Annotated in this window: 48 protein-coding genes, 2 tRNA genes and 2 pseudogenes (1 of these 52 running past the window's edge); 37 read left to right on the top strand and 15 right to left on the bottom strand. The window is 53.2% G+C overall.

Features of this window, described 5'->3' with window-relative positions:
- Positions 1–261, top strand: the 3' end of a protein-coding gene (locus A8O25_RS11270) for a DUF4142 domain-containing protein (protein WP_082893583.1). The gene continues 273 nt to the left of window position 1, outside the view; the window shows 261 of its 534 coding nt (coding positions 274–534); the start codon falls outside the window, past its left edge; it ends in the stop codon at positions 259–261.
- Positions 262–318: 57 nt separating this feature from the next.
- On the opposite strand, the gene A8O25_RS11265 is transcribed toward A8O25_RS11270, so the two are convergent.
- From A8O25_RS11265 to A8O25_RS11240, 6 genes are all read right to left on the bottom strand, one after another.
- Positions 319–912: a helical backbone metal receptor gene (locus A8O25_RS11265; RefSeq protein ID WP_338152742.1), complete on the bottom strand. Its 594-nt coding sequence runs from the start codon at positions 910–912 to the stop codon at positions 319–321.
- 425 nt (positions 913–1,337) lie between these two features.
- Positions 1,338–1,883, bottom strand: a complete 546-nt coding sequence (locus A8O25_RS11260) for a GNAT family N-acetyltransferase (protein ID WP_066834840.1) — start codon at positions 1,881–1,883, stop codon at positions 1,338–1,340.
- Positions 1,884–2,004: 121 nt separating this feature from the next.
- A complete protein-coding gene (locus tag A8O25_RS11255; RefSeq protein ID WP_066834838.1) occupies positions 2,005–3,075 on the bottom strand; it encodes a M42 family metallopeptidase in 1,071 nt (356 codons plus the stop codon).
- A 194-nt stretch (positions 3,076–3,269) separates the two neighbouring features.
- Positions 3,270–4,832, bottom strand: coding sequence for an acyl-CoA carboxylase subunit beta (locus A8O25_RS11250; RefSeq protein WP_066834836.1), 1,563 nt, complete (start codon positions 4,830–4,832; stop codon positions 3,270–3,272).
- A 482-nt stretch (positions 4,833–5,314) separates the two neighbouring features.
- Positions 5,315–7,927: an ATP-dependent Clp protease ATP-binding subunit gene (locus tag A8O25_RS11245; RefSeq protein WP_066834834.1), complete on the bottom strand. Its 2,613-nt coding sequence runs from the start codon at positions 7,925–7,927 to the stop codon at positions 5,315–5,317.
- Between the two features lie 94 nt (positions 7,928–8,021).
- Complete coding sequence (locus tag A8O25_RS11240) at positions 8,022–8,639, bottom strand: WbqC family protein (protein ID WP_066834832.1); 618 nt, start codon at positions 8,637–8,639, stop codon at positions 8,022–8,024.
- A gap of 1,080 nt (positions 8,640–9,719) precedes the next feature.
- Between A8O25_RS11240 and A8O25_RS11235 the strand changes: the two genes are divergently transcribed.
- The 3 genes from A8O25_RS11235 (at position 9,720) to A8O25_RS11225 (ending at position 12,421) form a co-directional block, all read left to right on the top strand.
- Positions 9,720–10,733 (top strand): LLM class flavin-dependent oxidoreductase, encoded by a 1,014-nt coding sequence (locus tag A8O25_RS11235; RefSeq protein ID WP_066834830.1) that lies wholly within the window; start codon positions 9,720–9,722, stop codon positions 10,731–10,733.
- A 194-nt stretch (positions 10,734–10,927) separates the two neighbouring features.
- Positions 10,928–11,824, top strand: a complete 897-nt coding sequence (locus A8O25_RS11230; protein ID WP_066834829.1) for a lysophospholipid acyltransferase family protein — start codon at positions 10,928–10,930, stop codon at positions 11,822–11,824.
- A 63-nt stretch (positions 11,825–11,887) separates the two neighbouring features.
- Positions 11,888–12,421: an STM3941 family protein gene (locus A8O25_RS11225; protein WP_066834828.1), complete on the top strand. Its 534-nt coding sequence runs from the start codon at positions 11,888–11,890 to the stop codon at positions 12,419–12,421.
- Positions 12,422–12,786: 365 nt separating this feature from the next.
- Here A8O25_RS11225 and A8O25_RS11220 read toward each other — a convergent pair whose 3' ends face one another.
- Positions 12,787–13,416: an L-threonylcarbamoyladenylate synthase gene (locus tag A8O25_RS11220; RefSeq protein WP_066834826.1), complete on the bottom strand. Its 630-nt coding sequence runs from the start codon at positions 13,414–13,416 to the stop codon at positions 12,787–12,789.
- 284 nt (positions 13,417–13,700) lie between these two features.
- Here A8O25_RS11220 and mltG point away from each other — a divergent pair, with 284 nt between their 5' ends.
- The 10 genes from mltG (at position 13,701) to A8O25_RS11170 (ending at position 21,633) form a co-directional block, all read left to right on the top strand.
- Entirely contained in the window at positions 13,701–14,792 is a 1,092-nt protein-coding gene (mltG, locus tag A8O25_RS11215) for an endolytic transglycosylase MltG (protein WP_082893582.1), read from the top strand.
- A 72-nt stretch (positions 14,793–14,864) separates the two neighbouring features.
- Positions 14,865–15,506 (top strand): DUF6624 domain-containing protein, encoded by a 642-nt coding sequence (locus A8O25_RS11210; protein ID WP_066834825.1) that lies wholly within the window; start codon positions 14,865–14,867, stop codon positions 15,504–15,506.
- 280 nt (positions 15,507–15,786) lie between these two features.
- Positions 15,787–16,197: an acyl-CoA thioesterase gene (locus A8O25_RS11205; protein WP_066834824.1), complete on the top strand. Its 411-nt coding sequence runs from the start codon at positions 15,787–15,789 to the stop codon at positions 16,195–16,197.
- Position 16,198: 1 nt separating this feature from the next.
- Positions 16,199–17,131, top strand: coding sequence for a YihY/virulence factor BrkB family protein (locus A8O25_RS11200; protein ID WP_066834823.1), 933 nt, complete (start codon positions 16,199–16,201; stop codon positions 17,129–17,131).
- Between the two features lie 207 nt (positions 17,132–17,338).
- Positions 17,339–17,423, top strand: a tRNA-Ser gene (locus A8O25_RS11195).
- Between the two features lie 258 nt (positions 17,424–17,681).
- The gene (locus A8O25_RS11190) at positions 17,682–18,014 is read left to right on the top strand and encodes an ArsR/SmtB family transcription factor (protein ID WP_066834822.1); all 333 of its coding nucleotides are present in this window, start codon (positions 17,682–17,684) and stop codon (positions 18,012–18,014) included.
- Positions 18,015–18,105: 91 nt separating this feature from the next.
- Positions 18,106–18,573 carry a DUF6428 family protein gene (locus A8O25_RS11185; protein ID WP_066834820.1) on the top strand — a complete coding sequence of 156 codons (468 nt, stop codon included), beginning with the start codon at positions 18,106–18,108 and terminating at the stop codon, positions 18,571–18,573.
- A gap of 36 nt (positions 18,574–18,609) precedes the next feature.
- Complete coding sequence (locus tag A8O25_RS11180; RefSeq protein WP_066834818.1) at positions 18,610–19,389, top strand: metallophosphoesterase family protein; 780 nt, start codon at positions 18,610–18,612, stop codon at positions 19,387–19,389.
- Between the two features lie 9 nt (positions 19,390–19,398).
- The gene (arsB, locus tag A8O25_RS11175) at positions 19,399–20,487 is read left to right on the top strand and encodes an ACR3 family arsenite efflux transporter (protein WP_066834816.1); all 1,089 of its coding nucleotides are present in this window, start codon (positions 19,399–19,401) and stop codon (positions 20,485–20,487) included.
- Positions 20,488–20,673: 186 nt separating this feature from the next.
- On the top strand, positions 20,674–21,633 hold the full coding sequence (locus A8O25_RS11170) for a bifunctional helix-turn-helix transcriptional regulator/GNAT family N-acetyltransferase (protein ID WP_066834814.1): 960 nt from the start codon (positions 20,674–20,676) through the stop codon (positions 21,631–21,633).
- A gap of 313 nt (positions 21,634–21,946) precedes the next feature.
- Here the strand turns inward: A8O25_RS11170 and A8O25_RS11165 are convergent, their stop codons facing one another.
- Both A8O25_RS11165 and A8O25_RS11160 read right to left on the bottom strand, forming a co-directional pair.
- Positions 21,947–22,870, bottom strand: coding sequence for a hypothetical protein (locus A8O25_RS11165; RefSeq protein WP_066834812.1), 924 nt, complete (start codon positions 22,868–22,870; stop codon positions 21,947–21,949).
- Positions 22,871–22,881: 11 nt separating this feature from the next.
- Positions 22,882–23,304: a hypothetical protein gene (locus tag A8O25_RS11160; protein WP_066834810.1), complete on the bottom strand. Its 423-nt coding sequence runs from the start codon at positions 23,302–23,304 to the stop codon at positions 22,882–22,884.
- Between the two features lie 173 nt (positions 23,305–23,477).
- On the opposite strand from A8O25_RS11160, the gene A8O25_RS11155 reads away from it, so the two are divergent.
- Positions 23,478–23,990 (top strand): c-type cytochrome, encoded by a 513-nt coding sequence (locus tag A8O25_RS11155; RefSeq protein WP_066834809.1) that lies wholly within the window; start codon positions 23,478–23,480, stop codon positions 23,988–23,990.
- Positions 23,991–24,014: 24 nt separating this feature from the next.
- The gene (nosZ, locus tag A8O25_RS11150; RefSeq protein WP_066834807.1) at positions 24,015–26,051 is read left to right on the top strand and encodes a Sec-dependent nitrous-oxide reductase; all 2,037 of its coding nucleotides are present in this window, start codon (positions 24,015–24,017) and stop codon (positions 26,049–26,051) included.
- Positions 26,052–26,057: 6 nt separating this feature from the next.
- On the opposite strand, the gene A8O25_RS11145 is transcribed toward nosZ, so the two are convergent.
- On the bottom strand, positions 26,058–26,246 hold the full coding sequence (locus tag A8O25_RS11145; protein WP_066834804.1) for a hypothetical protein: 189 nt from the start codon (positions 26,244–26,246) through the stop codon (positions 26,058–26,060).
- Between the two features lie 15 nt (positions 26,247–26,261).
- Here A8O25_RS11145 and A8O25_RS11140 point away from each other — a divergent pair, with 15 nt between their 5' ends.
- The 7 genes from A8O25_RS11140 (at position 26,262) to A8O25_RS11110 (ending at position 32,196) form a co-directional block, all read left to right on the top strand.
- Positions 26,262–26,873: a hypothetical protein gene (locus tag A8O25_RS11140; RefSeq protein ID WP_066834802.1), complete on the top strand. Its 612-nt coding sequence runs from the start codon at positions 26,262–26,264 to the stop codon at positions 26,871–26,873.
- Positions 26,870–27,331 carry a nitrous oxide reductase accessory protein NosL gene (locus A8O25_RS11135; RefSeq protein WP_066834800.1) on the top strand — a complete coding sequence of 154 codons (462 nt, stop codon included), beginning with the start codon at positions 26,870–26,872 and terminating at the stop codon, positions 27,329–27,331. Before A8O25_RS11140 ends, A8O25_RS11135 begins: the two co-directional genes overlap by 4 nt.
- Complete coding sequence (locus A8O25_RS11130) at positions 27,315–28,613, top strand: nitrous oxide reductase family maturation protein NosD (RefSeq protein ID WP_066834798.1); 1,299 nt, start codon at positions 27,315–27,317, stop codon at positions 28,611–28,613. The genes A8O25_RS11135 and A8O25_RS11130 overlap by 17 nt, the downstream gene beginning before the upstream one ends.
- A complete protein-coding gene (locus tag A8O25_RS11125; RefSeq protein ID WP_066834796.1) occupies positions 28,576–29,283 on the top strand; it encodes an ABC transporter ATP-binding protein in 708 nt (235 codons plus the stop codon). The genes A8O25_RS11130 and A8O25_RS11125 overlap by 38 nt, the downstream gene beginning before the upstream one ends.
- 3 nt (positions 29,284–29,286) lie before the next feature.
- The gene (locus tag A8O25_RS11120; RefSeq protein ID WP_066834794.1) at positions 29,287–30,054 is read left to right on the top strand and encodes an ABC-2 transporter permease; all 768 of its coding nucleotides are present in this window, start codon (positions 29,287–29,289) and stop codon (positions 30,052–30,054) included.
- Between the two features lie 241 nt (positions 30,055–30,295).
- The gene (locus A8O25_RS11115) at positions 30,296–30,934 is read left to right on the top strand and encodes a thioredoxin family protein (protein ID WP_066834792.1); all 639 of its coding nucleotides are present in this window, start codon (positions 30,296–30,298) and stop codon (positions 30,932–30,934) included.
- 11 nt (positions 30,935–30,945) lie between these two features.
- Positions 30,946–32,196 (top strand): hypothetical protein, encoded by a 1,251-nt coding sequence (locus A8O25_RS11110; RefSeq protein ID WP_153042705.1) that lies wholly within the window; start codon positions 30,946–30,948, stop codon positions 32,194–32,196.
- Positions 32,197–32,326: 130 nt separating this feature from the next.
- Here the strand turns inward: A8O25_RS11110 and A8O25_RS23810 are convergent, their stop codons facing one another.
- Positions 32,327–33,511: a TSCPD domain-containing protein gene (locus A8O25_RS23810; protein WP_241499000.1), complete on the bottom strand. Its 1,185-nt coding sequence runs from the start codon at positions 33,509–33,511 to the stop codon at positions 32,327–32,329.
- Positions 33,442–35,612, bottom strand: a pseudogene (locus A8O25_RS24225) (vitamin B12-dependent ribonucleotide reductase). Before A8O25_RS24225 ends, A8O25_RS23810 begins: the two are co-directional and overlap by 70 nt.
- Positions 35,613–36,067: 455 nt before the next feature.
- Here A8O25_RS24225 and ric point away from each other — a divergent pair.
- The 8 genes from ric to A8O25_RS11065 all read left to right on the top strand — a co-directional run bounded on the left by ric (position 36,068) and on the right by A8O25_RS11065 (position 45,298).
- Positions 36,068–37,024 (top strand): iron-sulfur cluster repair di-iron protein, encoded by a 957-nt coding sequence (ric, locus tag A8O25_RS11100; protein ID WP_066834788.1) that lies wholly within the window; start codon positions 36,068–36,070, stop codon positions 37,022–37,024.
- A 76-nt stretch (positions 37,025–37,100) separates the two neighbouring features.
- Complete coding sequence (locus A8O25_RS11095) at positions 37,101–37,604, top strand: hemerythrin domain-containing protein (RefSeq protein ID WP_066834786.1); 504 nt, start codon at positions 37,101–37,103, stop codon at positions 37,602–37,604.
- A gap of 256 nt (positions 37,605–37,860) precedes the next feature.
- Positions 37,861–38,676 (top strand): DUF2249 domain-containing protein, encoded by an 816-nt coding sequence (locus A8O25_RS11090; RefSeq protein WP_066834856.1) that lies wholly within the window; start codon positions 37,861–37,863, stop codon positions 38,674–38,676.
- A gap of 4 nt (positions 38,677–38,680) precedes the next feature.
- Positions 38,681–39,988: a hypothetical protein gene (locus A8O25_RS11085; RefSeq protein WP_066834783.1), complete on the top strand. Its 1,308-nt coding sequence runs from the start codon at positions 38,681–38,683 to the stop codon at positions 39,986–39,988.
- Entirely contained in the window at positions 39,969–40,283 is a 315-nt protein-coding gene (locus A8O25_RS11080) for a metal-sulfur cluster assembly factor (RefSeq protein WP_066834782.1), read from the top strand. Before A8O25_RS11085 ends, A8O25_RS11080 begins: the two co-directional genes overlap by 20 nt.
- Positions 40,284–40,320: 37 nt before the next feature.
- Complete coding sequence (locus A8O25_RS11075; RefSeq protein ID WP_066834780.1) at positions 40,321–40,770, top strand: RrF2 family transcriptional regulator; 450 nt, start codon at positions 40,321–40,323, stop codon at positions 40,768–40,770.
- Between the two features lie 160 nt (positions 40,771–40,930).
- Positions 40,931–42,094 (top strand): class I SAM-dependent methyltransferase, encoded by a 1,164-nt coding sequence (locus A8O25_RS11070; RefSeq protein ID WP_066834778.1) that lies wholly within the window; start codon positions 40,931–40,933, stop codon positions 42,092–42,094.
- A gap of 237 nt (positions 42,095–42,331) precedes the next feature.
- A complete protein-coding gene (locus tag A8O25_RS11065) occupies positions 42,332–45,298 on the top strand; it encodes an FAD-binding and (Fe-S)-binding domain-containing protein (protein WP_066834854.1) in 2,967 nt (988 codons plus the stop codon).
- Between the two features lie 499 nt (positions 45,299–45,797).
- On the opposite strand, the gene A8O25_RS11060 is transcribed toward A8O25_RS11065, so the two are convergent.
- From A8O25_RS11060 to A8O25_RS24350, 3 genes and pseudogenes are all read right to left on the bottom strand, one after another.
- Positions 45,798–46,247, bottom strand: coding sequence for a 6-pyruvoyl trahydropterin synthase family protein (locus A8O25_RS11060; protein ID WP_066834776.1), 450 nt, complete (start codon positions 46,245–46,247; stop codon positions 45,798–45,800).
- Between the two features lie 377 nt (positions 46,248–46,624).
- Positions 46,625–48,439 carry a hypothetical protein gene (locus A8O25_RS11055; RefSeq protein ID WP_066834774.1) on the bottom strand — a complete coding sequence of 605 codons (1,815 nt, stop codon included), beginning with the start codon at positions 48,437–48,439 and terminating at the stop codon, positions 46,625–46,627.
- 1,245 nt (positions 48,440–49,684) lie between these two features.
- Positions 49,685–50,167, bottom strand: a pseudogene (locus tag A8O25_RS24350) (FAD/NAD(P)-binding protein); the annotation flags it as partial.
- A gap of 241 nt (positions 50,168–50,408) precedes the next feature.
- On the opposite strand from A8O25_RS24350, the gene A8O25_RS11045 reads away from it, so the two are divergent.
- From A8O25_RS11045 to A8O25_RS11020, 6 genes are all read left to right on the top strand, one after another.
- Positions 50,409–51,257 carry a chromate resistance protein ChrB domain-containing protein gene (locus tag A8O25_RS11045; protein ID WP_066834770.1) on the top strand — a complete coding sequence of 283 codons (849 nt, stop codon included), beginning with the start codon at positions 50,409–50,411 and terminating at the stop codon, positions 51,255–51,257.
- Positions 51,258–51,334: 77 nt separating this feature from the next.
- On the top strand, positions 51,335–52,714 hold the full coding sequence (gene chrA, locus A8O25_RS11040; RefSeq protein WP_066834768.1) for a chromate efflux transporter: 1,380 nt from the start codon (positions 51,335–51,337) through the stop codon (positions 52,712–52,714).
- A gap of 219 nt (positions 52,715–52,933) precedes the next feature.
- Positions 52,934–53,004 (top strand) — tRNA-Cys (locus A8O25_RS11035).
- A 272-nt stretch (positions 53,005–53,276) separates the two neighbouring features.
- Positions 53,277–56,153: a TonB-dependent receptor gene (locus tag A8O25_RS11030; RefSeq protein ID WP_066834766.1), complete on the top strand. Its 2,877-nt coding sequence runs from the start codon at positions 53,277–53,279 to the stop codon at positions 56,151–56,153.
- A 277-nt stretch (positions 56,154–56,430) separates the two neighbouring features.
- Positions 56,431–57,042, top strand: coding sequence for a TetR/AcrR family transcriptional regulator (locus A8O25_RS11025; RefSeq protein ID WP_066834764.1), 612 nt, complete (start codon positions 56,431–56,433; stop codon positions 57,040–57,042).
- Between the two features lie 43 nt (positions 57,043–57,085).
- Complete coding sequence (locus A8O25_RS11020) at positions 57,086–57,613, top strand: acyl-CoA thioesterase (RefSeq protein ID WP_066834762.1); 528 nt, start codon at positions 57,086–57,088, stop codon at positions 57,611–57,613.
- Positions 57,614–57,671 lie beyond the last annotated feature (58 nt).

The following is a 57,671-nucleotide window of genomic DNA, read 5'->3' as shown; positions in this document are numbered from 1 at the left end:
CGGGTAGAACTGCCCAATGAGATGCCCTCAGAAAAGAAAGCGATTGTAGACAGTCTGGAAACCAAAGAAGGCGAGGCTTTTGACCAGACCTTCACAGATGCCCAGCTGGAAGTACAGAAAGAGACAGTGGCCCTTTATGAGCAAGCAGAAAAGGAACTGAAAGATCAGGAAATCCAGGCGTTTATTGACCAGGTGTTGCCCGTTTTAAAGCAACACTTAGCTGAAGCCCAGGAGTTGAAGAATGCAGTTGCCAGCAAGTAGTGGTACTGTAAGAATGGAAGAAAAGCCCCGGCCTCTGTAACAGAGGCCGGGGCTTTTTTATTGGGGAGGAAGGTCTTGCTGCACCTGCCGCAGGAGATCTTGAAGGTATGGGACCGAATGTAAAAGCCGGCTACCGTACCAACTGAACATCTCCCCATCTACCACTTTCACCAGGGCGTCCGGGCAGATCTGCTGGAACTCAGCCAGATGTCTCTCCTGAAAAGGGTAAGGTTCAGAAGAAAGCAGAATTAGCTGGGGTGCGCGTTCCTGCAGCAGTTCAGGGGTGATGACTGGGTACCTGGGCATGTCAGCAACCACATTCTCCAGACCGCAACGGGCTAACACATGGTCTATGAAATTCTCTCCGCCCACGGCCATGTACGGCTTGCGCCAGATAAAGTAAGCCGTGCGAATGCGGGGGGAAATGGGGTGTAACTGTAAAAAGTGTTCCTGTAATTGAGAAACCAGTTCTTGGGCTTTGGTGGCCGTGTTGGTGATTTCCCCTACCCAGGCCATCATTTGCAGGCTGTCTTCCAGGGTAAGGATGTCACTCATCCAGACGGGGTACTTTTGCGCAAGGGCCTCAATGCCTTCCTGGTAATTCTCTTCTTTGTTGCCAATGATAAGGTCTGGCGCCAACTGGTCAATCACCTCCAGGTGAAACTGTTTGGTGCGCCAACCCTGGTCTTCTTTCTGACCTCCTCTCTTGGGTGAAGGCAGAATCTGGTCACGCCCACCACGCGGTCACCCAACCCCAGGTGAAACAGCAATTCTGTCTGACTGGGTACCAAGGACACAATCCGTTCCGGAAACTGTGGCAAGTCAACCTGCCGGTGCATCTGATCTAAAAACTGCAAGGTATGTTGGTCTAGGTGGTTTAATTCCGAAGAAGGAGTTTCCATCAACACATTTTCACGGCTCCGGCCTACCCAATGCCCCGGAACGGCTGATGACTTCTAAAGTACCGGCTGCTAATGACTCCCAATACCTATACTGAACAATCAGAGCTTCTGTTTTGGGCCTGTTTTTGGAAAAGTAGCCCGGAAACAAAAATAGGATCTGTTGAAAATAAAGCTTTACAATGGTTGCCTGTGCTGCCACTCATGGTCTAACAGGGCGTATACCAGTGAATCACACCACTCGCCTTTGATGAAGATATTCTCCTTGAAATGGGCTTCACGGCGCATGCCCAGTTTCTCCATTACGCGGTAAGAACCCACGTTGCGCGGGTCGCAGTCGGCCCAGAAGCGGTGCAGGTGCAGCTCCTCAAACCCGTATTTGATGAGGGCGCGTGCGGCCTCTGTGGTATAGCCTTTGTTCCAGTAGGTGGGGTTCAGGAGGTACCAGAGCGCGGCTTCCTCGGCGTCATAGTCTACCTTCATTCCCACCCGGCCAATGAGCATGTTGGTGCTTTTCAGAACAACAGCCAGGTCAAAGAGGGTGCGGGGATCTTCCCTGGCTTCGGCCATGCACTGGAGTAGATAGTCCCGGCTTTCCTGGCTGCTGCGTACGTGGCTGGTCTGGTAACGCATAACACTTTCCTGTGATTCATACAGGTGGGTGAAGTGCCAGTCATTTTCCTGAAATTCCCTGAGCAGGAGACGCGGGGTGGACAGTTCCATGTGCAGCGGTGGTAATGGGGCAACAGAGGCCGTGGAAAGGCAAAAACCTGCAGGTATCTTTTCCCCACAGGTCTTTAAATTGCGTTTTGGGGCTGTTTTTCTGAAAACAGCCCCAAAACAGCTAGGTCAGATATCTAAAGTCATGGCCGCTCTCCAGCTGGTTCAGGAACTGGTAGAACAGCTGAATGATGTTGTCTACATCGTCTTTATGAACGGTCTCCACGGTGGTGTGCATATACTTCAACGGCAACGAGATCAACGCCGAAGCCACGCCTTCATGGGAATAGGCAAACGCATCTGTGTCTGTGCCGGTGGCGCGGGTGGCGGCGGCACGCTGGAAGGGGATCTCATTCTTCTCTGCCACGTCAATCAGCATGTTCAGCACGTTGTTCTGTACCGCCGGGCCATAGGTCAATACAGGGCCTTTGCCGCAGTGCAGGTCACCGTTGGTTTTTTTCTCGTAGCCCTGGCTCTGGGTGTCATGGGTCACGTCTGTGATGATGGCCAGGTTAGGCTTGATACGGTGGGCAATCATCTCGGCGCCGCGTAAACCAATCTCTTCCTGCACGGCATTCACAATGTACAGACCGAAGGGCAGTTTTTTCCCGTTCTCTTTGAGCATACGGGCTACTTCTGCAATCATGAACCCACCAATGCGGTTGTCCAGCGCCCGGCCCACGTAATACTTGTCATTCATCACCCACAGCTCGTCATCAAAAGTGACCACACAGCCCACGTGAATGCCCATGTCTTCTACTTCCTGGCGGTTGGCGGCGCCACAGTCCAGGAAAATGGTCTCTACGGTAGGGGCTTTGTCCTGCTCCACCTTGCGCACATGAATGGCCGGGTACCCAAAGACTGCTTTCACGGGCCCTTTTCTGGTATGAATGTTTACCCGTTTTGACGGAGCAATGACCGCGTCTGACCCGCCGTTGCGGCGTACGTAAATGTAACCCTCTGGGGTGATGTAGTTCACAAACCAGGCAATCTCATCTGCGTGCGCCTCAATGACTACTTTGTAGTCAGCCTCTGGGTTGATTACGCCCACTACGGTGCCGTAGGTGTCTACAAAATACTCATCAATGTACGGCTTAATGTACGCCAGCCAAAGTTTCTGGCCTTCAGATTCAAAGCCGGTGGGGGCGGCGTTGTTGAGATACTTTTGCAGAAAATCAAAGCTTTCTTCTCTCATATGCTTTCGTCAATGTGGAGCGAAGCACTTCTCCGGTTCGTTGTTGTGTGTTAGTGTAAGTGGTTGTGGAAAGGCACGGGGTGCTTCACATGGCCCATGCCTTTGGGGCGGTTGTTGGTTATGGCATGTCAGACGCTGGAGGTTAGGTTGCCTGGATAAGTCTAAGGCCTATATTCCAGCGTCTGACATCTTTTTTACAGCGGGATATTGCCGTGTTTTTTCCTGGGCAGCTGATCTACCTTGTTCTCCAGCATCTTGAACGCCTTGATCAGCTTGGCACGCGTCTCAGACGGGTAAATCACCTCGTCTACAAAGCCACGGTGGGCCGCCCGGTACGGCGTCGCGAATTTCTCCTGGTACTCGGCCACTTTCTCGGCCAGTTTGGCTTCCGGGTCTTCGGCGGCGGCAATCTCGCGTTTGAAGATGATTTCAGCGGCACCTTTGGCGCCCATCACGGCAATTTCGGCCGTAGGCCAGGCATAATTTAAATCAGCGCCAATATGCTTGGAGTTCATCACGTCATAGGCGCCGCCGTAGGCCTTGCGGGTAATCACGGTCACGCGCGGCACGGTGGCCTCGCAGAACGCGTAGAGTAATTTAGCCCCGTTGGTGATAATGCCGCGCCACTCCTGGTCAGTGCCAGGCAGGAAACCGGGCACGTCTTCCAGCACCAGCAACGGAATGTTGAACGAGTCACAGAAACGCACGAAGCGGGCAGCCTTGGTACTGGCGTTGATGTCCAGAACCCCGGCTAACACCGCCGGTTGGTTGCCCACAATGCCTATGCTACGGCCCGCCAACCGGGCAAAACCCACTACTATGTTTTCGCCAAAGTTTTTATGCACTTCCAGGAATGAGCCGCTGTCAATGATGCCTTCAATCACCTCGCGCATGTCATACGGTTGGTTCGGGTTTTCGGGCACAATGGTGTTCAAGACCTCACGGGTTTCGTCTGCTTGGGGCTCATAGGGTGCAGACGGCGGCAGTTCCTCGCAGTTCTGTGGCATATAGCTCAGCAGCTGCTTGATGTTCTGAATACACACTACCTCATTGGCGCAGGAGAAATGGGTCACGCCGCTTTTGGTGCTGTGGGTGCTGGCGCCGCCCAGTTCCTCAGAGGTCACCGTTTCATGTGTCACCGTTTTCACCACGTTGGGGCCGGTCACAAACATGTAGGACGTGTCTTCCACCATCAGGATGAAATCAGTGATGGCCGGCGAGTACACCGCGCCGCCCGCGCAAGGCCCCATAATGCCCGACAGCTGCGGAATCACGCCCGAGGCGAGGGTGTTTTTATAGAAGATATCGGCGTAGCCGCCCAGGGAAACCACGCCTTCCTGAATTCTTGCCCCGCCTGAATCATTCAAGCCAATCACGGGTGCGCCGTTTTTCATGGCCAGGTCCATGATCTTGACAATTTTCTCGGCGTGGGTTTCTGAGAGGGACCCGCCAAAAACAGTGAAGTCTTGGGAGAATACGTACACCAGGCGGCCGTTCACGGTGCCGTAGCCGGTTACCACGCCGTCACCCAGGTAGTATTCCTTGTCCAGGCCGAAGTCTTTGGAGCGGTGCATCACAAACTTGCCTATCTCCTCAAAAGAGCCTTCATCCAGGAGCAGGTCAATGCGTTCACGGGCGGTGAGTTTGCCTTTTTTATGTTGGGCATCAATGCGCGCCTGGCCGCCTCCTAAGTGGGCCTCGGCATTTTTGCGGTCTAAAATCTCAAATTTGCTGTTCAAAGGATTGGTGTCTGACATTGAGCAGTTTTGGTGTTGGTACAAGAGACCAAATTTAGGAAAGAATAGGCCAGTGTAAAATTTTTGTTACGCTTTTCTTCCGGAATGTAAAGCCACCCCCGAAATAAATTGATAATCTATACGTTTCGCGCGGAAAAACTGGGGGTGAAAGGGTTGTGTATATCTTGCGTGCTGTTTTCAGGAAACAGGCCAAAACGCAAGATATAGCGTCGTTACCCTGTAACGACGTGGCTTCTATGCAACAATACCCTTTCAGTTAAGATAAGAACGTGTCTTTGCAACTGATACCTTCTATTTTGCCCAGGATTTCATTTTGGTCTTAGATGAGATTTTTCCGTTTCAGGGACACACGTCGTTACAGGGTAACGACGCTCCATTTTCTGGCTTCCGTTTCCTGCCTCTTTTTCCGGAAACAGCTCAAAAACAGGAAAGGCTGACAGAATGTCTGTCAGCCTTTCCCAAAATCTAATAGAAATTAACGCTTAGTCTTTCTTCTTGCCGTCTGTGGGCGTGGTTTCCTCTTCTTCAGAAGACGCTGACGCATCTGGCAATTCATCTGAGGTGTCTTTCACGTGGTTCTCGCTCTTGCGATTGGTGAATTTCAGCTCTTCTTTGCCTTCCTCGTAGTCTATCTGAATGATGTCCCCTTGCGCCAACTCCGCTTTCAGGATTTCCTCCGCGATTGGGTCTTCCATGTACTTGGTGATGGCCCGGTTCAACGGACGCGCCCCATATTTGGAATCATACCCTTTCTCAGCCACAAAATCTTTGGCTTTGTCTGTGATCTCAATGGTGTAGCCCAATGTTTTCACACGCTCCAGCAACTTGCGCAGAGAGATATCAATGATTTTATGGATATCTTCTTTGGCCAGTGAGTTGAACACAATCACATCATCCAGACGGTTCAGGAACTCAGGGGAGAACGTCTTCTTCAGGGCGGCCGCAATGGTACCCTTCATGATGTCATCCATGTTTTCCTGGCGGGTTTTGGTGGCGAAACCAACTCCAGCCCCAAAGTCCTGCAAGTCACGCGCCCCAATGTTGGAGGTCATGATGATGATGGTGTTTCTGAAGTCAACTTTACGGCCTAAACCGTCTGTCAGAACGCCGTCATCCAGCACTTGCAACAACAGGTTGTATACGTCTGGGTGCGCTTTCTCAATCTCATCCAGCAATACTACTGAATATGGCTTACGACGGATTTTTTCAGTCAGCTGACCACCTTCTTCGTAGCCCACATAGCCTGGAGGCGCTCCCACCAGGCGAGATACGCTGAATTTCTCCATGTACTCACTCATGTCAATGCGCACCAGAGAATCTTCCTTGTCAAACAGGTAGGTCGCCAGCACTTTGGCCAGCTCAGTTTTACCAACCCCGGTTGGACCCAGGAACACAAATGAACCGATGGGTTTTTTAGGATCTTTCAGACCAACGCGGGTTCTTTGGATGGCTTTCACCAACTGCTGAATCGCTTTGTCCTGGCCAATCACTTTGCCTTTCAGCTCTTCGCCCATGTTGAGCAGCTTCTGGCCTTCGTTCTGGGCGATACGCTTCACCGGAATACCGGTCATCATGGCGATTACCTCGGCCACGTTTTCCTCTTTCACGGTGTAACGCTTCTTCTTGGTCTCCTCTTCCCAGCTTTTCTTAGCCGAGTCAAGTTGGTCTAAAAGTTTTTTCTCTTTGTCACGCAGTTGGGCCGCCTCTTCGTATTTCTGGCTTTTCACTACGCGGTTTTTCTCTTCCTTGATGTTCTCAATAGACTCTTCCAGTTTCAGGATATCATCAGGAACAATAATGTTGTTGATGTGTACGCGGGCACCGGCCTCGTCCAGAATGTCAATGGCCTTGTCTGGTAAGAAACGGTCGCTCATGTAGCGGTCACTCAACTTCACGCAGGCCTCAATGGCTTTGTCTGTGTAGTTGACGTGGTGGTGGTCCTGGTATTTGTCTTTGATGTTGTGCAGGATCTCAATGGTTTCCTCTGGCGTGGTTGGGTCAACCATCACAATCTGGAACCTACGGGCCAACGCACCATCTTTCTCAATGTACTGGCGGTACTCATCTAGCGTAGTGGCGCCAATGCATTGGATTTCGCCGCGGGCGAGGGCTGGTTTGAACATGTTAGACGCATCTAACGAGCCAGACGCACCGCCGGCACCTACAATGGTGTGCAGCTCATCAATGAACAGAATCACGTCAGGCGATTTCTCCAGCTCGTTCATCACGGCTTTCATGCGCTCCTCAAACTGGCCGCGGTACTTAGTTCCGGCCACCAAAGAGGCCAGGTCTAAGGTTACCACGCGTTTGCCGAACAGCACGCGCGATACTTTCTTCTGAATGATGCGCAGAGCCAGACCTTCGGCGATAGCCGTTTTACCTACCCCCGGTTCACCAATCAGGATGGGGTTATTTTTCTTGCGGCGGCTCAGTACCTGGGCCACGCGCTCAATCTCTTTCTCACGGCCCACAATTGGGTCTAGTTTGCCTTCCTCGGCCAACTTGGTGAGATCACGGCCGAAGTTGTCCAGCACCGGGGTGCGGGATTTCTCGGCACCCTTCTTGGCGGTTGAACCCGCGCCTCCTTTAGAGGAAGAGGAACCGAAGAGTTTGTCGTTGTCGTCGTTGTCGTCAGTATCTGAAGAGGCGAGTGGGTTGTTAGCATGGTAGTCTAACGAATCCCGGATGGCTTCATAGTTCACGTTGAATTTGGCTAAGGTTTGCGATGAAATATTATCCTCATCCCGCAAAATAGACAGCAGCAGGTGTTCAGTACCTATGATGTCTGACTTGAAGATTTTGGCCTCCAGGTACGTTATTTTCAGGACCTTCTCCGTCTGCTTGGTCAGCGGTATGCTGCCGGTAATATTGGTATTGGGGCTGGCGGTATTTTTGGTGGCCTGCTCAAGCGCGTACTTGAGTTCCTCCATGGGTACCCCCAGTTTTTTAAGCAAAGCGATTGCGGTGCCTTCTCCCTCTCTAATCATACCCAGAAGCAGGTGCTCGGTGCCGATGTAATCATGCCCCAAACGTATGGCTTCCTCGCGACTGAGAGAGATCACCTCTTTCACTCTATTTGAGAATTTGGCTTCCATGTAGTCTAGTCTAGTAAAATGTTGTGTGCGTGTACTGCAACGGTTGGTTGCCAAGGCTACGCTAGTAATAAAACAAGCTGAGTGGGGCAAATGTTCAACAGAAAGCCGCAGAATTCTGTAGGTAAATAGATGCCTCTGGGCCAAGGTTAAACAACAAGTCCAGTATACTCAGATTTGATGCAAATTGTTTGCCAAACACCTGCCGGTAGGGAGGGAGACGCAAAATGTCAGGTTCCTTCTTGGGGTGAAGTTTCCCGCGCCAATCCAGCACCGGCTCCTCGTAGGTTTCTACATACGTTTGAGTAAGGTGTATGGGTTTGTTTAACTTCAGGAATTTAGCGAAAAGTTTGAATAAATCCATATTCAGGTCCCATAACTTGGCGGGCTCCCGGTCATAGATGTCTTTTATGTAGTCTGAATAGTACTCAAAGAAGGGAGCGTTGCCGTAGGCGCTCTGGATGGTACGCCAATGGTTGTCGCGCCAGCGCTGGCTGTAGTCAATCTCCAGTTGGGTGATGAGGGTCTTGCGGTTGCCTTTCACCACCGGAATGCTGAGCGGCTGCACGCCCTGCGGCGTAAGAATATGGCAGCGGTTGCGGTAGCTCTGCTTCTGGTAGTGCTCCTGCGCCTCAAACAGAAGTTCATCGGCTTGAAAAGCCTTTTGGAAAAAAAGAAGGTTGGGGTTGTACTGGAGTTCTATGAGGAGTTGCATGCAGTGGTGCGTGTAATCTTTGCAAGTACGGGAATTTTATCTTTTCATAAATTTTTGAATGGTGGTAATTCCATCTGTAGAGACCAGGCACTGCCTTGTCTCTTACGCAGTGCTGGTAAATGTTTCTCTCCCGTCTGTTCCCCCGCCGTTGTTGCGTGTTCTCACCAACCACCTAAACTGCCTTTGCTCCCGCTGCTTTATTTAACAAACCTCTAGCTGGATTACTTTCTGCTGGTGTATGTCACGTTGATCCTTGATGCTCAACCTAACAAAAGAATCAAGAAGGGAAGAACTCGCTGCCGCTCAGACAGGCTTCCCTTCGTTTAATTACGCACCTGGCAATTGCCGTCTGTTCCATTGCTACGGTAGCCATTATTGTTTTGAACCGTCTCTGCTTGCTCCCGCTAAGCGGCTGCGTGCCTGGCGGCACTGCGTTGCCCGCTCCCGCAGGTACTGCCAGGGAGGCTCTGCGTTTTCGGCCTGTTTTCATGAAAGTAGCCCGGAAACGGAAAACAGTAGCTGTTACCCCTGGCAGTGCATATTATTCTCACTGTTGCTTTGGTCTACAGCCCGCAATCTGCACCCGCTATGGCGCGGAAGTTACTTCCGTGACTTACACAGCAGATACTCTCCCTTTGAAGGGGGCGAAGGGGAAGTCTCCCCTTGAGGATTGCCCAAACGTGAGTTTGAGGCAGCGAGCGAAACTCAGAAAGAGGGGGTATGCACCTACCGATCAGAGCATTACAGGTGTAGGGCGTATGGCATACGCTCGCACGCATTCCCGGTAACTCCCCTCCTCTGAAGGGGTAGGTTCCTCTCATTGCTGATTTTTATATGGTTCCCGGCGAGCCTGGAGACTCCCAGCACACTTTGTCACGAGCCAGAGACTCGCGCCAGCTCATTGCATAAGCAGCCAGCAATAAACCATCAGCAATGCTAAAAAGACCTAAGGGGCCACGCAGGGGTGCGGTTGGTTTCCTAAAGGTAACGGGGCAAGGGCAGCAGGGCAGAACTTTCAGGGGCTACTTTTGCCTTTTAGAAATGCGCTCGTACATAAGAGTTGCACAAGCTTTAATTACTATGAGTACGAAAAAACTTTCAGATATACCTGTTTCGGTCCTGGACCTGGTGCCCATTTTAGAGGGCAAAACCGCTGCAGATTCGTTTAAAAACACCGTTGATTTGGCGCAGCACGTGGAGAAGTGGGGCTACCAGCGCTACTGGATGGCCGAACACCACAACTTTGCCGGTATCGCCAGCTCAGCCACAGTGGTCTTGATTGGCCATGTGGCCGGCAATACAACCAAGATCAGGGTAGGCTCTGGCGGCATCATGCTGCCCAACCACGCGCCGCTGGTGGTGGCCGAGCAGTTTGGGACGCTGGGTACGCTGTACCCCGGCCGTATTGACCTGGGCCTGGGCCGCGCGCCCGGCACTGACCAGTTTACCGCCATGGCGTTGAGAAGAGATTTGCAGACGCCGGTAGAGGAGTTTCCGCAGAACGTGGTGGAGCTGCGGAACTACCTGGGCCCGGTTGACCCCACCGCCCGGGTGCGCGCCGTGCCCGGCGAAGGGACTAACGTGCCCCTCTGGATGCTGGGCTCCAGCACCTTTGGCGCACAACTGGCCGGTATTCTGGGCCTGCCGTACGCCTTCGCCAGCCATTTTGCCCCATCACAGTTGCACGCGGCCTTGCGGGTGTACAAAGAGAGTTTCCAGCCATCGGCGCAGCTCAAGGAGCCGTATGCCATTGCCTGCGTGAACGTGGTGGCCGCTGATACAGATGAGGAAGCCAAATTCCTGTCTACTACCATGTACCAGTCGTTCATCAACGTGGTGCGGGGTACGGGCAAAACCATGCAGCCACCTGTCAAGAGCATGGACGGCCTCTGGGATGCCAACGAGCGGTACGCCGTGCAGCAGATGCTGCGCTACTCGTTTGTGGGCAGCGCCGCCACGGTGCAGGAAGAGATGCAGGCGTTCTTAGAGGAGACCGGCGTAGACGAAATCATGGTGGCGGGCAACGTGTATGACCACGCCGCCCGGCTGCGGTCTTATGAGATCCTGGCCGGTTTCTTCAAGAGGGCAGACTAAGTTTTATTTCGGCGGGGTCCGGGGCATGGCCGGAGGGGCAGTGGCTGGTCTGGGAGGGCACACGTAACCGTTTTGGGAGGCCCGCCCAAATTAGCTATCTTAGCGCTAGAACAACAGAAGCCGGGCCAGCCAGGCAACTTCCTGTTTTTGGCCTGTTTTCTGGAAAACACCTTAAAAACGCACGTTTGACCTCCATGTCCCGCCCTGACCTTCGCCCCGGCCAACTTCCGCTCTGGTGGCTGTTGAAGGGGATTTCACTTTTGCCGTTCCCGGTGCTGTACGCCATTTCTACGGGGCTTTACTTTTTGCTGTACTACGTGGTGGGCTACCGCAAGAAAGTGGTGCGGCAGAACCTGGGGCGGTCTTTCCCCGGGAAAAGCACCCAGGAGCTCCGCCAGATTGAAAAGCAGTTCTTCCTGAACCTCACTGACATCATGGTGGAGACCCTGAAACTGGCCACGCTTTCGCCGGAGGAGCTGCGCAGACGGGTCAAAGCCCGGGGGCTGGAAAAGGTGAACGCTCCATTAGACCAGGGCAAGATGGTGCTGGTGCTGGGGGCTCACCTGGGCAACTGGGAGTACATGTCGGCAGCGGGGAACGCCCTGTTCCGGCACCCCATTGACGGCGTGTACAAGCCGTTGGCCAGCTCTTTCTTTGAGGCGTTCATGTGGTATCTGCGCAGCCGGTTTGGGATTACACTGGTGAAGATGAAAGACACGCTGCGCCATGTGATTAGGCATAAAGGCCAAGCCCGCATTCTCACCCTGCTCACAGACCAGACGCCGCCGTACGGCGAAATCCAGTTCTGGACCACCTTTCTGCACCAGGAAACGGCCTTTTTTGTGGGGGCTGAAAAAATCAGGTCCTCTTTTGGCTATACCACCTTCTTTGTGGGCATGCACCAGGTTAAGCGGGGCTTCTATGAGATTGAGTTTCAGGAGCTGCTGCCGGCCCCGGTGAGAAACGAGCCCGAGGAGCCGCATCTGCTGACGGAGGCCTTTGCCCGGCACCTGGAGACCTGGGTGAACCGGTACCCAGCCAGCTACCTCTGGTCGCATAAGCGCTGGAAGCATAAGAAGCCGGTGGCCTAACCCGGCGCAGAAAACTTTCTGTTTCTGAGCTGTTTTTCAGATATTAGGCCAAAACCAGCCCCCATGCAAAAAGCCATACCAGCCGTTGACATACCCTTGAGCAAGCGCAAGAACCTCATCATGCTGCTGCTCTGCCTTGCGTTTGTGCTGGCCTCCTGGTTTATCTGGCGCCACGCGGGAGATGAGCCGCAGGCGTCTCTGTTCAGGGCGGTGGCCCTGGCGGGGTTCATGTTCTTTGGGGTTATCTGCGGGGGCTACGGTCTCTACAAGCTCTTTGACAACCGGCCGGGGCTGGTGCTGGACCAGATAGGGATCAATGACAATTCCAGCGCCCTTGGCGGAAGGCTGATCAAGTGGGGGGAGGTGGTTAGGCTGGAGGAAAGGGAGGTGTACGGCACCCCTTTCCTGCTGGTGTTTGTGACCAACCCGGAAGAAGTGATCAGGAAGGAGCCATTCATCCAGCAGAAGGCCATGCGCCTGAACTATAAACTGTACGGCACGCCGGTGGCCCTGTCAGCGAGTGCGCTCACGTGTACGTTTGAGGAGATGGCGCGGCTGGTGCGGGAAGCGTATGGCCGCCACGGCGGAGATGCGTGAAAATGCCTGCATAAAACAGTATGCAATCTTAACCATGAAAGATAAAACTGACTTTTAAAGCGGCGATGATTCTTTCTGTTGTGTTTGCTGTTTTCCTGTGGTGTATGGCAATAAGCAAATTTTAACTTCTGCTATTCGTGATTTTCAATCCCGAATTTAGCGAATTGCGGACTTATAATCCGCGGCGCGTGTAGCTCAAGGAGTGCGGGGATTACAAATACCCGGAGTATGTGCTTCCGGATTAGAAATCCGGAAGAGCTAACGAAGGGTTTTTAAGTAAAAACGACCTAGAAGTTGATGGGGCGGTTTTCTGTTTCCGGGCTGTTTTGGCCAACAGCCCGGAAACAGAAAGTTTTTAGCAAACGCTAGAGGTATTCGTCAATCTCCCCTGCGCCTTGCCGCAGCACCTCAAACTCATCATTCTCGCAGTTGACCACGGTTGAGGCCACGTTGTTGCCGTAGCCGCCGTCTATGACCAGGTCTACCAGGTTGCGGTATTTCTCATAGATCAGCTCCGGGTCAGTGGTGTATTCAATCACCTCGTCTTCGTCATGAATGGAGGTAGAGATGATGGGGTTGCCCAGCTCCTCTACCAGGCACTGGCTGATTTTATTGTCCGGCACCCGTATGCCCACCGTTTTTCGGCGGGAGCCGCCTATCTTGGGCACTTTGCTGCTGGCCTCCAGTACAAAGGTGAACGGCCCCGGCAGCGCCTTTTTCATGACCTTGTAGGTTTGGGTGGAGATTTTGGCGTAGTCTGAGATGTGGGTGAGGTCATGGCAGATAAAAGACAGGTTGGCCTTGGCGGGGTTGAGCCCGCGTATCTGGCAGAGCCGCTCTACCGCGCGCACGTTGTGCAGATCACAGCCTAGGCCGTAGATGGTGTCTGTGGGGTAGATGACCAAACCGCCTTTCTTGAGAACGTCTACCGCCTGCGCAATGGCTTTCATCTGGGGGTTGTCTGGGTGAATCTTGAGTAAGGTTGCCTGGGCCATTTTTTTAAGGAGTGAAGGAGTGGTGAAGTGAATGGGTGAATGATGCAGTGCACAAATTGGCCGTGTTTTAAAACCTATTTGGGCATACTTCACCTACATACGCTCAAACCAAATTTTACGTTTTTAACCTGATTTTCCAAAAACAGGCCCAAAACAGCATTTCCAGGAGGAGGAAGCCGTTTGGGTGTGCAGGATCTGCCCCCCTTTCAAAACATTCACTCCTTGACCCAATCGCGCCTTCAGTCCTTGACTCATTCACTCATTTAATTCTTACCTTTGCTATTATGTCAGAATTGAACACGCCTCCCGCTTCGCCGAGCCCCAGACGCCCGCGCAAGCCCCGCAAGACCAGCAAGTGGACGTATGCCCTGGTGCTGGTGATGTTTTTGTTTGTGTGCTTCTCCTACTACGCCTACCAGATTGTGTACACCGCCAACGTGGAGGTGAAGGGCGAGCCGGTGTATGTGCTCATTCCGCGCGGCGCCACCTATGAACAGGCCATGGATTCCATAGACGCCAAAAAAGTGGTCATTGACCGCCTCTCCCTGCGGTTCATGGCCAAACTCATGGATTACCCTGAGCTGGTAAAACCCGGCCGCTATGAGCTGAAAGACGGCATGACCAACTACAAACTCATTGCCAAGCTACGCTCCGGCGACCAGGACCCCGTGAAGCTCACCTACACCAACGTGCGGCTCAAGAAAGACCTGGCCCAGAAGCTGAGCACGTTCATAGATGCATCGCCCGCCCAGATTGACTCGCTGCTCAACAGCCCGTCTTTCACTAAAAAGCTGGGCTTTGACACCACCACCATCCTCACCATGTTCATTCCCAATACCTATGAGATGTATTGGACCACACCCGCCACCGAGATGATGGAGCGCATGAAGAAGGAGTATGACAACTTCTGGACCGCAGAGCGCGAAGCCAAGGCCCAGGACGTGGGCCTGAGCAAAGTAGAAGTCTCTATTCTGGCCTCCATTGTGCAGGCCGAACAAAGTGTGCACGCAGATGAGCGCCCCCGCATTGCCGGGGTGTACCTGAACCGCCTACAGCGCGGCATGGCCCTGCAAGCCGACCCCACCGTGGTGTACGCCGTGGGCGATTTCTCCATTAGACGGGTGTTGAACGTGCACCTGCGCACGCCCTCCCCGTACAACACCTACCTGAACAAAGGGCTGCCGCCGGGGCCCATCAACCTGCCTGCTATTTCTTCTATCAACGCGGTGCTCAACCCTGAGCAGCATGAGTACCTTTACTTCTGCGCCAAAGAAGACTTCTCTGGCTACCATGCCTTTGCGGCCACTGAGGCAGAGCACCGGCGCAACGCCGCCCGGTTCCATGCTGCCATGAACCAGCGCAACATCATGAAATAGAACCTCCCGTTTTGGGCAGGTTGAACCGGGTATTCCCTTTTTTTACTTTTCGGTTCAAAACCAACTTTTATCATGAAGAAAAACCTCACTTCAGCGTTGCTGCTCCTCTTGTGCCTTTGTGGCATTCACCTGTCTGGTCAGGCGCAGGCGATTCCCTATGACTCCTTGCGGGTAGTTCTGGAGAAAATCCATGACACAGACCAGGGCATCAGGTTGAAAGGGGATACTGTGAAAGAGGAAAACATGAATGCCTTTTTTGCCGAGATGCAGGCGGTTGACTCAGTGAACCAGCTCCAGGTGCAGGCCATTCTAGGCCGGTACGGGTGGTTGCCCAAAAGCAAGGTAGGGGAGAAGGCCGCCAACGGGTTGTTCTATGTGGTGCAGCATTCCCCAACCAGGGTCATAGCGCAGTACCTGCCAGAACTGCAGAAAATGGCCGCCAAGGGCGAAACCGACAAAACGCTTGCCGCCATGATGGAAGACCGGTTGCTCATGTTCCAGAACAAAAAGCAGATTTATGGGTCTCAGGCTACTTCTATGCTCCGGAAAGACGGTTCTTACGCCATCTGGCCCATTGAAGACCCCAGGAACGTGAACAAGCGGCGCAAGGCCGCCGGCTTTACCAGTACCGTTGAGGAAAACGCCAAACGGCTGAAAGCGGCTTATGACCCGGCAGAGAAGATTCCGGCTAACCAGCGCCTGCCTTTCCATTAAAGACTGCGTAAGGCCGGTGGCAAAAAGCTTCTGTTCAATTGGCTATGGCCACATAAGGGGTTGGCGGTAGCCGGTGAAGCAGAGGGCGTTTCACTGAAACACTGCCCCAATGCCTTCCAGGCGGCTTCTGCTGAAGTCTGTTAGCCCCTTTGCCAACACAGGCGCCTGAAGACCTGCCTTTGCTGCTTTTTTGAAACCGGGTATGTAAAATAAGATTTCCGTTTTGGGCTGTTTTCTGAAAAACAGCCCCAAAACGGAGACTCATCCAAAACAGAGAAAAGTGTTTACATCAGAAGTACAGATACGGGTGCGTTACGCTGAGACTGACCAGATGGGCTATGTCTATTATGGCAATTACGGCGCGTACTATGAGGTGGCCCGCACAGAGGCCTTCAGGGAGCTGGGCATCAACTACAAGGAGATGGAGGCCCAGGGTGTGATGATGCCGGTGCTGGAGCTGCGGTGCAAGTACATCAGGCCGGCGCGGTATGATGATCTGCTCACCGTCAAGCTGCTCTTGAAAGACCGGCCCAGCGGCGCGCGCATCAAGTTTGAGTACGAGGTCTACAATGAGGCCCGGGAGCTGTTGAACGTGGGGGAAACCACCATGGTGTTTGTTGACATGAAAAGCAACCGGCCCACGCCCATTCCTGCGTATATTCACGCCAGGTTAGATTCTTACTACGCCTAAAATGACCCTAACGGAGCGCCTCACCCACAACCGGCCATACCGGAAGCTCATTGTCTTTCTCAAGCGGCTGCGCTTTGTGGAGGGCCGGGTAAGCGTGTACCACGTGCTCAAGGTCATGATTGAGGAGCTGAACCGCGACTCGCTCACCAAGCGGGCGTCTTACATGGCGTTCAACTTCACGCTGGCTATTTTCCCGGCCATCATCTTCCTGTTCACGCTTTTGCCCTACATTCCGGTGGGGCACCTGGACCGCGACATTCTGGGCCTTCTGGAAGACGTAATGCCCCCTGAGATTTATAACGTGGCCGCAGACACCATTGCCGATATCATCAACAAGCCGCGCGGGGGGTTGCTGTCCTTCGGTTTTCTGTTTGCGCTGGTGCTCTCCACCAACGGCATCATGAGCCTCATGGATGCCTTTGACAAAAAATACCACACCTTCCGGAAACGCACGTACGTGCGCAAGCGCCTCATTGCCACAGCGCTCACGGTAGCGCTGGCGCTTATTTTGCTGGTGGCCATTGGTGCTATCTTCTTCGGGACATATATCCTGGACGCGCTGGTGTTCTATGAGATTGTCACCGAGTCTTTTACCTACGGGCTGTTTATAGCGGTGAAGTACGTGGCGGTGGTGTTGCTGTTCTTTCTGGCCACGTCTATGATTTACTACTACGTGCCCGCCGTGCATGACAAGTGGCCGTTTGTGAGTGCGGGCAGCGTGGTTGCCACGCTGCTGATTTTCCTGGTTTCGTGGCTGTTCTCGCTTTACATTGGCAAGTTTGACTCCTACAATAAATTCTATGGCTCCATTGGCGCTCTTATAGGGTTGATGGTCTGGCTGGATTTTGTGTGCATGAGCCTGATTGTGGGGTTTGAGGTCAATATCAGCATTGACGCGCTCACCCGGCGGCTGGTAAAAGAGAAAGAAAAATAGGAGGGGCGTTTCTGGCCTGTTTTTCTGAAACCAACCCTAAACCAGGTCCTTTTTTTTTGCAGGACCGCAGCGCAGCCAAGGTGGTAAAAATCATCTAGTTGTGCCCTGGAGGGAAGGCCTCAGGAGATTTTTCTTGCAAAACAGAAGAAAAATCTGCGCTCACCTCTTGACAGGTTCACTTTTGCCTATTACTTTTGTGTCACATTTAGAGAGATGGCAGAGTGGTCGATTGCGGCGGTCTTGAAAACCGTTGACCTTTGCGGGTCCGGGGGTTCGAATCCCTCTCTCTCTGCTTGACAAAAGCCTCACCAGAAACGGTGGGGCTTTTTTGTTGTTTTCTGTTTTGGGCCTGTTTTACTAAAAACAGACCCAAAACGCATCCTTGCTAAGTTCTCCTCTACCTGCTCCTGGGGCACCACTTCTCCATTCTTAGGCAAGCAGCAGCCCGCGGGGTAAGGGAAACAATTTTTTAGGAAATCTAAAGCTACCTGATTTTTTGGGTTGACTATTGGGGAAGTTTATCGTATTATTGCAATGAAGATAAGCAGACATGGGCGTAACGAAAACAGACAACTTTACCCAGGAGCAGAACAGGCTGGCCGCCTTGGCGAAGGCGCTGGCGCATCCGGCCCGGGTGGCGATCCTGCAGGAACTGCTCAAGCGTCAGGCGTGCATCTGTGGGGATTTAGTGGAGGTGGTGCCGCTGGCCCAGGCCACGGTGTCGCAGCATTTGAAAGAACTGAAGAAGGCGGGCCTCATTCAAGGTACCGTTGAGGGGACCTCAGTATGTTACTGCATTGACCCCCGGGCCTGGCAGCAAGCAAAAGCAGTCTTTCAGCAGCTGTTTGGGCAGGAGGTGGAAACCCCGGGGAATTGCTGTTAAAAAATTTGCCTTGGTTTATCGTGATATCACAATAGAGAAAATGGTTTTCCTATTGGAACAGCATGTATAGCAACTTTAAAACACTTATAAGATGAAACTATCAGAAGTAAAGGCTCTTTTGGCAAAAGCTGAAACCGTAGAGTTTACATTAGAAAACGGGAATAAGGTGCCAGACCACTTCCATGTCACAGAAGTGGGCGTGGTATCTAAACATTTCATTGACTGCGGCGGCACTGTGCGCAATGAGAAAGTCGCCAACTTCCAGCTCTGGGATGCCAATGACGTGGACCACCGCCTCAAGCCTCAGAAACTGCTGAACATTATTGGCCTTTCTGAGAAAACGTTGGGAATGGAAGACCTGGAGGTTGAGGTGGAGTACCAGAGCGGCACCATTGGGAGGTATGACCTGGGCCATGACGGGCAACGCTTTGTCTTGCTGGCCAAAACCACCACGTGTCTGGCACCAGACAAGTGCGGCGTTCCGCAGGAAAAAATGAAGCTAGACCTCAGCCAACTGATTGCTGGCCCATCGTGCGAGCCCGGCTCCGGCTGCTGCTAATTCTATGCTCAATTGCCCTTACCTTACTGGAAACGTATGAGAATTGCCTTGTTTAGTGACATTCATGCCAACCTTCCGGCCCTGGAGGCGGTGCTGGCAGACATGGACAACCAAAATCTGGATGCCCTCTATTGCCTGGGCGACCTGGTGGGCTACGGTACCTGGCCCAATGAGGTGGTAGCCGAAATCAGAAAGCGCAAGATCCCCACCATAGCCGGCAACTATGATGAAGGCGTTGGCCTGGGCAGCCCCAACTGCGGCTGCGCCTACAAAACAGATACTGAGAAAGGCCTGGGGCAGCAGTCCATTGACTACACCAACCACGTAGTCACGGCAGAAACCCGCCAGTACCTGCGCCACCTCCCGCGCCACCTCCGGCTCACTTTTATGGATGATTCCCAAACAGGGAACAAGATAGAGGTGCTGATGGTGCACGGCAGCCCGCGTAAAATCAATGAGTATCTCTTTGAAGACAGACCAGAGAAAAGTTTCCTGCATCTGTTTGAAGCGGCCAATGCAGACATCCTGTTCTTCGGGCACACCCACAAGCCGTACCACCGCGCTCTGGCGTATGAGCAAGCTGGCCAAACCCGCTACCGGCACGCCATTAACATTGGTTCTGTGGGCAAACCCAAAGACGGTGATCCCCGCAGCTGCTATGTGATTTTAGAACTGACTCCCGAAAGCAGCTTAACCAATCCAGAAAGTATCAAGGTGGAGTTTGTGCGGGTGGGGTATGACGTGGAGAAGGCGGCGCAGGCCATTGAAGCCAGTCCGTTGCCCAACGAGTTTGCCGCCATGTTGAGAACCGCTTAATCAAAGACTATGAGTCAATGCACTGTAGATAAAAGAAAGAAGCTCTCCCGGCTGAACCAGTTTTTAACCCTTTGGATTTTTCTGGCCATGGCGGCAGGCGTGCTGATAGGGTATGTGTATCCAGAAAGTGAGGCATTGATTGATTCCTTCCAGACGGGAACGGTGAATTTGCCCATTGCCCTGGGGTTGATCCTGATGATGTACCCGCCCCTGGCCAAGGTACGGTACTCGCAATTGGGCCGGATCTTCCAAAATGTAAAGGTGATTACCCTGTCACTGGTGCTGAACTGGGTCATTGGGCCAATACTCATGTTTCTGCTAGCCATTCTTTTTCTGCGGGACTACCCTGATTACATGGTGGGCATTATCCTAATTGGGTTGGCGCGCTGTATAGCCATGGTGCTGGTCTGGAATGAATTGGCCGAAGGAGACCGCCAGTACGCGGCGGGGCTGGTGGCGTTTAACAGCATCTTCCAGGTGGTGTTCTACAGCGTGTTCGCCTACGTGTTTATCACCGTTCTGCCCGCCTGGTTTGGGTTAGATGGGCAGGTAGTTACCATCAGCATGGCCACCATAGCCCAGAGCGTGGGCATTTACCTGGGCATTCCGTTTCTGCTGGGCTTCCTGTCCAGCCTGATCCTCCGCCGCCTCAAAGGCGATGACTGGTACCAGAACACCTTTATCCCCGCCATCAGCCCCGTCACCTTGGTAGCCCTCCTCTTTACCATTGTGGTGATGTTCAGCCTCAAGGGTAATCTGATCGTGAGAATCCCGATGGATGTGGTGCGCATTGCCATTCCGCTGGTCATTTACTTTGCCATCATGTTTGTGGTGAGTCTGTACCTGGGGAAGAGGGTAGGAGCCAAATACGCTGAGAATGCCTCTGTTGCCTTCACGGCCACGGGTAATAATTTTGAGCTGGCCCTTGCGGTGGCCATTGGGGTGTTTGGGCTGAACTCGGGCCAGGCGTTTGCAGGTGTGGTGGGGCCCTTGATTGAAGTGCCGGCGCTTATAAGTCTGGTGAACGTGGCCTACTGGTTCCGGAGGAAATACTATGCTGATCCGTCTCCAGCTGAGCCGCTTCCCGCTGGTAACTAAGGTTCTCTTTCCTTCTGCTATTGTAAGGCCGAAGGAAAAGTAGAGGTCAAATAACGTCTGCAAGTACTCTGTTTTGGGCCTGTTTTTCAGAAAACAGGCCCAAAACAGAAAAAATATTTCCGTCCCTTCCTGAATTCCAGAAACAATAAATATATTTACGTAACTGATTACATAAATAGTTACGTGATGGAATTTTTCAACCAGATTGGCAAAGTAGCCCTAGGCAGTCGTCTGAGAAGGCTAACCGAGAAAATCACAGAAGACGCAGCCCAGATTTACAGACTCTACCGCATTGAGCTGCAGCCCAAGTGGTTTCCGGTGTACTATGTATTGTCACAGGGGGAGCTGAAAACCATTACAGCCATTGCCCGGGAAATAGGGCATTCCCACCCCTCGGTCAGCAAAATCATCAGAGAAATGGTGAAAAGCGGTCTGGTGGTGGAAGAGAAAGATGTGACCGACGGCCGGAGAAACATGGTGCGGCTCTCTGAGAAAGGGCAGGAGGTGACGGCTAAGATCCAACGCCAGTACCAGGACGTGAGCAGCGCCCTGGAGGAAGTCTCCGCCCAGGCAACCCATGACCTCTGGAAGGCCGTGGAGGAATGGGAGTTTCTGTTGGAGCAGAAGTCGTTGCTACGCCGGGTGCAGGAGCAGCAGAAACAGCGGGAAAGCCGGCAGGTGCAGGTGGTGGACTACACCCCCCCGTACGCCGCCGTCTTCAAAGCGCTGAACGAAGAGTGGATTTCCACCTACTTCAAGCTGGAAGAGGCAGACCACAGGGCCCTGGATAACCCTGAAGGATACATTTTGGCAAAGGGGGGGCATATTTTGGTGGCGCTCTATGAGGGGGAGCCGGCGGGGGTGTGTGCCCTCCTGAAGATGGAGGACTCAGCGTATGACTATGAACTGGCTAAAATGGCGGTTTCCCCCAGATTCCAGGGAAAGAACATAGGTTGGCTGCTGGGGCAGGCCGCCCTCCAAAAAGCCCAATCCCTTGGCGCGAAAACCCTTTACCTGGAAAGCAACACCCTCCTGAAGCCTGCTATTGGCCTGTACCAGAAGCTCGGGTTTAAGAAAGTAGTAGGTCCTGCTACACCCTATCAGCGGTGCAACATCCAGATGGCGCTTACCTTAGATGAACAGTAAAGCAGTTTAGGGTCTGTAGAGATGAAGAGGGAGTCTGCGAGCTTCCTTTGGGCATCAGCTGCCCAGCAGGCAAAGATCCCCATTCCGCCTGCTCCCTTCTGTCTTTTCCCTGACCATAGTATGAGATTGAACTGGAAAATACCACTTCTGTAGCTGCACCTGGTTTAGTTGCGAACTTTAGGTCTGGAGAATGTAAAAAGCCCCACTACCCCGTATGTGTTCCTAACCAGAGATGCTTGCACTCCCTAAGGGCAGTGGGGCAAGAGTGAGAACGCAGGGTAGTGGGGCAAGCTCCTGCCCGGGTGGGGTTTGCTTAGAAGAGGTAGCTGAGGTTCACCATGGCCCGCTGGTTGTTTTGGGTGGCGTGTTCCCCGTCATGGCGGGTAAGGGGAAGTTGCAGCGTGCCTCCAAAGGCTATTTTCTTCACGTAGACATTCAATCCCAGGTTGGCATAGTAAGCGTCTCCCGCCTTGGCATCATGGTCACTGTTGAACTCATCTGCCTGGGCATGCTCATAATACAAGCCGGTGCTAGGCAAAAGGGTAAGGAGGTTCTCCAGGTTGTACCAGTAAAACAGGTTGGTAGAAGCGCTCAGACGATTCCCAAACTTGTAGCCGTCACTGTTTTTGGAGTTGATACGGTAGGTGAAATCATTATTCAGGCCCCATTTGCTGTAGCGCACCGTATAGATTCCGTTCATTATAAAATCTGTGCCGCCGGTGCCGGGTTGTAGGCTGGTGGCCACCCCTTCTTCGCCACTGTGAAGTGAATGGGCGCCGGTAGGCAGTTTCACCCCACCCCCTAGTTGCAGGGTCTGCTTGAAAGATCTGTTGGTGCTGTCACCGGTGTTTACCAGCGCGTAGTTGGCTAGCAAAGTGATGTCACCCAGACCAGAGTACCTGGTATTGCCCCGGCTAGTGCGCTGCTCATTGAAGGCATACGGCACAAAAGCAAACACCTGCACATTTCTGAAGGGGACAAAACGGCCCCAGGCTTCTGCGGTGGTGTACACTTCATCCATCACGTCTGCATGCGTCATAGGCATGCCATCATGCAGATGGGTGTGGGTGGTGTGAATGGTGTAGCTGCGGGTGGTGTAGCGTACCCCGGCAAAGTTTTTATGGAACTGGGGCAGAATGCCCAAATAGCTTCCGCCCATGGTGCAGCCCCCGTCACAGGCGCTGCTGTTGAAACCAAGCGTTAATAACGCCAGGGCAATGAGTAATATCTTTTTCATAACTCAGATCTTTAAAAAGTAAATGTGATTTTCCTGAAGGCTTGCCATTCAACGAATGAGGTCAAATGCCTTGGCGGATGGAAAATCCCGGAAACAGGGGAGGTGCAGTCACCTGAAAAGGAATGGGGAATGAAGTCTTGTGGTGCAGGTAAGATAATAGGCTTTGCCACCTCTACCTGGGCCGCCATGAGCTGCAGATCTAAAAAGGGTTTCTTTTCCTGCCCCGCCTGCTGCCGTTCGCGCTGCGTCTCTTTCTTCAGTTGCTTTTTCAGGTAGCATTTTCCCTGGCACTTGGTCTGCGGTTCGTTCTTTTTCTCACATAAGTGCCGGGCTATATAAGGCTGCTCTACTTTGAATAGGAAGTACAGCCCTGTTTTGCTCAGCACCAAGGCAAGGGTACTTACTACTAAAAGGAGGCAGAGGAGCCGTTTCATCTGGTGGTACTTTTTCCTAGGGGCAAAGATCCTGCAGACCGCTATGGTCAAAAATGACAAAAGTCATTAATAGAAGAGATTAATATCTTCTATTCTCTTTTGTTCCCCTTCTACTTTTGTCACAGAATCAATCACCAAAGCACCTTACATCTTACCCTTTAATCTCAAGAGCCATGAAAAAGGCAAGTACCACTGTTAAAACCCTGCTGCAGCGTACGGCTGTAGCCATAATAGGCAGCATGCTGCTGTTCAACTGTTCGTCTGGCGGCAGTGAAGGCTATGCTGACCAGTACAAACAGGAGCAGACAAACCAGGCTGCTGCTCAAGAAGCTCCCGCTGAAGAAGATGGCAAAGGAGTTGGGCCGGTGAAAACGGTAGACCTGGGCGCAGACATTGACCAGGCCCTCGCTGAAAACGGGAAGTCGATCTTTGACGGCAAGTGCTCTGCCTGTCACCAACTGTCTGACCAGAAAGTGGTGGGGCCTGGCCTCGCCGGGGTCACTGACAGGCGCAAGCCGGAATGGGTGATGAACATGATCATCAATCCAGAAGAGATGACCAAAAAAGATGCTACGGCTAAAAAATTGCTGGCTGAACACTTAACGCAAATGACCAACCAGAATGTGAATGAGCAAGACGCCCGCGCCATTCTGGAATTCCTGAGACAAAACGACAAAGCCATTTAAGCACTTCTACATTCCCATATTCTTATGGAAACTTTCGCTACTAAACTTTGGAAAAATGCACCCAAAGCTGCCCTGCTGGTAGCAGTGGCCGCGGGTGCGATGCTGCAAGGCTGCAGCAACACAAAAGGCAGTGATGCTACCGGAGCCACCGCCTCAGCACTCTCTTCTGATGCCGCCACACAGGTATATGTGAAACCGGGCTCCCATGATGAGCTGTACTCTTTCCTGTCAGGCGGGTTCAGTGGCCAGGTATCTGTCTATGGCCTGCCTTCCGGAAGGTTGTTGAGAAACATTCCGGTGTTCAGCCAGCATGCGGAGAACGGCTACGGCTATTCTGAGGAGTCAAAGGCCATGCTGAACACCTCCCATGGGTTTGTGCCCTGGGATGACCTGCACCACCCTAAACTGTCTCGCAAAGACGGCATGACCGACGGCCGCTGGCTGTTTGTGAACGGCAACAACACTCCGCGGGTGGCCCGCATTGACCTGACCACCTTTGAGACTGCTGAGATCATAGAGTTGCCAAACTCTGCCGGCAACCACTGCTCCCCGTACCCTACCAACAACAATGAGTACGTGATTGCCGGTACCCGCTTCAGCGTTCCGCTGGATATGAAAGGAGGTACCAAAGACGTAAGCCTTGCTGATTATGCAGACCAGTTCAGAGGCTCCATCTCCTTTATCAAGGTAGATCCTGACAAAGGTGACATGGATCTTGACTTCCAGATTCTGGTGCCGGGTTTTGACTATGATCTGGCTAACGGTGGCAAAGGGCCGTCAGAAGACTGGGTGTTTTTTACCACCTACAACTCTGAGAAAGCCGGTACCTTGAAAGAAGTTGGCGCCTCCCAGAATGACAAAGATTTTCTGGCAGCCGTAAACTGGAAGCTAGCCGCTCAATATGCCAGAGAAGGCAAAGCCCGGGAAATGCCCGCCAACTACTACCATAACAAGTTGGATAAAGCAACGCACACAGCCAAATCAACTGTAAAAAAGAAGGTGCGCTATTTATTGGCGGAAGAATGCCCCGGTATGATGTACCTGTTGCCCGCACCTAAATCACCGCATGGCATAGACGTAGACCCAAGTGGTGAGTACATGGTGGTAAGCGGTAAACTGGCCTCCGCTATTCCGGTTTTCTCTTTCTCCAAATTCCAGAATGCCATCAAAAACAAACAGTTTGATGGCGAAAAAAACGGAATTCCCGTGCTGAAATATGAGTCTGTGCTGCAGGCTGAAGTAAAAGAGCCGGGCTTAGGGCCGTTGCACACGGAGTTTGACGGCAAAGGAAACGCTTACACTTCTATGTTCGTGTCTTCTGAAGTGGTGAAATGGAAGCTGAGTGATTTTAAAGTAGTAGACAGAATTCCAGTGTATTATTCCATCGGTCACTTGATGATTCCGGGTGGTGATACTAAAAAACCGCATGGCAAATACCTGCTGGCCATGAACAAAATCACCAAAGACCGGTACCTGCCCACCGGGCCCGAGTTGACCCAGTCTGCCCAGCTCATTGACATTAGCGGCGAGAAAATGAAACTGCTCCTTGACTTCCCCACCATTGGTGAACCGCACTATGCCCAGGCCATTCAGGCTAGCATTGTAGCACCAAAGAGTGTGAAAATCCATAAGCTGGACGAAAACAGGCACCCTTATGTGGCTAAGAACGAAGCCAGTACAGATGTGTCCAGAAAAGGCAATGTGGTACACGTGAAAATGACCGCCATTAGAAGCCACTTAACGCCAGATAACATTGAAGGGGTGCAAGTAGGGGATACCGTTTACTTCCACGTGACCAACCTGGAGCAAGACTGGGACGTACCGCACGGCTTCGCCATCATGGGGGCTAACAACGCCGAAACTCTTATTATGCCAGGCGCTACCCAGACCCTGAAATGGGTGCCTAAGAAAGAAGGCGTTTTCCCCTTCTACTGCACAGACTTCTGCTCTGCCCTGCACCAGGAGATGCAAGGCTACATGAGAGTGTCTCCTAAAGGCTCTAAGGTTCCTATCGCGTTCTCTACCGGCAAAAAGAAACCGGCGGTAGTGGCACATAAGTAGGTGATATTAAAAATCAGCGGAGGCTGCTCCGGCAGTCCCGCTGATTTTATTTCCGTTTACCGGCTGTTTTTTCCAAAACAGCACCAAAACAAAAAATAGGGCAAAGGGGCACCCACCTGTTTTCAGGCTGATTTCTAAAAAACAGGCCAGAAACGGCTTCCGCCGGAGGCGCAACATTGCCAACTTCACTTTCATCTAACTCTAAACAAGATGAAAACTTCTTCTAAAGTACTTATGGCGCTGGCCGCCTTCTCCCTAGGTTTGTTGTTTCTCTTTCCTATGTGGAAGATTTACCTCAAGGCCCCGCAATACCCTGAGGGGCTGGAAATGCACATCTGGGTAAACAAGCTGGCCGGTGACACTGAAAGCTCCATCCAGAACTTCAACATCCTGAACCACTACATTGGCATGGAACCCATTCACGAAGACTCTTTCGCGGAGCTGAAAATCATGCCGTACGTGGTCATCGGGTTCATGGCTGCCGGATTGATGGTGGCGCTTATAGGTACGCGTAAACTGGTTCTGACCTGGAGCGTGCTGCTTATGGTAGCCGGCGCGGTTGGGATCGTGGACTTCTACCTGTGGCTGGAAAAATTTGGGACCAACCTGAGTCCCATGGCACCTATTAAAGTGCCGGGCATGACCTACGTGCCGCCTCTTTTGGGCAGCAAGCAACTGCTCAACTTTGACGCGCTTTCTTTGCCCTCTTGGGGCAGTCTGGGCATTGCACTGGCGGTTCTGCTTTCATTGGCGGTGTTCTTTTTCACGGCCGCACCCACTAAGAAACCTATTACTGTGAATCATAAACCCGCTTTGGTATGAAATTCTTTCTGAAGCTCATTTTCTTCATGGTGTTGATTGGCCTGCTGCAGAGTTGCGCGGTTGAGTCAAAACCAATTCCCTACGGTGCCACCAACTGCGCACATTGCAACATGACGGTGGCAGACAACCGGTTTGGAGCAGAACTGGTGAATGACAAAGGCAAACCCTTCTTCTTTGACTCTGCGGAGTGCCTGATGGCCTACCTGAACGAGAATGCAGCCGAAGGCGAAAAAGCGGCGTTTGTACTGGTCACTGATTTTACCAAACCCACTGAACTGGTAGATGCCCGCAATGGCTTTTTTCTTCAATCTAAAAACCTGCCCAGCCCTATGGGCATGAATTTAGTGGCGGTTGCCAATGAGGCCACTGCAACCCAACTGCAACAAGAGAAGGGCGGCCGTATTCTCTCCTGGCAACAGGTTTTGCAGGCCGTTAAAAACAATGAAAACCCTCAGTAATCATCTTCTGCTGCTGGTGTGCACGTTGGTGCTGCTGCCCTTGTCTTTTCAGGTAAAGGGCGGTACGCTTAACGTGTGCAACACTTGCACCTATACATCGGTGAAGCAAGCGGTGAAAGCGGCCAAGTCCGGTGATAAGGTGGTGGTGAACGGCGGGGTGTACCAAGAGGCCGGCATTGAAATCACAAAACCGCTCACGTTGGTGGGGGTGAACCGGCCGGTGCTGGACGGTAACTTCAAAGGCCAGATCATTACCATCATGGCAGACCATGTGGTAGTGAAGGGGTTAACGTTAAAAAATATTGCCACCAGTTACACCCGTGATGATGCGGCTATACGGGTGGTGGAACGCCACCAGGTAAAAATACTGAACAACACCATCCTGAACACCTACTTCGGGATTTACCTGCAGAACGCTGAGTTCTGTGAGATACGCGGCAACGTGGTGAGCGGGAAAGACGTGGCGGGTCAGAATGAGTCGGCGCTGGGCAATGCTATTCATCTGTGGCATTGCAATAACGCGGTGATCACAGGCAATACATTGCGGGGGCACCGAGATGGTATCTATCTGGAATTTGTGAAAGACAGCCATGTGAAAGACAACCTGAGCCAGAACAACCTGCGGTACGGGCTGCACTTCATGTTCTCAGACGGCAACGTGTACACGCACAATACCTTCCGGAAAAACGGGGCGGGCGTGGCCGTTATGTACACCAGAAACATCAGGATGGAATACAACACCTTTGAAAACAACTGGGGGGCAGCGTCTTACGGGTTACTTCTGAAAGACATCAGCAACAGCCAGATTTACCACAACACCTTTAGGCAGAACACCAGCGGCATTTATATGGAAAGCTCCAGCCGCCTGGATGTACAGCGCAACACCTTTGACCGTAACGGCTGGGCCATACGGCTGCTGAGCAGCTGTACAGAAGATGTATTCTCCCAAAATAATTTCACGGGCAATTCCTTTGATGTGAGCACCAACGGAAACTCTACCCTCAACCGCTTTGAAAACAACTACTGGGACAAGTACACGGGCTATGACCTCAACAAAGACAAAGTGGGCGACGTGCCTTACCGGCCGGTGAGCCTTTACAGCATGCTGATAGAGAAGGTACCTTCTTCGGTCATGTTTATGCGCAGCTTTATGGTAGACCTAATGGACAATGTGGAGAAAGTGCTGCCCAGCTTTATCCCAGACCAGTTGATTGATGAACACCCAGTGATGAGGAGGATTAAGGATGATAACCATAGAGAATTTACAAAAACGGTACGGTAAGCTTTCTGTTCTGAAAGACGTGAATGTGCGGTTTGAGGCAGGAAGGGTAGTCTCTATCATTGGCCCAAACGGTTCCGGAAAGACCACTATGAGCAAATGCATTTTGGGAATGGTGCTGCCAGATGCCGGAGACATTAAGATAAACAACCAGTCTATACTGAAACAACATGCCTACCGCAGCCAGATTGGCTATATGCCCCAGATTGGCCGCTATCCAGAGAACATGAAGATCAGGCAGGTGCTGAACATGGTCAGGGACATGAGAAAAGAGGTGCAGGAAATAGATGAGGAACTGATTGGGTTGTATGGGCTGAAAGAGATGTATGACAAACCCATGGGGTCTTTGTCTGGGGGTACAAGGCAGAAGGTGAGTGCAGCGCTGGCGTTTCTGTTCAACCCCCAGATACTTATTCTGGATGAGCCAACCGCCGGATTAGACCCTGTCTCTGCTGAAATCCTGAAGGCTAAAATCCTGAAGGAGAAAAAAAGGGGACGTCTTATTCTGATCACCTCCCACATCATGAGTGAGATTGAAGAAGTGGCAGATGAAGTAATGTGTCTCATGGATGGCCATTTGAAGTTCCATGAGACCATTGCAGCCTTGAAAGAACAAACCCAGGAAAACCGGCTGAGCCGGGCAATTGCTAAAATCATGAAAGAGGAGGGCTAAGCCATGGGCAAGATTATCAAATATGTCTTCTATGACATTGTGCGCAGCAAGATTGTGCTGGCGTACACGGTGTTTCTGCTGCTGCTCTCGCTGGGGCTTTTTCATTTAGGCGGAAACCCAGACAAGGCCATTTTGAGCCTGCTTAATCTGGTGTTGCTCACCGTGCCCCTGATTAGCATTGTGTTTGCCACCACCCACTTCTACAATTCGTATGAATTTATAGAGTTACTGGTGGCTCAGCCCATTAACCGCAGCAAGATTTTTATGAGTGAGTATCTGGGCGTGGCAGGGTCTCTTTCAGGGGCTTTCCTGCTGGGGGTGGGGGTTCCGGTGCTGCTGTTTGGTGCTTCAGCCACTGGCGGGTATCTGCTGCTCACCGGGGTGCTGATCACGTTTATTTTTGTAGCCATGGCCTTTCTGGCCTCAGTCATTACCCGTGACAAGGCCAAGGGCATAGGGGTGGCGCTTTTGCTGTGGTTTTATTTTGCCCTGATCTATGATGGACTGGTGCTGCTGATTCTCTTCACCTTTAGTGATTACCCCTTAGAGAACCCTACTTTGGTGTTAACTGCCTTGAACCCCGTAGACCTTGGCAGAATTATAGTGCTGCTGAACCTGGATGCCTCTGCCCTCATGGGGTACACTGGCGCCCTGTACAAAAGCATATTGGGGAGCTTCTGGGGGATTTCCCTGGCATTGGGGCTCATGCTGCTCTGGATCCTGGTGCCTATGGTCAGCTCCCGCCAGATCTTCGCCCGCAGGGATCTTTAAATTCTATTCCATATTTTATCTGTGTAAACTATCTGTGAATGGGGTTCTACCCTTGGTTTGAGGCGCAGGCAGTAGTGCCTGCGCTTTTTTATTGAAAGAGGCAGGTGCTGTTTTTAGGCTGTTTTTCTCAAAACAGAACCAAAACAGCAATTGCCTTTGCGCAGCTGACGCAGTGACCAGAGTCATTGTTGCCCAGCTTCATTTCAGGTACACTTGCAGCACCCAAACAAATAGGAGAATTATGAGCCATTTACCCATACAAATTTTAAACCCGCTCACCTACGCTGAGTATAGAAATCTGGTAGAACGGCTGGTACTGGAGAAGAAGGCTACCGGACCGGAGCAGACCCAGGAGCGCATTGTCTATACCAAACTCAACCTGCAGCGCATGAAACGGGGAGAGAAACAGTTTGTCTTGCTGCCGGCGCTGGGGGCCCTTCTGCGGGAGCATCAGCCTGACTGGCGCTGGCTGGTCTTGGTAGAAAGTTGGTGCGGTGATGCCGCCCAAACCCTTCCGGCTATAGCAGCCATTGCGGCGGCTGTACCTACCCTGGAGTTGGTCATTGTTCTGCGGGACCAGAACCCCCACCTCATGGATACCTGCTTGACCAACGGGAGCCGGTCTATCCCCAAGCTGATCTGTGAAGACCGCGAAACAGGTGAGCGGCTTTTCACGTGGGGCTCTCGTCCCGAAACCATTCAACAGCAGTTTATGGCCTTAAAGGCGGAGCACCCGCATCTCAACAAAGAGGAGCTGATGCAGCACCTGCATACCTGGTATGCCAAAGACCGGGCCCAAAGCGTTCAGCTTGATCTTCTAACGTTGGCAGAAGCCACCCTGGTGGCAGCTGTGCCTGTACAACTAGACTGGGTTATATAGAAGTTTATCCCGTGAAGGTGGTTTCAAGACAGAATTGGCTTTTGGTGGCGCTCGCGCAGCTGGTTCTAGTGGCCTGTCTGGGGTTGTTGTTGCGGTACCTGTTGGTAGCCCCCATAGAAGGGCTGAACTACAAATACCTGCTACACGCCCATTCCCATGTTGCCTTGCTGGGTTGGCTGTATACTGCGGTAATGGTGGTGCTCCTGTTGGTGTTCTTACCGCCCGGACTGCGTACCAAAAAGACCTATACCTGGCAGTTTTGGCTGTCACAGGCGGCGGTGCTGGGCATGCTGCTCAGCTTTCCGGTACAGGGGTATGCGGCCGCCTCCATTACCTTTAGCACGGCTCACCTCCTGTTGAACTATTGGTTTATATACCAGTTTTTGAAAGATGCTAACCGGGCCGGGGTGGGACGTTTTTCCCAGCAGTTGTCTTTCCGGTTTATAAAGGCAGCCTTGTTTTTCTTAGCGGTGTCATCTTTAGGGCCTTGGTCGCTGGGGCCTGTCATGGCTACCGGTCACAGCGGGGGTTCCCTCTACTACAACGCCATCTATTTTTACCTGCACTTCCAGTATAACGGCTGGTTTACGTTTGCGGTACTGGGGCTTTTTTTCTGGCTCCTGGAACAGCACGGTCTGGGGGTGAGCCGAAAGAAAGGAAATCTCATCTTCCGGTTGCTTTTCTGGTCCTTTATGCCCGCCTTCCTGCTCTCTGTGCTCTGGACGCAGCCTGCCGCCTGGGTGTACTGGGCAGGAGGCGCGTCAGGGATGGCGCAAGTAGTAGCGGTCTTACTGCTGCTGGTGCATGTGTGGCCTGTAAGGCAGAAATTGAAATTGCTTTTCACCGGCTTGTCCGGGGGGGTGTTCTGGTTGGCAGTGGCGGCCTTCATTGCCAAGAACCTCCTGCAGTTGATGACAGCGTTGCCTTATATAGCAGACATTGCTTATCGGTTCCGGTACTTAATTATTGCATACCTGCACCTGGTGCTCATTGGGTTCATCAGCTTTTTTCTGTTTGCATTTATGGGCAAGCAGGGCTGGCTCCAACTCCAGACCAATAAGAGCCTTTGGGGCATGGGCCTGTTCCTGCTAGGGTTTATTGCTACAGAAGCGCTTTTATTTCTGCAAGGAGCCCTGTTTTGGTGGGAGGCTGGGGCAATACCGTACTACCATGAACTGCTGTTTGGCGTGAGTATTTTTTTACCAGCGGGCATGCTGCTGTTTTTCATGTCCCAGTGGAAAGACAAAATGCAAGTGTGCTGAAGTCAGCCGTTCCCTGTCCTTACAAAGAGGCTTTGGGAAAGTCTGTTTTTGGCCTGTTTTCACCAAAACAGGCCAAAAACAGGAAAGGCAGCCACAAGTGGCTGCCTTTCCTGTTTTTGCTTAACCCAAATTAACTGCACCCCAGGCTGTTGCCGCAGTTCAGACACTTATAGCACGTACCGGAACGGATGGTGAGATGTCCGCAGGTGGTACAGATGGGAGCATCTCCCATCATGCTGGCCAACACCTGCTGGGTCTGTTCTTGCAGGGCAGTGTTGGAAAAAGCCACCTCCGTTAAAATCTTAGCCTTGGGAGCAGGAGGGGCCTTAGGGTCTTCCGTCTGTGGGGCGGGGGCTGGATCAGGGGCAACGGAAGCATTTTGCGGTGCATCAGGTACGTGCACCAGATCAGCCCTGTTCAGGTACTCATACCCCAGTAGCCGGAACAGGTAGTCAAACACAGAGGTGGCCTGCTTGATGTTGGGGTGCTCTACCCTGCCTGCGGGCTCAAATCGGGTAAACGTAAAGCGGTTTACAAATTCCTCCAACGGCACCCCGTATTGTAATCCCAGGGAGACAGAAATGGCAAAACAGTTCAGAATAGACCTAAAGGAAGCCCCTTCTTTGTACATGTCAATGAAGACTTCTCCCAGACTGCCGTCTGCATATTCCCCGGTCCTGATGTACACGGTATGGCCGTCAATCTTTGCTTTTTGGGTGAACCCGTTGCGCTTGTCTGGCAGTTTACGGCGCTCTACCATGTGTGACAGCTGCTGCCTGAAAGAATCATTGGGTGATTCGGCCAGAATGGCCTGTGCGGCTTTAAGCACCTGTTCGCTGCTGTAGAGCAACTCCTGCTGCTCCGGTTCCCGGGCAGTGTCTGTTGCAGGGGCGGTTGCGGTGGTTTTAGAAGTGAGTGGCTGAGAAAGTTTGCTGCCGTCACGGTAGAGGGAACAGGCTTTCAGGCCCAGCTGCCAGGAGAGGGCGTAGCAACTGGCCACTTCTTCCGGGGTGGTTTCATGGGGCAGGTTAATGGTTTTTGAGATAGCCCCAGAAATGAACGGCTGTACCGCCGCCATCATGAGAATGTGCCCCTGGGCCTTGATGAAACGGGTACCTTTGGTGCCGCAGCGGTTGGCGCAGTCAAATACCGCATAGTGTTCTTCCTTCAGGTAGGGAGCTCCCTCAACAGTCATAGTGCCGCAGATAAAGTCGTTGGCCTCCTGTAGCTGGGCAGCCGAAAGGCCTAACGCCTGTACAGCTGGAAAGAGGTGCTTTGGTAATGGGCCAGGGCAAACCCCAGACGCTCTAGACAAGCCTCCCCCAGAACGTTCGTGCTGAACAGAGAGGCAAGGTCATAGGCGGTAGGGAGGGCGGTTTCCAGCCTCTCTATGTCTTCGGGTAAAAAACCCAGCGCCACCAGGGCTTCAGGGTGCACGTGCGGTGCTCCTGTTAAAGTGGCGTGCCCTTTGGCATATTTTACTATTGCCTCTATGTGGGAAGGGGGGTAGCCTAGCCGTTCCAGCGCCTGCGGAAGTGACTGGTTGATGATCTTGAAATAGCCGCCCCCGGCGAGCTTCTTGTATTTCACCAGGGCAAAATCAGGTTCTACGCCGGTGGTGTCGCAGTCCATGAGCAAACCAATGGTACCGGTGGGGGCAATGACGGTGGCCTGGGCATTCCGGAAACCGTGCAAACCGCCTAACCTGAGCGCTTCTGCCCACGCATGTTTGGCTGCGGCAAGCACGTTAGGCGGGCACAGGTCCTGGTCAAGCCCCAGGGGCTGCGTACTTAACCCTTCATACTGGTCTGGCAGGTTATAGGCTGCGTGCTGATGGTTTCTGATGACCCGCAACATACTGGCCCGGTTCTGGCTAAATTTAGGGAAAGGACCTGCTGCCGCCGCCAATTCAGCCGATGTCTGGTAGCTGGCACCTGTCATGAGCGAGGTAATGCCGGCGGCCAGGGCGCGGGCGGCGTTACTGTCATAGGGCAGTCCTTGCACCATAAGCAGTGCCCCCAGGTTGGCATAGCCCAGCCCAATGGTGCGGTATTGGTAGGAGCGCAGTGCCACGGCTTCAGAAGGAAACTGGGCCATGAGCACAGAAATCTCCAGAACCACCGTCCAGAGGCGGCAGGCATGGGCAAAAGCGTCAGTGTCAAACTCCTGCCGCTCCTGATGGTAGAAGGCCAGCAGATTCAAAGAGGCAAGGTTACAGGCGGTATTGTCCAGGAACATGTACTCAGAGCAGGGGTTGGAGGCGTTGATGCGGCCTTCAGCGGGGCAGGTGTGCCAGTCATTGATGGTGGTGTCAAACTGCACACCCGGGTCTGCGCAGGCCCAGGCGGCCTCATTGAGCTGCTGCCAGAGTGTCTGGGCGGGCACCGTTTTCACAACCTTGCCGGTGGTGCGGGCTTTTAAGGGCCAATCCTGCTGTTGCTCTAGCGCCGCAAAGAAAGCATTGGGAATACGCACTGAGTTATTGCTGTTCTGCCCCGAAACCGTCTGGTAGGCTTCACCTTCATAGTCTGAGGAGTAGCCCCCGGCAATAAGGGCTGCCACTTTCTTCTCCTCCCCTTTCTTCCAGTTGATGAAGTCCAGAATCTCAGGATGGTCCAGGTCCAGGCACACCATCTTGGCCGCGCGCGGGTGGTGCCGCCAGATTTGATGGCCCCGGCGGCCCGGTCGCCCACCCGCAGAAAAGACATGAGCCCTGAGGAGGTGCCTCCGCCGGAGAGGGGCTCGTCTTTGCCCCTGATGTTGGAATAGTTGGTGCCTACCCCAGAGCCGTATTTAAAAACCCGTGCCTCCTGCAGGAGCAGGTCCATGATGCCCCCTTTCAGAGTCAGATTGTCTTCAGCAGACAGAATAAAGCAGGCATGTGGTTGCGGACGTTCATAAGAGGAGGTAGACTCCCGCAGCTCCCCAGAGTCTGGGTCAACATAAAAATGTCCCTCAGATTTCTCTGTGATGCCGTAAGACTCAAACAGGCCGGTGTTGAACCACTGCGGTGAGTTGGGCGCGGCATACTGCCCCAGCAACATGTACACCAGCTCCTCATAAAACACCTGCGCGTCTTGCCCACTCTGGAAATAACCGTAGCGGCTGCCCCAGACGCGCCAGCAGTTGGCCAGCCGGTGCACCACCTGTTTTACAGAATGCTCCGCTCCCAGGCTGCCGTCTGGCTGCGGCACCCCCGCCCGCCGCAGGTATTTCTGGGCCAGGATATCAGTGGCAATCTGAGACCATTGCGAGGGTGCCTCCACATTGTTCAGTTCAGCCACCACGTCTCCGCCGGGGGTCTTGATCACTGAGGTTCGCTTTTCATAGGCGTATTGGTCAAAAGGGGAGAGACCCTCCCGGGTGAAACGGCGGGAGAAGGAGAGCCCCGGCGGCTTTAGCTGTTGTTCTTTCATGGGTAGATAATCTTAGTATATATGTGAGGAAGATTTGACGGTAATAACCTGTGCCATACCAGGGCAATTCACCCTTTCCCGCGCCTAGTTTCTGTTTTTCGGGCTGTTTTTCAGAAAACAGCGAAAACAGAAACTCAGGCGTGCATGGAAACGGACAGCCAGGTGGCGAGGCCCGGCAAGCTAGCGTACCGGCAAGGCTGTTGACATGATCAACATCATGTGTTCACAGAACTTCGGTCATTCCTTTCCTCTTTCTGTTGCAGTAAACTTATGTTGTCTTCAAAAGAGCGGAAGACCAGTGCTGGTGCCTGTTCAGAAGCAGGGGGCGCGGCTGCCTGGTGGGGGTAAAGGTAAAACAGATTTAAAATAATAAAATACCCTTTTATCTTTTATTTTCCGTTCCGCCCTTTTACCTTTACTCCGGTGATTGAAGAAAGACATAAACTATTGCAGCCATGATTACTACAGAAACCATAGACATCTTAAATGTCACCCTCCTTGAGCCTCGCCTGAAACACCCCACCATCTTTGACCGGTTTGACCGCCTGGGCGGGGGCGAGGCCTTTATCATTCATAATGACCATGATCCCAAGCCGCTGTATTACCAGCTGCTGGGCGAGCGGGGCAACGTCTTTAAGTGGGAGTACCTGGGGCAGGGCCCGGAGGTGTGGGAAGTGAAAATTACCAAATTGGCGCCCGCCGAAGGGGAAACCGTGGGGGAGTTGGTGGCCAAAGACTTCAGGAAGGCGCAGGTCTTCAAGAAGTACGGCATTGACTTTTGCTGCGGCGGCAAGAAGTCGGTTGCCCAGGCCTGTGAGGAGAAAGGCGTGAGCCAGGAGCAGTTAGAGCGGGAGCTGGGCGCCCTGCCAGACACATCGGCCGTGGCCGAGACCGATTTTGCCAGCTGGGATCCTTCTTTCCTGGCAGATTACATTGTGAACATCCACCACAAATATGTGCGGGAGGCCATCCCAGCTTTGTACGAGTACACCAATAAGATAGCCCGCGTGCACGGGAGCCGCCACCCCGAGCTGGTGCAGGTGGCAAACCATTTTGTAAATGTGGCCAATGAACTGGAAAGCCACATGCCCAAAGAGGAGCGCGTGCTCTTCCCCTACATAAAGCAGCTGAACGAGGCGAAACAGAAGGGGGCTAAACTGGCACCTGCGGCCTTTGGCTCTATCCAGAACCCCATAAACATGATGGAGATGGAGCATGAGGCGGCCGGGGGGGAACTGGAGGCCATCAGAACCCTGACCAATGACTTTACCCTGCCTGAAGACGCCTGCGCCACCTACCGTGTGGCCTTTGCCAAACTACAGGAGTTTGAGAAAGATCTGCACCGCCACATTCACCTGGAGAACAACATCCTGTTCCCCAAGGCGCTGGAGCTGGAAAAAGAAGTGTTATAAAAAGGAGAAAGGGGCGGGTGCAGGATTTGCCCGCCCGCTTTCCCACTAGTTAAACCGGGCGCTGCCCATTACCGTCATGAAAACCACCGTGACTCCCCAAAAGAGAGACAAGAGCCTGATTCCCCTGAGCCGTGAACACCACTTCGGGCTGCTGTTCTGCTGGAAGATCAGGCAGGGGCTGAAGAATGGCACCCAGCTGCGAGTGCTGCGGGCGTATGTGCAGTATTTCTGGAAGAACCTGCTCCAACCCCACTGTGCCGAAGAGGAGTGGCTTTTGGCCCGCCTGCTGCCCCAGGACCACGAAGTACGCCTGCGGCTGGAAGAGGAACACCGCCTCCTGCAGAAGCTCATAGATCTCATTCAGGAAGGCAGCCCCCTTAACCGAGATCTTTTTAAAGTGCTGGACAGAGACCTCACTGATCACATTAGGTGGGAAGAGCGGGACCTGTTCCCTTACCTGCAAACGTTGGTACCCGCAGAGGAACTGGAACTGGCGGGAAAGCTCCTGGCCCACAACCATGCCCCCCGGGAAGACGCCTTCAGCCCAGACTTCTGGAATACCAAAACCACAGCGGCTTAGGGCAGATTAATAGCGAAAAACGAAGTACCCCCATTTTGCCAAAGATGCTGTTTAGAGGTTTGGTAGAAAGGTATTTGGCAAAGATTCAAGTTTCTGTTTTCGGGCTGTTTCTTGAAAAACAGACCGAAAACAGAAACCACTGGCTGGTGAACAACCTTACCCGGTAGCCTGTGCCTGCCAGTTTCAAAAACTCTAAACAGCTTCAACGTACCTGATCTGCTCATCTAGGAGCCGGTGAGGAATTATGTTTTACCCCATGGAAATAGGAGCCCATACAAAGATCTCAGCGTTGATCAAAGCCAATCCGGCCGCCATTGAGGCTATTGCTTCCATCAACCGGCATTTTGAGAAACTCCGGAACCCCATTCTGCGCAAGATTCTGGCAGCCCGGGTAACCATTGCAGACGCAGCCCGCCTTGGGGGCTGTGGGGTGGAAACCTTCTTTGAAAGGCTGGCACCCCTGGGGTTTGTGGTGCAGAAAGAAAAAGAGGGGCCGGTCCCGCAGGTGCCACAGGCATGGGCTGTTTTTCCGCTGTTTTTGAAAAAACTGCCCCAAAACGCCTTCACCTACCTAGACGTGCGAGAAGACATAGCCATGGGCAATGACCCTTTTCTGCGCATTATGCAAGCCGTTGACCAATTGAATGAGAAGCAGGCCCTGGTTCTGATCAATACCTTTGAACCCACCCCGCTGCTCCAGATTTTGCAAAAACGCGGTTTTTTGAACTTCACCCATGAAAATGAGCCGGAACTGGTATACACCTACTTCTGGCGCCAAACGGAAGAAGTGGCTAATATTGAAGAGGTCACTCCAGAAACGGATGAATATAACCAGGTGCTGACCCGTTTCTCAGGCAATATGAAGCGGGTAGATGTACGTCAGCTGGAAATGCCGCAGCCTATGGTAACCATTCTGAATGAACTGGAGTGGCTCCCTACGGGGCAGGCACTGCACGTGACCCATAAGCGGGTGCCCCAGTTTCTCTTGCCGCAACTGGAGAGCCGGGGCTTTCAGGTATCTATTCAAGACGCAGGCCCTCACCAGACCTATCTGCTGATTTATAAACTGTAAGAAGATGAGCACCGCAATTGCCTCTAATTCCCCCAGTAAATGGGTGGTATTACCCCATTACGCGTTTTCAGCTGTCTCTTTTCTGGGGCTCTGCCTGTTGCTGCTGCTTTCAACAGATGCTTTTGGCGGACACTATTTCCACCCTAAACTCTTAACCTTGACCCATGTGGCAGTACTGGGCTGGGCCACCATGGTTATCTTTGGGGCACTCTACCAGTTACTGCCGGTGGTGCTGGAGGGCAGGTTGTACAGTGAGAAGCTTGCCCTCTGCACGTTTGCGTTTCTGGGCACGGGTACTATTTTGCTGGCGTACAGTTTCTGGTTTTTCAAGGTGGGCCTGCCCATGCACCTGGCGGCCTGCTGCCTGTTTCTCTCTTTCCTGCTTTTCAACCTCAATCTCATACAAACCGCCAGAAAAGCCCCTAAGTGGACCATTGAGGCAGATTTTATAGTAACCTCGGCTGTCTGGCTGCTGCTCACCGGATTCATTGGTTTATTGATGTCGGTAAACTTGTCCAGGCCGTTCCTGCCCCAGGACCACGTGCACTACCTCCAGCTGCACGCGCACATTGGCATGGCGGGTTGGTTTCTGCTTCTGATTATAGGGGTGGGCGCTAAACTGATTCCCATGTTTCTGCTGGCGCACGTAGAGGGCACCAAACAACTGACCTGGTCCTATAACCTGATTAATGCGGGGCTGGGGCTCTTTATCATTGACCACCTGTTTCTGCACACACCGTTGCTGCCCTTGTATGCATTACTGGTGGGCGGCGGGGTGGGCGCCTTTTTACTTTTTCTTTGGGAGGCGAAGAAAACCCGGCAGCGGGCAGATTTGGATCTGGGCATGCAGCAGACATTTGTGGCACTGGGCTTGCTGGTGCTTCCGCTTTTATTGGCACTGGTGGTGGGCAGTGGTGTGGCGTTACCCATGCCGCTGCTTTCCAGCCTGTACCTGGTGTATGGCCTCACTGTTTTCCTGGGTTTCATTACGGCTTTAATTCTGGGGCAGACGTTTAAGACGCTGCCGTTCATAGTCTGGATGCATGCCTATGAAGATCTGGTGGGCCGTTATAAGACGCCATTACCCAAGGACCTCTACAACCATTCCCTGTTACGCTGGCAGAACATAAGTTACCTGCTGGGGTTTGTGGTGCTGGTGACGGGGGTGCTGCTAAGGGAGCCCCAACTCATCTTAGCCGGTGCCATAGCCTTAACGTTGGCGGCGGTACTGTTCACCGCCAACGTGTTTCACCTGTTGCTGCACAAAGTGCATGAGCTAAAGCCCTTCCCCTATGGAAACGCCCGCCCCTGAGGTTCGCCAGCAAGTGCTGGAGACCTTAAAATACATCATAGATCCAGAGGTAGGGCTGAATATTGTTGACCTTGGCCTTGTCTACAGTGTGCAGCTCACCCAGGAGCGGTTGTACATAGAGCTTACCCTCACCACCCGCGGCTGCCCCATGGGGGCTACCATTACCACGGCCACGCAGCAGATCCTGCAGAAAAGATTCCCCCGGTATGATGTGCAGGTGGAAGTGGTGTGGGGGCCCATGTGGTCTCCTGAAATGATTACCGAAGAAGGAAGGCGTCAACTGGAACAGATCTAATATCTTAGCAGCCGTATAGAGAGGTAAGAGAAAACAGATGCTATCAAAAACCACAGAATATGCCCTGCGGGCGATCGTCTACATTGCCCTGAATGACGCCAATGGTCACCGGTCCGGCATTAAAGAGATTGGAAAGGAACTGGATCTGCCAACCCATTTCATTGGCAAGATTCTGCAGGACCTGGTGCGCAAGGGAGTGATCGCTTCTATGAAAGGCCCAGGCGGCGGCTTTTACCTGCATCGGCCGGCGGCCGATATTAGCATACTGGAGGTGGTGCGCACCATTGACGGGCTGGAGGCTTTCAAAAAATGCGGCATGGGCATGAAGCATTGCTCAGATACCCACCCGTGTCCGTTGCACAATGATATCAAACTGTACCGGGAGCAGCTGCTCAAGACGTTTAACGCTAAAACCATTCAAACCCTGGTAGACGGCATTAACACGGGCATGTTCTTTATCACCAATGAGCAGGAGCCGTTGAAATAGGTTCTGTTGTTGCATTGTGTTCAGCCAACTTCTTCCCGCCCATATTCTCCTGCTGTTTTGCTGTTTCAGAAAAACTAGACCAAAAAACAGCCAAGTACCTTTGTATTCCGTTTCAGAGTTCCTGTTGGGGAAACATGCCTGACAGGCGGATAGAGCAAAAGTGATAGCCGGAGAAGAAGTAGTGACAGGTACTGAGCCAAATAATTTCTTTCAGCAGAAGAGAAGCCCTTCTGAAACCAAGGGGGAGCTGTTGCCTAAGTTCTTACCCGTTTGGGGAGAAGGGAAGCTGGCCGCCCAGAAAGACTCCCCAGCGCCTGCCTTACTCTTTGCGGATCTGAATGCGGGGATTCCGCTGGGGGAGGAAGTGCAACCTGCCACCACTGCCCCTGCTAAAGTACTGAAAAGCATCTTTGCCAATTCCGGGGCTCGGCTGAACCTGAACGCAGCTTTCCATACTTTTTTCGCCGATGCCAATAAAACAGCCCTGGCCGCGGTGGAGCAGACGGTGCCGGCGCTTCCGTTTTACGCGGAACTAGGCAACGCCCCCGGGTTTGTGAACGGGCCTGAAAATCAGCTGCCGTTCAAGGAGCGAATGCACTCTGAGATTCCGGCACTGCTGGCGCTGGACCCGTTTGGGTACAAATTCTCACAGGAGGTGCTGGCGCAGGCACTGGGGAACAGCGCCGCAGACCTGTTCCTGTTGTTTGAGGCGGGTAAATTGAAAGCAGCAGCCAAAAGTCTAGACAAATCAGGCCCGGTGCAGCAGCTCTTCGGCTCACAGGCGGCGGCCATTGCGCCTTTCTTTGAACGGAGAAGCCAGAGCAAAAAACGGGAGGAGTTTCTGCTGAAAAGCCTGGAACTGGGCCTGCGGGAAAAAGGGTACAGAACCGTCACCTTTGCCTTCGGCTTGCCGGGAAAAGAACAGCCGTACCAGTACCTGCTGTTCGCCTCTGTAAGTGAAGCGCTCTGTACCCGGCTCAAAGAGATTCTGTTAGACTACAGTGAATATCAGGAGGACGGGGTGCCCATGATGGCCGCCGGGGTAAAGCCGGTGCGGCTGTTGGTGCCGGAGTACGCCCGGTACCTGCCGTTCTCCCTGCACAAACTGGTGCAGGAACTGCCGCAGCAGGCCGCCCGGCTGAACCGCCTGAGCCTGGAGAAGATCTACGAAAAGCACAACGTGGAGACGAACTACTGCAAAGCCAACTACTTCACGGCCATGGAACAGCTGAAAGCCCAGGGCAAGATCCTGCTCCTGAACCCCAAGACCGCCCAGCAGGTGCACAAGCTGTCTTTTGGGTGCTTGATAAAGTTTGTGGGGTAGGGGCAGTACGGGTCATTGCCCATTGCGTTGACCAGTCAGGCAGGGCAACCACCAGGGATAGCCCCGGCCAGTCATACTACCCATTCCTGTTTTTGACCTGTTTTTGTTAAAATAGGTCAAAAACAGAAGAAAAAGATCTGCTTCTTTTACAGGAGCTTTGCCCTCTGCCGTTACATAGTAAAAGATGTTAGAATTCCGGTTTTGGGCTTTCTATATTTGCCTGACAATTTATACCCTATGATTTCCGCCCCATCAACATCTGCCTTTGCTGAGTTGGAAGCCTCTCTCACCGGCGAGTTGTTTTACAATACAGAATCTTCTTTGCACCAGGCCCAGCGGCGGGTGTACGCCACAGATGCCTCGGTGTACCAGGAGATGCCCACGGCGGTGGCTATCCCTAAGACAAAGGAGGACTTGAAAGCCTTAATCCGCTTCGCGAATGAGCATCAGATTACCTTGATTCCGCGCGCGGCGGGTACATCGCTGGCTGGTCAGGTGGTGGGCAATGGCCTGGTGGTAGACATCTCCAAATATTTCACCCAAATCCTGGAGGTGAACCCGCAGGAGCAGTGGGTGCGCGTGCAGCCGGGTGTCATCCGGGACGACCTGAACGCCACGCTCCGTCCGCACGGACTACTGTTTGGGCCTGAGACCTCCACGGCCAGCCGCGCCATGGTGGGCGGCATGATTGGCAACAACTCCTGCGGCCTGCACTCCATTGTCTGGGGCGATACCCGTACGCATTTGCTCTCGGCCAAAGTGTTATTGAGTGATGGCTCCGAAGCCGAATTCAAGCCGCTCACCCACGAGGAACTGCAACAGAAACTAGCCCTGCCCAACCTGGAGGGCGAGATTTACCGCAAAACCTACGGCCTCATCAGTAGCCCGGAAAACCGTGCGCTCATTCAGCAGAACTACCCCAAGAAGACCTTGACCCGCCGCAATACCGGCTATGCACTGGATTTTCTGGTAGACGAAGGCGCGGGCGAAGAAGGCCAGACCACGCTGGATTTATGCAAACTGCTGGCGGGCTCTGAAGGCACGCTGGCCTTTGTGACCGAAGCCAAACTGAACCTGCTGCCGCTGCCTCCCAAAGAGGAAGGGCTGGTGTGCGTGCATTTTACGTCATTGCTGGAGGCGCTGGAAGCCAACATCATCATTCTCAAGCACCACCCCATGTCGTCTGAGCTGGTGGACAAATACATCATGGATTTCACCAAGGGCCACCGCACCTATGACGCCAACCGCTTCTTCATTGAAGGCGATCCGGCCGCGTTGCTCATGGTAGAATTCATGGCCGACAGTCAGGACGAAATCACGGCCAAGGCCGATGCCATGATTGCCGACCTCAAAGCCGCCGGTCTGGGCTACGCCTACCCAGTGGTGCGCGGCGCCCTCACCAAACCCGTGTGGGACGTGCGCAAAGCCGGTCTGGGCTTAATCAGAAACCTGCCCGGCGACACCCAGCCCGTGAACCTCATTGAAGACTGCGCCGTGTCTCCCGAGGATCTGCCCGCCTACGTGACTGATGTGCAGCAAGTGCTGGAGAAATACAACCTACAGGCCTCGTACTACGCCCACGCCGGGGCCGGGGAACTGCACATTGAGCCCATGATCAACCTCAAGACCAATGAAGGCAAGCGGGTTTTCCGGGAAGTGCTCGCTGACACCACGGCCTTGGTCAAGAAATACAACGGCTCTTTGAGCGGTGAGCACGGCGATGGTCGTTTGCGCGGCGAGTTCATTCCGCAAGCTTTGGGGCAGGAAGTTTATGAACTACTTAAAGAAGTAAAGCAGATTTTCGACCCGAAGCATATTTTCAACGCGGGCAAGATTGTGGACACGCCGCCCATGAACGAGTTCCTGCGCTACGTGGAACGCCCGGCCCAGCAGCTCATTCCGGTGGAGACGCTGTTTGACTTCACCCGCCAGGAGGGAATCCTGCGGCTCGCCGAAAAATGCTCCGGCTCCGGTGACTGCCGCAAAACCCACGTGAGCGGCGGCACCATGTGCCCCAGCTACATGGCCACCCGCCAGGAGAAAGACACCACCCGCGCCCGCGCCAACATCCTGCGCCAGTTCCTCACCAATTCAGAGAAAGTCAACAAGTTTGACCACAAGGAAATCAAGGAGGTGATGGACCTGTGCCTGAGCTGCAAAGCCTGCAAAAGCGAGTGCCCCAGCAGCGTAGACGTGGCCAAAATGAAAGCCGAGTTCCTGCAGCATTACCATGACGCCAACGGCATTCCGCTGCGTACGCGCATGGTGGGCAACTTCACCAAAATGCAGCAACTGGCCTCCGTGGTGCCCGGCGTCTACAACTTCATGATCAGTAACCCCGTCACCAGCAAACTGATCAAGAAAACTGTGGGCTTTGCCGTGGACCGTTCCCTGCCCGAAGTTGGAAAAACCACCCTCAAAAGCTGGTTCAGGAAATGGCAGAAAGAGAAGGCCAGCGCCGCCAAAACCGGTAAGCCTGTCTATCTCTTCTGCGACGAGTTCACGAACTACAATGATGTAGAGATTGGCCAGACCACGGTGAAACTACTCTCAGCGTTGGGCTATTCGGTGCAGATTCCGGAGCACCTGGAAAGCGGACGTACTTACCTGTCCAAAGGCTTGGTGCGTGATGCCAAGGAGATTGCGATCAAAAACGTGCAGCTTCTGAACAAAGCTATGGCCAACGGAACGCCCATCATCGGGATTGAACCTTCGGCTATCTTAACGCTGCGCGATGAGTACCTGGACTTGGTGCCCGCTGACTTAGTGCCCGCCGCCCAACAGATAGCCGCCAATTCTTACCTTTTAGAGGAGTTTCTGCAAAAAGAGGCCGAAAACGGGAGTATCACCGCCGCTGCCTTCACGCAGGAGAAGAAGCACATCAAATTGCACGGCCACTGTTACCAAAAAGCGTTGCAGGTGCTCACGCCTACGCAGAAAATCCTGTCGCTGCCCCAGAATTACGAGGTGGAGATGATTCCCTCGGGCTGTTGCGGCATGGCCGGGTCGTTCGGTTATGAGGCCGAGCATTATGACGTCTCCATGCAGATTGGCGAGCTGGTGCTGTTCCCGGCCGTTCGGAACGCCGCCCCGGAAACCCTCATCGCCGCCGCCGGAACCAGCTGCCGTCACCAAATCAAAGACGGCACCGCCAAAAAAGCCCTGCACCCCGCCGAGATTCTGTGGCAGGCACTGAAGAAGTAACTTCAATGAAAACTCCCGCAAGTTTAGCTCCAGCGTAACTTGTGGGACAAATTTCCGCAAGTTTTCAACTTGCGAAACACACATTCATACAGCAAAGCCTTTCCTCCTGGAGAGGCTTTGCTGTTTTGGAGCTGTTTTTCTGAAAACAGGCCGAAAACAGCAGTTGGCTTTTTCTGGCTTTCCACTGGCGCGAGTCTCCAGACTCGTGCCGATGAGTGGTGGGAGTCTCCAGACTCCAGTTGATATGTTCTAGTCTCATGGTTCCCGGCGAGTCTGGAGACTCGCAGCATCACTTGTCACGAGTCTGAAGACTCGCGCCAGCTCCATTCCATTGTCACAATCAGCAAATTAGAAAAGACCTTGTAGCGTCCGGAGGACCTGCGAGCGTCTGTGCCAGCTGCCTTTGCCAACAAAAAGCCCTACCAGGTTTTTTTAACCTGGGAGGGCTAACCGCTCCTGTTTTCGGCCTGTTTTCCAAAAACTAGCTCATAAACAGAAATTATTCATTATCGGCTGCATACCACTCCGCAAACGCATTCTCAGTCTCCCAAAGCCGGAGGCTGTGCAGGTGCACATAGGCTGGTAGCTGGGGCTGGAGCTGGTCTTTGATGTGCAGGAGCAGGTTCTCGCAGGTGGGCTGGAAGGCGGTGAGCAGCAGCTTGTGGCCTTGTTCCTCCAAGAGGGAGATAAGGGCGCGGGAACTGGTGTCGCGCAGGAGCAGGGCGTGGTCCAGCAGGTGCAGCACGTGCGTGTTCACGGTCTTCTTCAAATCCCCGAAGTCCAGCACCATGCCGTCTTTGGGGTGTTTGTCCTCTTCCAGCGGGGTGCCCATCACGGTGACCTCCAGTTTGTAAGAGTGACCGTGAATGTGGCGGCAGGCGCCGTCATAGTGGGTTAACGCGTGCGCCGCCTCAAACGTGAAGCGGCGCGTTAATCTGATTCGGTTCATGGTTCTGTCACGTGCGCAGGCGGCGGCCTACGGCTTTTCTGTTTTCGGCCTGTTTTTAGAAAATTAGCCCGAAAACGTCTGGTAATATTTTGTCTTTAACCTACTATTGTTTCCTCTGGCGCAAGCGTCCGCTTGTGTCCGAACATATGGCTGCTCGTCCGCTTGCGCCGGAAAGTTGCTGGTCAGGTGCTGCTTGCAACGCCCTGCCTCTGGTGTTGAAATTACTGAAAGTAAGTCACGGAAGTAACTTCCGCGCCATAGAGGCCAGACCATAGAGCGTTACACTGCAACGTTGGAACCAGCGAGCGGTACCCTTAACAGCCATTCAAAATCCAGGAAAATCCAGAGAAAGCCAGGCCGCCTCAGGTGAATCTGGTTTACGCCTGTACCCGCACCAACGCCGCTTCTAATAGCTGGTCTTCGGCCTCCAGCAGTTCTTCCAGCATGATGTACCGTTTCTCCAGTTCGTCTTTAGAGAACAGCATGGGCAGCAGTTCTTTGTAGTAGCTGATACCAGATTGCAGGTTCTGCCAGAAGGTGTTCAGGTATTTGGCCTGCTTATCAGTAAGGGTGTCCAGCTGTTCGGCTTTCTTGTTTTTCCAGTAGTCAATGTACAGCTTGAGCTCGTTGATGAACACGTGCGGACGGTACGTCTGGTTCAGGGCGTTGAAGCGGCCGTAGATGTGGTCTACCATTTCCTGCAGCTTGAAAATGCCCGAGAAGAACGCCAGGTTGGGGCCGGGGCAGATGGCCACCGGTCGGCTCAGCGCTTTTTTACCCATGTTATACAGCAGCGACGCCGTGTTGGCCAACCCTTCGCAGAGACACTCCTTGGCCAGGATTTTGGCTTCTTCGGCGTGTAGAGCGGCTTCTGACAGCCCTTGCTGGTGCAGCTGCTCCAGTTTGCGGCGCTGGAATTTCCGCGAAGCGGTGCAGAGGGCCTCGTCTGTGAACTCGGTGTTTGACACCAGGTGCTTTTTCACGCAGGGGCTGCCGGGTTTGCCTTTGTCTATACGGGCGTGGGTCAGTTGCTCGCTGGTGGTGCCGCGCAACGCGTTGAAGGGTACGCCTAACGGCGAAATAGGGCTCAGGTACAGATCTTTGGCGGTGGCCGATGACAGTTTGGTCAGGGTCTCGGCATCTACGGTGGTGGCTTCGGGCACCAGCAGGAAGGGTGTGCCCCAGCCGGTGGCGTCAAACCCGTAATGCTCTAAAAAGAACGTATGTTCTTGGGCGGTGCCGATGCCGCCTTGCACGGTGAGGCGTTGCCCGGGAGCCGCAGCAGGAATCTCCAAACCTTTGGCGGTGAGCGCCTGCTGGCATAGGACCCAGAGTTCGGCTTTCAAGGCGTCACGGTTGGTTTTGAATTCCTCCAGAATAGGCCCTAGCAGCAACCCATCGGTGGCGAAGGCGTGTCCGCCGCAGTTCAAACCAGATTCCACCCTGAATTCAGACACCCAGATGCCTTTCTTGGCCAGAATCTTGCCCTGCACCGCCGCCGACCGGTAATCGCTCACCTTGATGATGACGGTCTTTTCAAATTCGCCCTGGGCGTTGGGCAAGAAGCACGGGAACTGCTCCATATAACTGAACAGCCGCGGGTTCATGCCCGCTGAGAATACAATAGACGAGCGCACGGTGCTGTTGGCAAATCCGCGCAACGCCGCCAGTGCGTCTGAATACTCCGCGGGCAGCGGCGAACCATCTGCGGAGTAATTGGTCTTGTCCAGCTTGGTCATGATGTTCACGTCAATAGCGCCCGGCTGAATGGCTGCGCGCAGTTTCTCCTGCAGAAATTCCCGGTATGGCTGGCTGTCTGCTTTCAGCATTTGCTCATAAAGTTTGCGCAACGGTAACTTTTCTGGCAGCATCTCAAAGTATTTGGTGAGCTGGGTGCCGGGGGCGAATTCCTCCTGGCGCACCCGCTCCAGCTGCTCTTGCACCAGTTCGTCTACCAGGTTAAGGTAGGCCGTCACGCGTTGGGCGCGGTAGTCTTCCTGTTTCTCAGAAATGGGCACGTAGGGGCGCTGATACAGGGCGGTGTAGTACTGCCGCATCTCCTCCAGCAGCTTGTCATCGGCAAGCGAAAGTACCGAGGAGATGCCGTAGCGGGCTACTTTAAGCGGGGAATCAATAGAAAAGGCCAGTCCCATGACCGGAATATGGAACGAATGCAGGGTGTTAAAAGCCATGTTTTTGCTATGCGAAATGGGTATTGGGTCCAAGTAGGGAACCGACGCACAAGGTAGGCACTTCCCTTTTTTGGGGAATAGGGGGAATGGCAGTCTGGGAGATGACCATCATCATTGTAAAAAAGCTATATTCTTTTAAAGAGGTGCCTTTCCAAAGAGGCAAACAGCGAAATGTCCCCTGTTTTGGAGCTGATTTTCTGAAAACAGCAAAACAGGGGAACTGGATAAACCGGGAACGGAAGGGGCAGGAGAAGGACAGTTTCTGTTTTGGGGCTATTTTCTGGAAAACAGCCCCAAAACAGAGGCTTATAGCGCCGCTGTCAACATGGTTTCATTGGAGAGCAGCAAGCCCGCCAGGGCAGCGGCCTGTTGCCTGATTTCCCGCAGGGCGGTTGACTCATACCAGATACCCTTGAGCGGCGGACCCAACGTGAACAGATGCTCTACCCGTTCGCCCTGGGCATTGAGCACGGTGCCGTCTATAGTGGCAGCCAGACCCAGGTGGAGCGGGTCAGGGGCGATGAGGTTTTGCTGCAGAAGTTGTTGCAGGAGCGGTTCTTTGCTTTTCAGGTAATCGCCCAGCGGGCCGGTGCAATTGATTACTTTGTCTACTACCAGCTGGGTAGGCGCTATTTTTCCGCGTTCCCGCAGGGTGACCACCGCTTTTCCGTCTTGCGGCTGCATGTCCAGCACGTGGGCGGCCAGGCGGTGCAGTTGCCCGTTCTGCTGTAACTGCTCCAATACTAGATGCGAGGTCAGCGGCATGCGGTGGCGGTGCACTTCCCAGTACGGTTTGAGGCGGCGCAGGAATTGTTTTTTCTGGGGCAACGTGAAATTCTGCCAGACCACCGGGACATGGTCGCGCAACGCATCAATGACGCTTTGCCACGGGTTGCCTGCATGTGCCGCCAGCCTTATTTCTTCCCGTACATACTGGAGCGCAGCCAACGGAGTCAGGGGCTGCTGTGGCAAGTGGCGCAAGGTGTAGGCCGGGGCATCAACCGCGTGGGGCTGGGGGAGCAAACCGTGCCGCGAGACTACGTGAACCTGGCCTTCGTGCCCCTGAGCGAGCAGACTACCTACCAAATCTACCATGGTCAGGCTGGAGCCCACCAGCAGTAGAGACGCGTCTTTGGGCAAGGTTTCCGGCAGATTGTTTGACCACGGCGAATCCACGTAATGGGAACTGCGGTAAAAACGGGTGTTCAGGATAGGGACGGGCGCCGGTGCCAAATTTCCCAAGCCTAACACCACTTTCTGCACTTGCAGAGTGCTCGAATCGTTTAACGCCACCAAGAAACCAGAGTCGCCGGTAACCTGACTAACCGAAACCACTTCTGCCGTGAGTCTGATGAACTGAACGCCCGGGCGGGCATTGGCTTCGGCGGCCTGTAAAGAATGCTCCACGTATTCCCCAAAAATATGCCGCGGGATAAAATCTTCGCCGGTGACCGGGTGGGGAAGCTCCTGCGGGAAGCGGTGTTGGTGGGCCCGCAGCCAATCCAGGAAATCATTCGGCTTGTCTAGAAACAGCGTCATGCGTGAAGCGGGCACATTCAGGGGCTGAAACGGCAAACGGCTACTGTAGGCCACCCCTCTGCACCATTTCTGCTCGTCTTTTTCCAGCAGGTACACTGTGGTCGCTTCCCGGGCAGCTTGAAGCAGATGGATAGCCGTGAGGGTACCGCTTAAACCTCCGCCTATAATGGCAATACGCAGCTGTTCCATGGTGTTTCCTTCGGTTTTGATGAAGATTGATGGGGAAGTGTGGGTGCCCTTTTCAGCGAATGCGTACCTATACGCACTCGCCTTTGCGTGGTTATACAGGAGTTACTAATTTAACAGAAAGATATCAGGAGGAGACCGTAAGGAATATTTCCTGTTTCTGACCTGTTTTTAGAAAATCAGGCCGAAAATAGGAAATGAATTTTAAGTACCTTTCGCTGGTGCCCCACCAGTTTCTTTTCTTATGAAATGGATTACCCGCGAACGTCCTAAAATTGACCGCCTGGCCTGTCCGTGGCTTATCAAACGCTTCATAGACGCCACGGCGGAAATCATTTACGTGCCCGAAAACCAGGTGCTGGACCAGGCCAAGGAACGCAACGCCATTCCGTTTGACATACCCGGCGTGGAATACAGCCATTACCAGGACCGCTGCACCTTTGATTATTTCCTGGAGAAGCACCAGCTGCACCAAGACCCGGCGTTGCAGACCCTGGCGCTCATTGTGCGTGGTGCCGATACCGATGACCACACGCTGGCGGCACAGTCGGCGGGGCTATGGGCTATCTCGCATGGCATGGCGTTTAATATCTCTGATGACCAGGAACTGCTGGAGAAGGGGATGATCATTTATGATGGCCTGTACAGCTGGGCCAAGCATTTGCAGAAACAGAAACACACCACGCACCCTACTGAACAGATTTTCCTGCAGGCTTACCACCAGTTTCTGGAGGAGAAAAAAGACGCGCCGCAGAAAGTACCGGCCTGGGCGCAGCACCTCAAAGAGATCATCCAGGACCAGATTGACACCAACCTCACTTTGAACCTGAAGGAAATCGCAGAGGCGTTGGACGTGAATCCGGCATACGTCTCCCGAGCATTCTCCAGGTACTTTGACAATCTTTCCTTCGGCGAATATATCAGGAAACTGCGCATTGAGAAAGCCCTGAACCTGCTGCACACCTCGGGCTACACCCTCGCCGAAATAGCCTACCTCACCGGCTTCTCTGACCAGAGCCATTTTACCCGTATTTTCAAACAGCAGCTGGGGCAAAGCCCGTCTGATTACCGGAAAAGTTTGCGCAAAAAGTAAAACCCATCCAAAAGGTAAATTCTGTGCTAGCCTCAGTTTCGCTGGTGCCGTATTCTTGTACTGACTAATACGCCACTATGGAAACCAAGACACCTGAGACCACCTCTGCCCACAAATTGACCGCTCCAGAGAAGCCTTCTTTCAGAGAGGCTTTTCTGTTTTGGCTTAAGCTGGGCTTCATCAGTTTTGGAGGCCCGGCCGGGCAAATTGCCATCATGCATTCGTTCATAGTGGAGCAAAAACGGTGGGTGTCAGATTCCCGGTTTCTGCACGCGCTCAACTATTGCATGCTTTTACCCGGGCCAGAGGCGCAGCAACTGGCCACCTATTTGGGCTGGCTCATGCACGGCGTACGGGGCGGTTTGGTAGCCGGAATCTTCTTCGTGCTGCCCAGCGTGTTTATTTTACTGGGGCTGAGTGCCGTGTACGTGAGCTTCGGGACTATCCCGTGGGTGGCGGCCCTGTTCTATGGGTTGAAACCGGCGGTAGTGGCCATAGTGGCGCTGGCGTTGATCAAGATTGCGGGTAAGTCCTTGAAAAGCTGGTTCCATTACGCCTTGGCGGCCGCCAGTTTTGTGGCCATTTTCTTTTTCAAAGTACCGTTCCCGTTGATCATTCTGGCTGCCGTGTTGTTGGCGTTGGTGGTGAGAAAAGCTTTCCCGGCCCTGTTGCAGGAAAAAGAAGCCACCAAAAAACAGGCCGATGACGAAGAAAGCCATTACCTGCACGCCGGCAGCGAAGTAGTGGGAGAGGGCGTCACGTTTGGCCGCAGCCTCCTGCGCTTTGCAGTTACCTTGGCGCTTTGGGCGTTACCGCTTGCCTTGTTTTATCTGCTCACCAGCCAGTATTCGTTCTGGGAGAACCTAATCGCCTTCTTTACCAAAGCGGCCTTGGTGACGTTTGGTGGGGCGTATGCCGTGTTGCCCTATGCGGCGCAGGTAACGGTTGAGAAATTCCATTGGCTCTCCAGGCTGGAGATGATTGATGGCCTGGCCTTGGGTGAAACCACGCCTGGTCCGCTTATTATGGTGCTGGCGTTTGTGGGCTTCATGGCAGGCTTCAACCAGTACGGCGGCTCCCTGGCGATGGGCGCGGTGGGTTTGTTTACTACCACCTTTTACACGTTTCTGCCTTGTTTCTTCTTTATACTGGCCGGTGCCCCGTTCATAGAACGTACCCGCGGCAACACAGCCGTGAAATCTATTTTAGGTGTCATCACGGCTGCAGTGGTAGGGGTGGTGCTAAACCTCACCGTGTATTTCGGGACGGCTGTTCTGTTCCCCAATGGTATTTCTTTCCAGAGGCTGGACTACTTCGCCTTGGCCTGGATTCTTATCTCTTTTCTGGCCATGTACCGCTTTAAAGTGGGTATGATTACCTGGATTGGTGTGAGTGCGTTAGCGGGGTTAGTATTTTATTTCTATCTGGCATACGGGCTAGTAGCAGTAAGCTTATGACTTAAGTTTATAGTGGTGTAAATAGTTGATAATCTTTCGGTTGGAAAATTAATATTAAAATTTTCTAATAATCATTTGGCAGGTTCAGGAATAACTATTCTATTTGTCTACTAATTCTATAGAGATGAAGAGTAAGGGTGCAGGTTTTGTCTATCTTGTCTTGTAGGGTGACCCTGACAACGTCTGTACCCGCTCTTAAGAAGTGAGCTAGAGTGATTAGGTCGTGTGGCTGAGTGGCTAGGCAAAGACCGGCAAAGTCTTTTACGGCGGTTCGAGTCCGCCCGTGACCGCAGCGCATCTTGCTGGATAGGAAGGTGCACAAGTGCCGCAAGTGAATACGTGGGGAAGGCGTTTTGGGCCTGTTTTTCTGAAAACAGCAAACGGGTAGCGGCCTTATAAGAGAATATCAAATCAATACATACCCATGAAACCAGATGTTTTAAAAGTAAGCCTGAAAAGCCAACGAATGTGCCGCCTGCCCAGACGTCACCGCTACTGTTGTTGTTGCCGCTAATCTGCCAGCAACCTTTTTTTCAATGTTACTTTTTTCAACATCAAAATCATGAACCTCAAACTTTTACTTTTCTTAATTTTAATCGCACTTCCTTTCCTTTCCCTGCACGCGCAGGAAACCAGCCTGGTGGAAATCACGGGCAGAGTAACCGACCAGTCCAACAAAGAAGCGCTGCCAGGCGTGAGCGTGTTTGTGCGCGGTACCGTCACCGGAACCTCCACCAACGCCAACGGCGACTTCAGCCTGAAAACCAGGTTAAAATTTCCGTTCACGTTAGTGATTTCATTGGTAGGCTACCAGCCGCAGGAATTTGAAATCAAAGAGCCCGGCTCCCGCCTGGACATCGCCTTGGTCACCCAGACCTTGCTGGGCAAAGAAGTGGTAGTGTCGGCGTCACGGGTGGAGGAGAGTATTCTGAAATCGCCGGTGGCCATTGAGAAACTGGACATCAGGGCCATTAAAGAAACGCCCGCGCCCAGCTTTTATGACGCGCTGGAGAACGTGAAGGGGGTGCAGATGACCACCAGCAGCCTTACCTTTAAAGTGCCCAATACCCGCGGGTTTAACATTCCCAACAACTTCAGGTTCATGCAACTGGTAGACGGTGTAGACATGCAGGCCGCCACGTTAGGCGTACCGCTGGGCAATGCCATCGGGCCCACCGAACTGGACATTGAGAGCGTGGAGATTACCCCGGGCGCGGCCTCGGCGCTGTACGGCATGAACGCCATCAACGGCATGGCCAACCTTATTACCAAAAGCCCTTTCCTGTACCAGGGGTTGAGCGTGTACCAGAAAACCGGTCTGAACCACGTAGACGGCAAAGACGCGGAGCCCAGCATTCTGTCAGAGTTGGCCTTCCGCTATGCGAAAGCTTTCCATGATAAATGGGCCTTTAAAATCAACGCCAGCTACATGAACGGCACCGACTGGCGCTCCAACACCACCACAGACCAAAACCCGAACTCGCTGAACACTGCCAATCCCAATTTCCCTGAGTTGTCCGGAGCCAACAATCCCGCCTATGATGCCTGGAACAAGTACGGCGACGAGAACAATAACGCCGTGACCGTGAGTGGGGTGAACTACCAGGGCAAAAACCAGACGTTTCTGGTGCGCCGCACCGGCTATTGGGAGAAAGACGTGGTGAGCCCGCGGGTAGACAACCTGAAATTTGACGCTGCTTTACATTACCGCTTAGGGGACAACGCCGAACTGGCCTACGGCTACCGCATCGGCAAAATGGATGGTGTTTTCCAGCGCGGAAACAAGATACAGCTGGACAATGTGGTGGTACAGAACCACCGGTTAGAACTCAAGGGCGCTAACTACTTTGTGCGGTCTTATGTCTCTCTGGAGAACACGGGCGATTCTTACAACGTGAAACCCATGGTAGACAACCTGGACATTACCAGCGGCGGCTCCAACAGCGAGTGGGGGGCTAAGTTCAAGACAGCCTTGCAAACCCAACTGAACGCCGGAACAGATTTAGCAACCGCCATGCAACGGGCCCGCCAAGCCGCCGATGCCGGACGGGCAGAACCGGGCACTCCGCAGTTTGAGGCCTTGAAAAACACCATCAGGGGAATTAACAACTGGGACCACGGCAAAGTGGTGGCCGGTGCGCCCGAAACCGGAGGGGCCTGGCTGCGGCAGGAAAGCCGGTTGTACCACGCAGATGCCCAATACAACTTTGAAAACCGCCTGAAATTCGCCAATCTGTTGGTGGGCGCAGATGCCCGCGTGTACGAAGTCATTCCAGACGGCAACAACTTCGTGGATTTCTCCCGGCCCATCAATGAGCGCACCTTGCCCGGTGGCAACAATGTGTACTACAAGAAATTCGGGGCGTTTGGGCAGCTGACTAAGACTTTCTTCAGTGATAAATTGAAAGTTTTCGGTTCTCTGAGAGTGGACTATAACCCAGAGTTTGACCCGAAACTGAACCCGAGGGTTGCCGCCGTGTACACGTTGTCTGAGCAGCATAATTTTAGGGTTTCTTACCAGAACGGTTTCCGGTTCCCGGCGCTGTTTGAGGCGGTGTCTTACGTGAACAACGGCAACGTGCGGCGCGTGGGCGGTTTGGGGTACATTAATGAAGGACTGGGCTATCTGGATAACTCCTACACGCTCACTTCAGTCAACGATTTTAACGCGGCGGTGAACAAAGACGTGACTGCCGGCATGACCGCCAATGACGCCGCGCTGAAGAACCGGAACGTGCTGCAGATCACCAGCCTTTCGGCCACCCGGCCGGAGCAAATCAACTCGTTTGAAGTAGGCTACAAGAGCGTGTTGTTTGACAGCAAACTGGTCATTGACATTGATGCCTATACCAACGTGTATGACGGTTTCCTGGGTCAGGTGGAAGTGAGTGTACCCAAAAACAACACCGTTCAAGTGGGCACCGATGAAGCCGTAATTGCCATGCTGGCCGCCAACCGCAATGCCCAGCAAACCCGCTACCGTGTGTACACCAATGCCAAGAACAAGTACAACAACTATGGCTCGTCGTTGGGCGTGACGTACAACTTCTATGAGAAATTCACTCTGTCTGGGAACGTGAACTACAACGCCATTGAGACAAACGCCGAGAAAGACATCTTCGTGACGGCCTTCAACACCCCTAACTGGATCACCAACGTGTCGTTTGGGAACCGTGAGGTGGTGAAGAACCTGGGCTTCAATGTGGTGTGGCGCTGGCAGGATTCTTTCCTGTGGGAGAGTCCGTTGGCTAACGGTACCGTGCCGGCTTACAGCACTGTAGATGCCCAAGTGACCTACCGCGTACCCGAAAGCAAAATCACCCTCAAGACCGGCGGCACCAACCTCTTCAACCAGCGCTACATTCAGTACGCGGCCGGGCCTACCATTGGCGGTTTATACTATGTGGCCATTACCTTAGACGGCTTACTGGCGAAGTAATGTAATTCCTGTTTTCCGCCTGTTTTCCAGAAAATAGCCCGAAAACGGCAAATAAAATTACTTCGGTTTCACTGGCTAAACCAAGAGTTCTTGTGACTACTTCGTGATCCAAAAGAACCCTATTCCTTAGGGGTATGGCACTTTTATTTGACCGAACATACACTTTCCTGTTTCCGGGCTGTTTTTCTGAAAACAGCCCGGAAACAGGAAAGGAAAGCGGTTCCGTGCAGGGAAATATGATTTGGATAAAATAAACCAATTGGTTTATTTTGCTGCCATGAAACAAACCCCAACCTCTAAAGCTGAACAAACCCGCCAACTGATTGTAGAGCGGGCGGCCGTGCTGTTTAACCAGAAAGGGTTTGCGGGTACGTCTTACCAGGATTTGATTTCCGCCACCGGCGTGACCAAGGGCTGTTTGTATGGTCATTTTGCCAGCAAGGAAGAATTGGCCGTGGCGGCCTTTGAGTACGCGGCGCAGCTGCTTATTGACAAACTGGGTGCCGTGATGGCGCCGTATGAACATGCCGGGCAGCGGCTGCGGGCGCTGCTGCACTTCTACCGCACTTACCTGGCCAACCCCGTGATTGCCGGTGGCTGCCCGTTGCTCAACACCGCCGTAGAAGCCGATGACAACCAGCCCGCCCTGCACCAGCGCGTGGTGCACGTGCTCAACCGTCTGCACAAAGGCGTGAGAAAACTGCTGGAGTTGGGACAGGCGCAAGGTGTTTTTCGGCCGCAGGCGAACGCCCAGGCCTTGGCCACTTTTTTCATTGCCACGGTAGAAGGTGCTATTCTGCTGGGGAAGGCGTATGATGAAGAACGGCCGCTGCAGGTGGTGCTGGACCAGCTGGAGCAGTGGCTGAGGGTGGAGTTAGGCAGCTTCTAAAATTTTTTAACCCGTCATAAACCAATTGGTCTATTTTGAAACTATGAAAGAACAAACCACTTCACCCAAACCCGCCGTGCTGGAAAGCCAGACCCGCATCCGGTTTGACCACTGCGACCCCTTTGGGCATCTGAACAACAGCGCATTTCTCAACTACTTCCAGAACGAGCGCGAAGACCAGGTAGAGGCGGCCTATGGGCTTGACATTCACGCGTTCTTCCGGAAAACCGGCCGCGCCTGGGTGGTGGGGCAGAACCAGATAGTGTATTTGAACCCGGCGCAGGTGCGGGAATTGGTGACCATCCAGACCAGCATCCGGCACGTGACCGAGACCAGTATGTTGGTGGAACACCTTATGTTTGACGCCGAGAAGAAACGGCTGAAGTCGGTGCTCTGGACGAAGTTCATCTACATTGACGTGCGCAAGAACGAACGCGCCAGCCATGAGCCCGAACTGATGGAACTGTTCAACGAGGTGGCGGTGAAAGAGGAGACGCCGGCGCTGTTTGAAGACCGAGTGAAGCAGCTGCGCGAGCAGATGAAAGCCTCGGCGCAGCCGAAGGCAGGGTAGTTTTCCAGTTGGTATTGAAGTGCGTTTTGCTGTTCTAAACGCAGTAACGCAAACTTGT

Source organism: Rufibacter ruber, from assembly GCF_001647275.1.
Classification (GTDB): Bacteria; Bacteroidota; Bacteroidia; order Cytophagales; family Hymenobacteraceae; genus Nibribacter; species Nibribacter ruber_C.
Note: the sequence above shows the minus strand (reverse complement) of the source record. Positions and strands in the feature narration are given on the sequence as shown.

Excerpts from the sequence above, each read along its gene's own strand:
- A8O25_RS11260 (WP_066834840.1), bottom strand. The coding sequence starts at position 1,883 with ATGGAACTGTCCACCCCGCGTCTCCTGCTCAGGGAATTTCAGGAAAAT.
- A8O25_RS11255 (WP_066834838.1), bottom strand. The coding sequence starts at position 3,075 with ATGAGAGAAGAAAGCTTTGATTTTCTGCAAAAGTATCTCAACAACGCC.
- A8O25_RS11250 (WP_066834836.1), bottom strand. The coding sequence starts at position 4,832 with ATGTCAGACACCAATCCTTTGAACAGCAAATTTGAGATTTTAGACCGC.
- A8O25_RS11245 (WP_066834834.1), bottom strand. The coding sequence starts at position 7,927 with ATGGAAGCCAAATTCTCAAATAGAGTGAAAGAGGTGATCTCTCTCAGT.
- A8O25_RS11240 (WP_066834832.1), bottom strand. The coding sequence starts at position 8,639 with ATGCAACTCCTCATAGAACTCCAGTACAACCCCAACCTTCTTTTTTTC.
- A8O25_RS11235 (WP_066834830.1), top strand. The coding sequence starts at position 9,720 with ATGAGTACGAAAAAACTTTCAGATATACCTGTTTCGGTCCTGGACCTG.
- A8O25_RS11230 (WP_066834829.1), top strand. The coding sequence starts at position 10,928 with ATGTCCCGCCCTGACCTTCGCCCCGGCCAACTTCCGCTCTGGTGGCTG.
- A8O25_RS11225 (WP_066834828.1), top strand. The coding sequence starts at position 11,888 with ATGCAAAAAGCCATACCAGCCGTTGACATACCCTTGAGCAAGCGCAAG.
- A8O25_RS11220 (WP_066834826.1), bottom strand. The coding sequence starts at position 13,416 with ATGGCCCAGGCAACCTTACTCAAGATTCACCCAGACAACCCCCAGATG.
- mltG (WP_082893582.1), top strand. The coding sequence starts at position 13,701 with ATGTCAGAATTGAACACGCCTCCCGCTTCGCCGAGCCCCAGACGCCCG.
- A8O25_RS11210 (WP_066834825.1), top strand. The coding sequence starts at position 14,865 with ATGAAGAAAAACCTCACTTCAGCGTTGCTGCTCCTCTTGTGCCTTTGT.
- A8O25_RS11200 (WP_066834823.1), top strand. The coding sequence starts at position 16,199 with ATGACCCTAACGGAGCGCCTCACCCACAACCGGCCATACCGGAAGCTC.
- A8O25_RS11190 (WP_066834822.1), top strand. The coding sequence starts at position 17,682 with ATGGGCGTAACGAAAACAGACAACTTTACCCAGGAGCAGAACAGGCTG.
- A8O25_RS11185 (WP_066834820.1), top strand. The coding sequence starts at position 18,106 with ATGAAACTATCAGAAGTAAAGGCTCTTTTGGCAAAAGCTGAAACCGTA.
- A8O25_RS11180 (WP_066834818.1), top strand. The coding sequence starts at position 18,610 with ATGAGAATTGCCTTGTTTAGTGACATTCATGCCAACCTTCCGGCCCTG.
- arsB (WP_066834816.1), top strand. The coding sequence starts at position 19,399 with ATGAGTCAATGCACTGTAGATAAAAGAAAGAAGCTCTCCCGGCTGAAC.
- A8O25_RS11170 (WP_066834814.1), top strand. The coding sequence starts at position 20,674 with ATGGAATTTTTCAACCAGATTGGCAAAGTAGCCCTAGGCAGTCGTCTG.
- A8O25_RS11165 (WP_066834812.1), bottom strand. The coding sequence starts at position 22,870 with ATGAAAAAGATATTACTCATTGCCCTGGCGTTATTAACGCTTGGTTTC.
- A8O25_RS11160 (WP_066834810.1), bottom strand. The coding sequence starts at position 23,304 with ATGAAACGGCTCCTCTGCCTCCTTTTAGTAGTAAGTACCCTTGCCTTG.
- A8O25_RS11155 (WP_066834809.1), top strand. The coding sequence starts at position 23,478 with ATGAAAAAGGCAAGTACCACTGTTAAAACCCTGCTGCAGCGTACGGCT.
- nosZ (WP_066834807.1), top strand. The coding sequence starts at position 24,015 with ATGGAAACTTTCGCTACTAAACTTTGGAAAAATGCACCCAAAGCTGCC.
- A8O25_RS11145 (WP_066834804.1), bottom strand. The coding sequence starts at position 26,246 with ATGAAAGTGAAGTTGGCAATGTTGCGCCTCCGGCGGAAGCCGTTTCTG.
- A8O25_RS11140 (WP_066834802.1), top strand. The coding sequence starts at position 26,262 with ATGAAAACTTCTTCTAAAGTACTTATGGCGCTGGCCGCCTTCTCCCTA.
- A8O25_RS11135 (WP_066834800.1), top strand. The coding sequence starts at position 26,870 with ATGAAATTCTTTCTGAAGCTCATTTTCTTCATGGTGTTGATTGGCCTG.
- A8O25_RS11130 (WP_066834798.1), top strand. The coding sequence starts at position 27,315 with ATGAAAACCCTCAGTAATCATCTTCTGCTGCTGGTGTGCACGTTGGTG.
- A8O25_RS11125 (WP_066834796.1), top strand. The coding sequence starts at position 28,576 with ATGATAACCATAGAGAATTTACAAAAACGGTACGGTAAGCTTTCTGTT.
- A8O25_RS11120 (WP_066834794.1), top strand. The coding sequence starts at position 29,287 with ATGGGCAAGATTATCAAATATGTCTTCTATGACATTGTGCGCAGCAAG.
- A8O25_RS11115 (WP_066834792.1), top strand. The coding sequence starts at position 30,296 with ATGAGCCATTTACCCATACAAATTTTAAACCCGCTCACCTACGCTGAG.
- ric (WP_066834788.1), top strand. The coding sequence starts at position 36,068 with ATGATTACTACAGAAACCATAGACATCTTAAATGTCACCCTCCTTGAG.
- A8O25_RS11095 (WP_066834786.1), top strand. The coding sequence starts at position 37,101 with ATGAAAACCACCGTGACTCCCCAAAAGAGAGACAAGAGCCTGATTCCC.
- A8O25_RS11090 (WP_066834856.1), top strand. The coding sequence starts at position 37,861 with ATGGAAATAGGAGCCCATACAAAGATCTCAGCGTTGATCAAAGCCAAT.
- A8O25_RS11085 (WP_066834783.1), top strand. The coding sequence starts at position 38,681 with ATGAGCACCGCAATTGCCTCTAATTCCCCCAGTAAATGGGTGGTATTA.
- A8O25_RS11080 (WP_066834782.1), top strand. The coding sequence starts at position 39,969 with ATGGAAACGCCCGCCCCTGAGGTTCGCCAGCAAGTGCTGGAGACCTTA.
- A8O25_RS11075 (WP_066834780.1), top strand. The coding sequence starts at position 40,321 with ATGCTATCAAAAACCACAGAATATGCCCTGCGGGCGATCGTCTACATT.
- A8O25_RS11065 (WP_066834854.1), top strand. The coding sequence starts at position 42,332 with ATGATTTCCGCCCCATCAACATCTGCCTTTGCTGAGTTGGAAGCCTCT.
- A8O25_RS11060 (WP_066834776.1), bottom strand. The coding sequence starts at position 46,247 with ATGAACCGAATCAGATTAACGCGCCGCTTCACGTTTGAGGCGGCGCAC.
- A8O25_RS11055 (WP_066834774.1), bottom strand. The coding sequence starts at position 48,439 with ATGGCTTTTAACACCCTGCATTCGTTCCATATTCCGGTCATGGGACTG.
- A8O25_RS11045 (WP_066834770.1), top strand. The coding sequence starts at position 50,409 with ATGAAATGGATTACCCGCGAACGTCCTAAAATTGACCGCCTGGCCTGT.
- chrA (WP_066834768.1), top strand. The coding sequence starts at position 51,335 with ATGGAAACCAAGACACCTGAGACCACCTCTGCCCACAAATTGACCGCT.
- A8O25_RS11030 (WP_066834766.1), top strand. The coding sequence starts at position 53,277 with ATGAACCTCAAACTTTTACTTTTCTTAATTTTAATCGCACTTCCTTTC.
- A8O25_RS11025 (WP_066834764.1), top strand. The coding sequence starts at position 56,431 with ATGAAACAAACCCCAACCTCTAAAGCTGAACAAACCCGCCAACTGATT.
- A8O25_RS11020 (WP_066834762.1), top strand. The coding sequence starts at position 57,086 with ATGAAAGAACAAACCACTTCACCCAAACCCGCCGTGCTGGAAAGCCAG.